This is a genomic window from Xanthobacter variabilis (genome assembly GCF_043831965.2).
Taxonomy (GTDB): Bacteria; Pseudomonadota; Alphaproteobacteria; order Rhizobiales; family Xanthobacteraceae; genus Xanthobacter.
Map to the genome: position 1 here is coordinate 1,927,242 of NZ_CM195533.1, position 56,983 is coordinate 1,984,224.

The following is a 56,983-nucleotide window of genomic DNA, read 5'->3' on the forward strand; positions in this document are numbered from 1 at the left end:
CCTGCCAGATGACCCCCTCGAGCGACTGCGTCATCAACGTCCCCGTGAGCTCGCTCGTCTGCAAGACCGGGCAGGAGACCTTCTCAACCACGGTCGCCCAGGTGACCCGTCATAACGACTCCGCGATCGTGCTCGATCTGGACCTTCCCCCCAGCGCGCCTGCGCTGGCCTTTCTGCCGGGCCAATATGTCAATATCGACGTTCCCGGTACGGGCCGCAGCCGTTCCTATTCCTTCTCCTCGGCCCCCGGCGACCAGCAGATCTCCTTTCTGATCAAGATGATCCCAGGCGGGGTGATGAGCGGCTGGCTGGCCGAAGCAAAGCCCGGCGACAAGCTGAACCTGACCGGACCGTTCGGGAGCTTTTATCTGCGAGAGGTGCAGCGGCCGCTTCTCATGCTCGCCGGCGGTACTGGCCTTGCGCCTTTTTTGTCGATGCTCGAGGTGCTCGCCCGCGGCGGCTCCCAGCAGAAGATCCACCTCATCTACGGCGTGACGCGTGATATTGATCTCGTCCTGGCGGACGCCGTGGAGGCTTATACCGCGCGGCTGGCGAACTTCAGCTTCACTACGGTGGTGGCGGACGAGTCCTCGCAACATCCGCGCAAGGGCTGGGTGACGCAATACATGCCGGAAGACATGCTCCGCACGGCCCACCCCGACGTCTATCTGTGCGGCCCCCCGCCCATGGTGGATGCGGTGCGGCAATATTTTGATGCCAACGGCGTCGAGCCGAACAGCTTTTACTATGAAAAATTCACGCCGAATGTGCCGCTGAAGGAAAGCGCATAGCGCGCAAGATCTACGGCGATAAGAACCTCAAAATACAAAAATGCAAAAACCCTCCGGGGAGGAAACCATGAAAAAAATCGATGTGACCGAGGTGGTCGATTCCGTCCCCTTTGGGGGATTCCAGTGGATGGTGGCCATCGTCTGCGGCGCGCTGCTGGTCGTCGATGGCTATGACGTCTTCGTCGCAGGCACGGTCTTGCCGGCGCTCATGAAGGAATGGGGGCTCAGCAAGCCAGAGGCTGGCGCCCTTCAGGCCTGGGCCCTGTTCGGGATGATGTTCGGTGCCCTCATCTTCGGTCCGCTAGCGGACAAGATCGGGCGCAAGAAGGGCATTGCCATCAGCTTCCTGCTGTTCACTTTGTCGACGCTCCTGGCCGGCTTCGCCAATTCTCCGACTGAATTCGCGATGTTCCGGTTCGTGGCCGGCCTCGGTTGCGGCGGCCTGATGCCGAATGCCGTGGCGCTGATGAACGAATACGCGCCCAAGCGTCTACGCAGCACCATGGTGGCCGTGATGTTCTCGGGCTATTCAGTGGGTGGCATGGTTGCAGCGGGCCTCGGCATCAGCCTGATCCCGCAATTCGGCTGGAAGTCGATGTTCTTCATTGCGGCATTTCCGCTTGCGATGATTCCCCTTATCTTGTGGAAGCTGCCTGAATCTCTGGGCTTCCTGATCCGCCAGGGCAAGCAGGACGAGGCTCGCCGGATCTATGCCCGCATCGCACCGTCCCAGGGCCTCGACGCCAATGACGAGCTGGTTTTCACTGAAACCAAGGGCGTCTCGGCCTCGGTGGTGGAACTCTTCCGCCATCATCGGGCGGTGAGCACCCTGATGTTGTGGGCGTCGTTCTTCTGCTGCCTGCTGCTGGTCTACCTGCTCTCGTCCTGGCTGCCCAAGGTATTGCAGGAAGTGGGATATGCCGAGAAGGCGAGCCTTTTGAGCCTGTTCTCGCTCAATTTCGGCGGCATGCTCGGTGCCATCCTCGGCGGTCGGCTGGGGGATCAGTTCGGCCTGCCGAAGGTGGTGGTGGGCTTCTTCGCCGCTGCCTCGGTCTCCATCGCACTCATCGGGTTCGGGCTGCCGCCGGCACTGCTGTTCTTCATGGTCTTCATCGCCGGCGCCACGACCATCGGCACGCAGATCCTGCTCTATGCCAGCGTAGCGCAGCTCTACAATCTATCAGTGCGGTCCACGGGCCTCGGCTGGGCGTCGGGCGTCGGGCGCATCGGTGCCATCGTGGGGCCGACGCTGGGCGGGGTGCTTCTGGCGCAGGAGCTGCCGCTGCAGCAGAATTTCTTGATCTTCGCCATTCCCGCGGTGCTCTCCACGCTCGCCATGCTGGTGTTCGCCGCCAGCAATGCCCGCCGTGCCGCCGCCTTGCAGGTGGTCCCGGCATAGCGCCGTAGCAGGGGCGCGGAGGTCCTCCGCGCCCGGAGCGCGGCGACGCCTGAGGGCGGCGAGCCGGATGGGGCGAGAGCGGGGCGAGCAGCCACGATCAAAGGATCGAATTCGCATAGATCAACAGGAGAAATGGCAGCAATGCTTTTCCATGTGAGAATGGACGTGAACATCCCGCTCGACATGCCGGAGGAGGTGGCAGCGCAGCTGAAGCAGCGTGAAAAGGCCTATTCGCAAGAGCTTCAGCGCAGCGGCGCATGGCGTCATATCTGGCGCATCGCGGGCGAATACGCGAACTACAGTATATTCGATGTAGAAAGCAATTCAGCGCTGCATGAGATCCTCACGGGTCTGCCGCTGTTTCCCTACATGAAGATTCTGGTGACGCCGCTCTGTCGCCACGCCTCGTCGGTCCGCGATGACGACACCTGAAAAACTGAAATAAACACCCGGGGCTTTGCGTGGCTTTTCTCAAGCCGTACCGTCAAAAAGGAAGTGGAGGAAACAACAGATGAGCGTTAATATTTTCAGTGGTAAAGAGGTTCAGGATTTCCTGCGCGTGGTGGCCAATCTCGACGGCGCCGGTGGCAACGCGCGGGCGAAGCTGGTGGTGCACCGCATCCTGTCCGACCTGTTCAAGATGATCGAAGATCTTGACCTGACGCCGGACGAGATCTGGACGGGCATTAATTACATCAACAAGCTCGGCGCCGACGGCGAAGCCGCGCTGCTGGCGGCCGGCGTCGGCCTGGAGCACTATATCGACATGCGCCTCGATGCCGAGGACAAGGCTCTCGGTATCTCCGGGGGCACGCCGCGCACCATCGAAGGCCCGCTCTATGTGGCCGGCGCGCCGGTGATGGAAGGCAAGGCCCGCCTCGACAAAAACCCTGATCCGGATACCGTGCCGCTGCACATCCATGGCAGGGTCACCGGGCCGGATGGTGCTCCGGTCGCTGGAGCGCTTGTCGAAATCTGGCACTCCGATTCCAAGGGCTTCTACTCGCACTTCGATCCCACCGGCCGGCAGAGCGAGTTCAACCTGCGCGGTGCGATCCGAACCGCGGCGGACGGCACGTACGAAGTTCTGACCAGGATGCCGGCGTCCTATGGTTGCCCGCCTTCGGGGGCGACCCAGACCCTGTTGAACCAGCTCAACCGCCACGGCAATCGCCCGGCGCATGTGCACTACTTCGTCACCACGGACAAGTTCCGCAAGCTGACGACGCAGTTCAATATCGAGGGCGATCCGTTGACCTGGGACGACTTTGCCTTCGCCACCCGCGAAGGGCTGGTGCCGCACGTGGTGGACAAGAATGACGGCCGTGCGGTCGGCTTCGACGAGGACGCCTATCGGGACATCGAGTTCAACATCGAATTGACGGCTCTGGTCGGCGGCAAGGACAACCAAGTCGTCGAGCGCGCCCGCGCGGCGGCCTGAGCGTGATCCGGCGGCAGCGCTCTTAGCTGCCGCCGATCTCGTCGGGGCCACCCAAACGCGGTCGCCGGCTGGCCTGGGTCATCAGGCGCGGCTGAGCGACCGGAACGATGTTGCCGCAATAATCGAAAGCCATGGCATGTCCGAAGACGCATTTCTCGCATTGCCGAGCCACAGGCTGCACTATCGCATCGATGGCGACGCGGCGAACCGGGCCTTGCCCTGGATCTTGTTCTGCAACTCGCTCGGCACCGACCTGCGGATGTGGGACCCGCAGGCGGCGGCGATGGCTGGGCGTTTTCGGGTGCTGCGCTATGACTGTCGCGGTCACGGCCAATCGGGCACCCCACCCGGCCCCTATTCCATTGGCGATCTGGGCGGAGATGCATTGGCGCTGCTGGACGCTCTGAAGATCGAGCGCGCCCATTTCTGCGGCTTGTCCATCGGTGGCCTCACCGGCCAATGGTTGGGCCTCCACGCGGGAGACCGGCTCGGCAAGATTGTGCTGTGCGCGACAGCAGCGAAGATCGGCGATGCCGAGGGCTGGGCGGCGCGCATCGCCGCCGTGAAGACGAGCGGCCTCGCGCCCCTGGTGCCGGCCACCGCCGAGCGATGGTTCACACCTCGATTCAATGCGGAGCACGCGGCGCTCACCGCAGGCATTCTGGAGACGTTCACGAAAGTCGATCCCAAGGGCTATAACGGCTGCTGCGCGGCCCTGGCGGAAGCGGACCTGCGGCCTGAGATCGGCGCGATTTGCAATCCTGTCCTCGCCATTTCCGGCGACGACGATCCCGTGTGCCCCCCATCAGATCTCCAAGACATCGCCGACCACGTCCAGAGCGGCTGTCACCTCTCGCTGCCGGGACGGCACATCGTCAATTTGGAATCGGCGCGGGCGTTCAACGAGGCGCTGCTCGAATTCCTGCAGGATTGAGGAGCCGGCCATGAGCGCACGAAGCGGGGACGAGGCCCGGCGGGATATCCTGGCCATATTGCCCGGCCGGGCGCATGACCTTGCCCGTTTGCAGGAGCTGGCACAGGACGGCGAGCCTATCGTTACGGTCATCGGCAAGTACAACCATGGCAAAAGCCGCCTGTTGAATGAGCTGGTGAGCCGCGACGTCTTTGTCGTGGCCGACAAACGCCAGACCACCACATTGTCCCAACACCTCAGCCATGGCGTGCGCTGGCTCGACGCCCCGGGGCTGGACGCGGACGTGGCCAATGAGGATGATCGGCAGGCCCTGCAAGCCGCATGGCTGAAATCGGATATTCGCCTGTTCGTGCACACCGCCAAGCAAGGTGAGCTGGACGAGACGGAACGGCGCTTGCTGGAGGAGCTGTGTGCGGATGAGCAGCGCACGCGGCGCCAGGTTCTGTTCGTGCTCTCTCAGATCGACCAGCTGGCTGATGACGGCGAGCTCGCGAGCGTGCTTCAGGCCCTCACGATTCAGGTGCCGCATATCGCCCCGCACGTCGTCTCGGCGACGCGCCATCGCCATGGCGTCGAGGCTGGCAAGACGCTGCTGGTTGAAAAGAGCGGGATGCCGTCCCTTCGCACGGCGCTGGATGAGGCCCTGGCCCGCGTGCCGGCGGCGAGATCCCACGAAACCGGCCTGCTTTTCACCGAGATTCGCGAAGAGCTACAGCAGCTTTCCGTGCGTCGGGAGCAGGAGTTGGCCGCACTGCGGCAGAAGCAGCAGCGCCTGCTGCAGAACTTCAAAGAAGGGCTCGATGCCGTGTTCGCGAAGGTCGGGCGAGAGATCGAGGAGGTCGTGAATGCACCCATTCCCGATTATGCCCTGATCCCCGATACCGCGCAGGACAAGTACAAGACGACTGAGGCTAAGCTGGAGCGGGCGCGCATCCAGATCGGCTATTCCCGCGCCTGCATCCAGATCGACAGTTTCCTTATCGGCCAGGGGGTGAGCGGTCTGCCGAAGGAACAGCAGACAGCCGCCGGCAGCCTCAACACCGTGATGGTTGCGGTGATGGGTGTATCAGTGAAATTCCGCAATGATCTGCGCCGCATGTTCTGCGAAGCCCCGGGCCGGGAGAGGCTGCAGGGAGAATTCACTCGATATTTCGAGCTGTCGGAAGCCAGCACCGTCCTGAGGGCGAAAATCGCCTTGAGCGAGATCGAGCTGAAGGCGATGGAGCGTGCAGTCATGGCCTTAGAGACTCTGGAAACCGGCGCATGAAAGCGGACACAAACCACGAATACCGCTTCATGTCTGAGGTCGACGCCCTCGACTTCTTCGAGCAGGATCTGGAAGCGATCCTGCGAAAACTGACCGATCGATTTGGCCACTTGACCCGTGACCTGGACACCGCCGGCTTGAACCGCGATGGCCTGCGGGACGGCAGCACGCTCGCCCGGCAGGCCGATGCCGTCAATCGTCTGTTGAAGGACAGCATAGCCGCCTGGGCAGGGCAATGGGTGGATCTGCAGCCGGCCCAGGCACTGGCCCACGCCTTTGAGGATCATGCCATCCTGCTGGTGTTCGGCACGTTCAACGCGGGCAAAAGCTCGTTCTGCAATTTCCTGGCGGAGCGTTTCGCGGCCGAGGGCAAGGCCGTGGGCTATTTCCACCTCGACGACGGGCGCATCGTGGACACGCAAGAGCCCTTCAGGGAGGGCGCGACCGAAACCACCGCGCGGCTCCAGGGGGTGCGCCTAGGGGCAAAGCTGCTGCTGCTGGACACGCCCGGGCTGCACTCGGTGACGCCGGACAATGCGGAGCTGACCCAGCGCTTCACGGATAGTGCCGACTGTGTGCTGTGGCTCACAAGCTCGGCCGCGCCGGGCCAGGTGCAGGAACTGGAGGACCTGGGCCGCGAGCTGGCACGCACTAAGCCACTGCTGCCGGTGGTGACGCGCAGTGACCTTTATGAGGAAGACGAGATCGACGGCGCATTGGTCAAAGGCCTGCGAAACAAGACGCCGCAGAACCGGGCGCAGCAGGAGGCCGACGTCACGGCGCGGGCGCAGGACAAGCTTGCCGCGATGCGGGTGGGCGCCGCCCAGCTGAAGCTGCCAGTGTCCATTTCGGTGCACATGGCGCGGTCGTACGGGCAGACCTCGATGGGAATGGAAGAGGCCGGGTTCGAGCGTCTCTACGCCGCGTTGCTCGCCATTGTCGAGCCGGCGCTCGCCTATAAGCGCCGCAAGCCCGCCGAAACCTTGTTGCACCACCAGGAAGAGCATGTGCTGGGCACGCTGCGCGCCCGCCTCCTGCCATTGCTGGAGACCCTGAATGCGGAGGCCCGATTGGCTCTCGAGCGGCTCGCCGAGCAGCAGGAGCGAATAATTGCATCGGTGTGGCGCGAGGTGGTTCCGGTCCTGGCGCAGCTGCTGGAACGGCACGCGGACACGCGCGCGGTCGACAGGGTGTGCGAGGACCTGTCTCAATCCCTGCGGCTCGCCTGTATCCAGGCCGAAAAGGAGCATATTGCGGATTACCTGCCGGCCTCGTTCCAAGGGCCCGCGCCCATCATTCTCGACGATGGGCTCGGCTTCGACGAACTGTTGGTCGAAGAGGGAGAGCTGCGCCAGGTGGTGGGCGTGGATTATGCGCGCCTTTATGCCGGGCTGGAGAAACAGCTCAGTCGCCTTGTCTTGGAACGGGTCGACGCGCGGATCGAGCAATGCCGGGCAACGATCTTGGCATTGATGAACGCCGTTGCACATCTGGCGGGCATCGTGCCCGCGTATGAGCGAGACTTGCGCACATTGAAAACCGTGCTGCGTGTGAATGCCGGTTGAGACGAAGACGCTGCGCTGCCGGTTAGCGCTCCTGCGGGCTCGCCTACGGCTATCACGTGGGCAGGAGCCGCCCGAAACAAAAATCGCTGAAAGCGCGCAGCTTCGGTGAGTAGTGGGGACTTTGGGGCGAGACCAGCCGGAACCTCTCCTCCGGCGCAAGATCATCGAGCAACGTGATGAGCTTGCCACTACCCAGGCGGTCGCCCGTCCAAATGCTCCTGAAATGCGGCGAAATCGCCACCGTTCCCAGTCGCTAGACCCACCGACGCCACTGTCGAAAATCCCGGAGCCACCTCTTGACGTCTTCTCGGGTATCGAATCGAATGAAGGCGATATCTATAAGGGAGCATGACGGATCGTAGTCATATGATAGCGAGCGTCTTTCTAGCCGCCGGACTGCTTGCGTCGTGCTTTTCCATCAATGCCCTTGCGGAGGACACGAAAGCGCGGGATGCCGTCAAGGAATTCGACAAGCATACGCCCTATGTGCGCGGCCAGTTCGCGGATTCCGATATGGATCGCACCTCGGGGTCGGTGGTGCTGGGTGCGATCAGCAACGGCGGTGCCGAGGCCGGAGAGGTCCATCACACCGCCGGCAATATCAAGACGGAGACGTCGCCAGCTGGCAGGAGGAATGGCTGAAAACCGCAGCGCGCGTGGAGGCGCGCGGCTTGAAGTCGCTCTCCGAGGGCCGCACGCGCAGCACCCGCCAGCAGCTCCTGCGCGCTTCCAATTATTATCGCTTCGCTATCCTTGGAATGATGTCGGACGATCCGCAGATGCGCGCAAATGGAGATAAACTATACGATCTCGCTGAGCGAGCCGGCGAAATCGTCGATACAGCGCATGAGTCTTTCGAAATTCCCTTCGAGGGCGCCAGGATGCCTGGATATTTCCCCAGGGCGGCGAATGATGTCCAGCCGCACAAGACGCTGCTCATGCTTGGTGGCGGCGAGACCTTCGGCGAAGACCTGATCTTCTACATCATCCCCCAGGCGATCGAGCGCGGTTACAATTTCATGCCCCTCGACCTGCCGGGACTGGGGATGCTGCCGCTGGTGGCCAGAACGTTTCGCCCGGCGATGAACCCGCCCATCGCCAAGGCGGTCGACATCCTCGTCGCCCGCAAGGATATCGACACCTCGAAACTGGCGGTCTTCGGCGGTTCGGGCGGTGGCGGCTTCGCCCACCGGGCCGCCGAGCAGGATCCGCGCATCAAGTCGGTGGCGATGAGCTCGTGCGTGGTCGACGTCGAGCGCTGTTGGCGGCCATGACCCCGATGGCCACCACCACTGCCGAGAGGCTCGAAACCTCTACCGGCTTCCACGGCAATAAGGTGAAGCTCGTCGCCTGGCGGTGGGGCGTGCCGATGGACGATGTGCCGGGGCTGGCCGCGGCCAACAAGGGCTTCACCTTCGAGCCGGCCAAGGTGAAGGTGCCGGCTCTGTCGGTGATCGGCGAAGACGAACACCAGAACCCGGAAACCTGGCGCCAGCAGGCGGTTCGCATGGAAGAGCTGGCCATCCCAACAAGGAGCTGGTTGGTGACGCCGCTCAATGAAGGCGCCGCCAACCATGTGATGATGGAGAACCGCAGGCTGATGGCACAAGTGGTGTTCGACTGGCTCGACGACGTCTTCAAGAAATGACGCCGATGGGAACGTCCGTCCCAGCGGCAGGACCTCGTTCGCTCCTTGCCTCTTGCCTCGCCGCATGGCTGGCGCTCGGCGGGCCGGCGCCGGCCGGTAACGACGGAGCGCCGACAGTCCGCCTTGACAGTGGCGTGGTGTCGGGGCGTGCAGAGGATGGGATCAACACCTTTCTCGGCATCCCCTATGCCGCTCCCCCGGTTGGCAATCGGCGCTGGAGTGCGCCGCAGCAGCCGGATGCGTGGACCGCCCCCCGCGCTGCCACCGCTTTCGGCCCGGCCTGCCCACAGACCGGACTTCTGGAAAAGCAGGCGAGTGAAGATTGCCTCACCCTCAATGTTTGGACTCCCGATGCCTCAGGCGCGGTGAAACTGCCCGTGATGGTGTGGATCCACGGCGGCGGCTTCAATTTCGGCGCGTCATTCCAGCCGGAATATCACGGGGCCAACCTTGCCCGCCGGGGCGTGGTGGTGGTGACAATCAACTATCGCCTGGGACCGCTCGGCTTCTTTCCCCATCCTGCGCTCGCCAATGGACCTGCCCCCGAGGCCTCCGGAAACTTCGGGCTGCTCGACCAGATCGCAGCGCTCCAATGGGTGAGCCGCAACATTACCGCGTTCGGCGGTGATCCCGGCAATGTCACCGTGTTCGGCCAGTCCGCTGGCTCGCGCTCCGTGTCACTCCTCACCCTGAGTGGACCGGCAGCGGGGCTGTTCCAGCGCGCCATAGCCGAGAGCGGCGGGCCGATCATCGGCTCGGAATTTCTCAATCCGACATTCAACGGCGACAAGGCTGCGGTCGCGGCCATGAGCAAGGCCCTGAGCGCCCGGCTGGGCTGCACTGACGCGAAAGACGAGCTGGCCTGCCTGCGCGCCAAACCGCCGATGGAGGTGGTGACGGCGGCGGACTGCAAAACCGGCCTTTTCGATACCGGCCTGTTTTTCGCCCCGGTATTCGACGGCACGGTGCTGCCCGACGACCCCGCGGCGGCGGCGCTGGATCCTGCGCGTCCACATGTGCCGATGATCGTCGGCTCGACCGGAGACGAGGGCACCACCTACCTGCGCGGCGAAAAGCACCTGACGCTTCAGCGCTATCGGGCCTTCATGACCGCCCGCTTCGCCGACCGTGCGGATGCAGCTCTCGAGGCGTTCCCGGCGGCGGGCGATGGCGAGGTTCATGCCGCCATCAACCATTTCATTTCAGTGGCGGTCAACGCCGTGCCGGCGCGTTTCATGGCGCGGGCGCTGGAGCGCACGGGAAGCCGCGCCTACCTCTACCGCTTCACCCGCAAGCCCGATACGGCGCGGGCGCGCGAGCTTGGCGCTTTTCATGGGGTCGATCTCGCTTATGTCTTCGGCAACATGGCGGACGGCGAAGGTTATACGAGCCTCGATCTGGCGCGTTCCGACCAGATGATGGCCTATTGGGTCAATTTCGCCCGAACCGGCGACCCCAACGGGCCGGGCCTGCCGAGCTGGCCGGCCTATGAGGCGGCAGGCGATCGCAGTCTCGACTTTGCCGATGAAATCCGTGTCGAGCAGGGGCTGTACAAGGCGCAGGGCGACTTCATCGACAGCGTGTCGCGCTTCGGCCTGACGCGATGATCACAGGAAGGTCTTACTTGAGGGAATCCGGATGAGGATGCGACACCTGCGGACCACCTTCATCGCTCTGGCGGCAATGGTTTTCGTTGCGACGCCCGTTCTGGCCGACGACCCTGCTGTTGATCCCCACGTCTCGTATATCAAGGTGCGCTTCAGCGACACGACGATGGATTTCGTTTTCGGCTCGCTTGTGCTGGGCGCCGCCGTCAACCGTGGAGTGGAGATCGGCGAGGCATTCGCCACCGCCGCGACAATCCGCGACGGCGACGCTCAAAGCTGGAGCGCCGCCTGGCTGAAAATGGCCAGTTTGATCGAGGCGCGGGGCGCCGCGGCATTGGCGAAGGGCCACTTGGTCAGTGCGCGAGACCAGGACCTGCGCGCCAGCTACGCCAATCGCCTCGCACTGGTGGCAATGCTGCCCGATGATGCCCGTTTCCGTCCGACCGCAGAACGAAGCCGTGCCTTGATGAAAAAGGCCGGAGCCCTGCTCGAGCCGAAGCTCGAAGCGATCGGGATTCCCTACGCTGGCGGCGTGCTGCCGGGATATTTCCGCAAGGCGGCGCCGGGCGAGGCTCCGGCGAAGACACTGATCATGATCGGCGGTGCGGAAACCTTCGCCGAGGACCAGTACTTCTATATCGGCCCGCAAGCTTTTGAACGCGGCTATAATTTCCTGACCGTCGACCTGCCGGGCCAGGGTCTGCTCCCGATGGACGGGCGCATATTCCGGCCCGATATCGCCACCCCGATGAAAGCGGTCGTCGATTATGCCCTCTCCCGACACGACGTCGATCCGAGGCGGCTGGCTCTCTATGGCATTTCGAGCGGCGGCGGGTTCGTCGGACAGAGCGCGGAGCGGGAACCCCGCATCTCGGCTCTGGTGATGAATAACTGCGTGGTCGATGCCGGCGCGGGAGTTGCCCAGATGGCGGTGGCCACGGCCACGCTCGAAGTGGTCGAGCGCTGGTCCTCGTTCGCCCGGATTACCAGCCAATTGATCGCATGGCGGTTCGGGGTCGATCTCAATAACCTTCCGGGGCTGGTCGCCGCCAACCGCGATTTCCGCTTCGATCCGGCGAAAGTCACAATGCCGGCCCTAATCGTGGTGGCGGGCGGCGAGCGGAAAAACCCCGAAATCGAACGCCAGACCCGGCTGTGTATCGACGGCCTGGCGAATGCCCGCAAGGCTGTCGTGGTTACGCCCGAGGCCGAGGGAGCGTCCAACCATGTGGTCATGGAAAACCGCAGCCTGATGGCACAAGTGGTCTTCGACTGGCTTGATGAAACCTTCCATTAAAGCCCGACCTCGCCTCGGGCAAAGGTTCAGGCTCTCCTATCAGCAGCAACGAGCGCTCCATCAGGATTGTCGCGGTCCGGGGCAAACGACCTGAACCGCCCAAGCCTCGCAAGCGGGAGCAAAGCCTGAGCCCCGCTATTTTCCCAATACCTAGTGCGTCCTGCGGGGCGCCTTTTTGTGACTGCCACGCATGGATGGTACTCAAATGTAGAATGCCTATTCGCTGGATATTTCCTTGAACGGAAAACCGGAAATGCAGCATAGAGAGACGATATATAATAATTTTTCGATTTCTGGATTGGTGGCATAGGGGAGATAAATAAGGGCATGTCGCAAGCATATAACGCCGTCGCGAAGGCACCCCTTCGCGGGGCTCCCGCCCGAAGGCGGCGGCCCCCTTGGTGAGGACCTGGCAACTCCACCGGGCGGGTTGAATCGCTTCGCGTCCAAATAACACAAGCAATTTGAATACATTAAAGAGAGAAATGGCGGAGAGAGAGGAGTTCGATCTGTTTATATTATATAATTGAAATATAATGATTTTTCAGCGTATGTGTGGGGTCTTGTACCCGGGATTATACCCGGAAATCCACCCCATTTTGTTCCCGGAATTCGAACCTGTCGGTGCGGGAAAATGCCAATGTAGCTCCCTCGTCTCCTGTGTTAGGTAGCTCAGCTCTCACAGGAGAAGTCACCTTCGCGACCATCCTCACCAACTTAACACGCCGCCCTTGCCTCATCTATGCCGCTCGTCTCCGCGGGAGACCCGGCTGGCATGTCGGAGCTCTGAAAGGGCAGATCGACGACGTAAAGCGTTGGCACGCCCAGGCTGGCGACGTCGTCCTAGAGGTGCGCCAGCTCGGTGAACCTCTTGCGCAAGCGAGCACCCTTGTTGCCGAGTGGCGGGCGCAGGACCTGGGCTGGCTTAAGGATCTCAATACCGGGGTCTGGCATGAGCGCCGGTTCGCCGATTTTGGGGAGCCCTCCAGCCCAGAAGTCTGCGAAGGCTTGGCGGTGTCCTTCGCGCCACCGGAATCAGGCTGGATCAAAGGTGCTGTTGCTATTGCCCGTCCGGGCGGGATGGCCTGCTTCTGGATCAGTAACCTCTATGGCCCCGAACCCCATATCGTGCCGTGGTTGGAGGAGATCTCGCGCGGAGAATATCCTCTCATCACCTTCGCCAAGGAGCGGCTATGGAAGAAATTTCTGGTGCTCCCCGGAGATCACCTGAAAGAGCGCGAACATTTGGAATATCCAGAGCCGGAGTTCGTTCGCTTCTGCATTGTCCGGCGGTGGCCGAGCGCATCGACACGGGAACTCGATGTCCTTCTTCCCCGGCTCACCCTGGTGCGCTCGATCTATCGGGCGTGGCTCGCCTGTCACGATGATGATCCGCAGCGCTTCCGGGACGAATGGACCACATTCGGCGAAAGCGAGTTGACGCCGGAGTATCCGTTTCAGCGCTCGGACTTTCTCGATGGCTGGATGCAGGGCGACGGCTAAGCTGGCCAATAAATCCGCTTCAAGGGCAACAGTTGTTGCGTCTCGATATCCAGGCGATCGTAATTTTGGATCACCGCTTCGACGAGGTCATCAATGGTCATCAGAGAGAGGGGGATGCTCGCCCGCTCGGCCTCGTAGAGAGCCTCCTTGGAGAAGCCCCCGGTCGAGACATAGAGCCCCTTGTCCTGCGGATGGCGGCCACCGAGGAAGCTGCGGATGGCCTGCGCTCCTATTGCGCCCTGACGGTGCTTTACCTCAACGACGATGCGCGGTGCCTCGAAGCCGAACCCGTCCGGCGAGGCGACGATATCCTTGCCCCGATCGGCTCCGGCCGGCGACACGCGCGTCTTGTAGCCCATGGCGCGCAGCAGACCGGCTACGAGCTCCTGCAGGTCGGCCCAGTCCAGAGCGGAGACGCGATCCTTCGTGAACTCGGTCGCTTTCTCCAGAATGTTCTTGAACACATCATCTTCGGCAATCTCTGCCGCTGCGTCCTTGATCGCGGGCTTTTGTGATTGCAGCGCCCGCAGAAGGTCCTCGATCACCTCGGCCGACAACTGGAACAGCGTCGAGATTGCGCCAAGGCTGTTGCGGCTGCGCAGGGAGAGGAGGTCTCGGGAAACCTCTCCCTGCCATTTCACCGATCGTACATTCGGGTCATCGGCATCGATGCTTAGATCCCAGCGATAGTCTCCTGCAACCTCCCCGAGGAGGTAGACCCGCCGGCCGGGATCATAGGTGACCACCCGATCCCCCACATTCATTTCGCTGCGAAAGCGATGGAGCTGTCCGGTCGCCATGGCGATGGCTTGCGGTTTCCACTCTGGCCAGACCGCAGCGACGCGGGCGGCGATCTTTTCGCGTGTCTTTAGGTCCGCGAGCGAACCGATCTCGCCCCAGCCAATGGCGATCGCGGACTTTTCCTTGAACGCGTCATAGAGTCGGCCCCCGCGCTCGGCGCGCACCACCCAAGCTTGTTTCATCAAGTCACCCGATACCGCCTCGTAGGGCTATGTTAGGCGGCGGCATGGCGACGCGACAAGATGTGCAGCGTTGCGCGGTCGGTTTTGCCGTTGCGCTTCCGCTCGCTAATGTCACCGACTGAAACGGTGAATCGGCAGGGGTGTGCCGCCTTCTGACAGGCGAATTGAGCACTAAGATCGACGCCATCTGGAACGCATTTTGGGCGGGCGCCATCGCCAACCCGGTCGAGGTGATCGAACAGATCACCTACCTCCTCTTCATCCGCGGCCTGGACGAACTCCAGACCCGTGAGGAAAACAAGGCTGCCATGGAGCGCGTCAATTTCCCGGCGGGCGTCTACCGCAAGGATCGCGACGGCGCCGACGTCACCTATGACGAATTGCGCTGGTCTCGGCTCAAGAATGCCGAGCCGGCGCGCATGTTCACGCCAGAGCGGCTTAACCCCGTCCACTTTTTCGAGAAAAGGTCACATGTCGACGTACGTGCGCTAACGCTCAATGAGCCCGCGCAAGGTCACTTTCAGCATACCGCCGCAGCACGAAGTCCCACACCTGCGCCACTTTCGCGTCCCATAATTCCTGCGGATAGGGCTCTTCGGGCAATTCGTTCAGGCGCACCCGGATTTCGCTGAACACGGCGCCCCGGGTTTCCTGGCCGCGCACCCAATCTATCGTATCCACCAGCCCACGCAGTTTCGCTAGCAGTTCCCGCGCAACCCGCTTCACTTCGGCCTCTTGGACCTGGGTCAGCTTCGGCTCAGGCGTGGTGAGCAGGTCGAAGATGGCGAGCTCTTCCTCATTCAGGCCTTCTCGGGCGGCTCGCTGCTCCTCCTCGTCGAGGTCGGCAACGAAACCTTTCAGTGCTTCGAAGAAGCGTTCGGTATCGATCGACCCGGCGTTGTATTCGGCAACGAGCCTTTCCAGCCTATCGACCAGATCGATGCGCGTGGGGTTCGCTTCGGCCATTTTCCGGGTCTTCCCCTCGGCCTCCTCTCGCAACCGTTCGGCGGCGACCTTGGGGCTGTTCTCGAAAAGCGTGGCCAGCTTACCGAAGTCTATGCCGGAAAGATCTACGCGCCCGTCCGCACCCTCGCCCTGGACAATGGGCGTCAAGATCGCCACGCCTTCCAGCTTGTCGTCGAGCAATTCGGCGATCTTGGTCCGAATGGCTGAGATGTCCGCCGGCCCCAGCTTGGCATTCACCGCATCTGCCAGCATGTGGAACGCGGCGACCCTCTTCAGGTAAGGTGCGGCCCGTTCATCGGGCAGCAGCGCCTTGTAGGCTTTTGTCACGGCGCCAGCGAGCTGGACAAACTCTCGCCGCCGCTCGTCGGGTGCAACCAGCACCTCCACCGCCTTGGCAATCCGCCCAAGCCGAGAGAGCGCGTCCGCCGTCATGATCGCCGGAATATCCACGCCAAGCGGCTGCACGAACGCGCCAGCCTGATCCAGCACCTCCTCCAACGCCTCGACCAGCGCAGCCTTGTCCTTGATCGGCGTTTCGTCCTGACCGTCGCCGGCGCTTCCGGCGTAGATCGCCAGGGCCTTTTGCAGATTGTTGAACACGCCCACGTAGTCGACGATCACGCCACTGGTCTTGCCCGGTGCGTTACGATTGGCCCGCGCGATGGTTTGCATCAGCGTGTGGTTCTTCATCGGCTTGTCGAGATAGACGGTGCCGATGCTGGGAACGTCGAAGCCGGTGATCCACATAGCGCAAACGAAGACGAGGCGGAGCGGATCGTTCTTGTCCTTGAACTTCGTCTCCAGGTCTTCCTTCTGTATTCGCTCCCGATGGGGCAAGATATTGAGGCCCTTCTTGCGAAGGTCGTCCACCTCGTTCTGGCCCTGACTGACGACCACCGCCATATCCAGTTCGCGTAGCCATTGCAGCCGCTCTGCAATGGCTGCGCCTTCCGCCTCATGCGCCGTCCTGAGTGCAGCCTCGTCTGCGGCGATCAAGCGCTGGACGGCAAGCTTCACCCGGTCATGCATCGAAACGGCGGTCGCCTTGTCGATGGCGACGAACATCGCCTTCCCGCGATAGCCGCGCATGGCAAAGTGGTGCGTAAGGTCTTCGGCCACCTTGTCGAGCCGGTCGGGGTTGGTGATGAGCGTATACTGCCGGGCGAATTCGCGCTGAAGCTTCTTTTCCTGCTCCTCGGTCAGCTCCACTTGGTCGAGCAGTTCGTCCAGCTCCGCCTTCAATTCAGCGGCGTTGAGCTGAAGCTCGGGCTTGCGAGATTCATAGTAGAGAGGCACGGTCGCCCCATCGCGGACCGATTGGGCGAAATCGTAGACAGAGACATAATCGCCGAACACTTCGCGGGTGCGGCTTTCTTCGCCCTGAATCAGCGGCGTTCCGGTAAAGCCGATGAAGGCGGCGTTGGGCAGAGCAGCCCGCATGTTGGCCGCCAACTGGTCATACTGGCTGCGGTGCGCCTCGTCGGTGATGACAATGATGTCGGAACGGTTCGATAGCACCGGCATGGCTTCCCGGTCGGCAGTCGAAAATTTCTGGATCAGCGTGAAGACGTAACGCTCGTTTCCCGCCAGCAATTCTTTGAGATGGGCGCGGCTCCCCGCCTGGGCCTGATCGATCTGCTTGGTGAGCGCGCCGGCGCTGGCAAATTGTCCGGCGATCTGGTCATCCAGCTCGGACCGGTCGGTGACGATCACGAAGGTGTAGTTGCCGCCGAGGCGACGGAGTACTTTCTCCGCGAACATCACCATGGAGAGGCTCTTGCCGGAACCTTGGGTGTGCCAGAACACGCCAAGACGGCCTTGGTTGCCCGCGACATGCTCCACCGCCGATATGGCCCGGTTCACGCCCAGAACCTGATGATATTTGCCTACGACCTTTCGCAAGCCGCCTTTGGCCTCGTCGAAAAGCGTGAAGTTTTCGATCAGGTCGAGGAAACGTGCGGGTTCGCAGGTGGCGCGCAGCATGGTGGCGAGGCTCGGGTCTTCCGGCCCGTCTTCCTCCAGCTTTTTCCAAGGGGCGAAGAAGTCGAAGTCCGTATGCGATCCACCCATGAGCGATTCATGGCCGTTGGAGAGGATCACGAAGCCGTTGAAGGGAAACAATTGCGGGATGGTGTCGCGATAATCGCGCAGATTGTCGTCATACGCGTTGAAAACGGGCTTGGAGAGCGCCTTCCACTCCGCCAGCAGCAGAGGCAGGCCATTGATGAAGCCCACGGTATCGGGGCGCCTTTTGTGCAGCAGGCCCTGAAACCACATCTGGCTGGCGACCAGGAAATCGTTCGCCCCCGCATCCTTCCAGTCAATCACGCGGACGGTGAGGGTTTCGGTCTTGCCGTTCTCAGAGTTCTTCACCTCCACGCGCACCCCATCACGCAGCAGATGGTGGAGCTCGCGATTGGCGGCGATGGGGGACAGGGCGGAGCGATCCTGCACCAGCGCCGCCTCGGCGAGAGTGAGGGCTTCCTGCGGCAGGCCGGGATTGAGCCTGGCGAGCGCGGACTTCAGCCGGGCAGGGAGCCAAGCCTGCTGAAAGCTGGTGCGGCCCGTGGGGTTGCCCGGCCCCGGTGTCTCTTCCCGTAGATTGAGATGCTGCCAGCCGAGCTGCCGCAATAGCTCGAGTGCGGGTTGCTCCACTGCGCTGTCTTCGGAAAATTGGCCAGAGAGCGAAGATGCGGCCATATCAGGCAGCCTTCAGTTCGCGCTCGGCCTGGGTGACCGAAAGCTGGCCGGAGATCAGGCGGGGAAGGAGTAGGTCGCGAGCGGCGGCTAGGCGTTTGTTCGACGATCCGATTTGGCCGACTAGTTCCAATATCGGCCACGCGGCCTTCTCGAACCGATCGAACAGGTTATTCGTAGGCGGAATGGCGATAGCGAAATCCGCGACGCTATCGGTGCGCGCGCGCTGCCGCCCGGTCGCGCCTGACATCGACATTCGCGCGTGATCGCGAAAGGCAGGCAGACGCGACAGACAATAGGTGAAGGCAGGGCCGGCCCGGCCACCACGCATGACGATAAATTCGGTTGAACCAAAACCGACGCCATCGGGGCCGGGAAGATTGCGCACAAGGCCGGTCTTCCCATTTTCCAGGCATGGTGTGATCCGCGCGAATAGGGTATCGCCGTTCTGGAACTTGGATCCGGAATTACCGTCCCGAGTTTCCGGTTCGGCGATTAGCGAGGTTGAGGTGTCGAGGTGCCCCATCGGGATAAAGGGTTTCTCGCCTTCCCGCGGAACGCGGGTTCGGGGATCGAACAGCAGTAAATCGCCAGCAGTTCCCCAACTCCAACCCGCCGGCAGCGGGCCATCGGGCGTATCTTCGATGGCCGCCACTTCATGACCGGGGAAACGGAAGCGGACGAACCATTCCTCGAACAGCCCGCGCGCCATCTCCTCCAGCACCGCGATCCGCCGCCGGTTGACCTCGATCAGGTCGTCATACGCCCCGAGGATTGAGGCGATGCGGCGCTGGGTTTCGATGGGGGGCAACGGCACTGTAAGTCGTGATAGGATGCCCTGGTTCAAGTTGTTGATGTTTGTACCACCACCTTGACTGGAGAGATGACTTCGGATCGCGCCGCCCCTCAGGAAATAAGCAAAGAATCTAGGATCAGCTCTCCTATCAGTAAAGCGAAGGCGGATAGTGAAGCCGGAATGAGAAGTTGGTTTGGGAGGATCAGCCAAAACCAAAAGCGAGCGCCCAATGAGTTCCCTGTTTCCGTTCGAACGAACAAATATGATATCATTTTTTCGGATTAGGGCGTCCGATGTCGAGAGGGCGGATGGGTTCAGTTCCGCAAGACAGGAGAAATCCACGAATAACTTGTCTTGGAAATCGGAGACTCCGACCACCGCAAGACCCAAACCGTTGTCTGCGGCGGAATAGTTCAGACCGTTTCTGAACTCTGCAAGCTGACCAAGCTCAATCGTTGTCCACTCAATCATGCCAACACCTCGGCCACATTCTCCGCGATCACATCCTGCAAACGAGCCGCCTTGGCGTTCAGCGCTTCCAATTCTTCCTGCAAGGCCGCCAGCCGCTCACGGAAATCCTCATCCTCGACCTGCTCCCCCGGCGCGACGCCCACGTAACGGCCGGGGTTCAGGCTCCACTCCTCCAGGGCGATGTCGGCCCGGGGGACCACTTTGCAGAGGCCGGGAATGTCCCGATATCCGCCATCCTCTCCGAACAGCCGGGTCATGTCCGGGCCGCTGCCCGCCTCCAGTTCCGCCGCTTCACCACGCCACAGGCGCACGATATTGCCGAGCAGTTCGATCTGCTCTCGCGTGAAATCACGATGGGCGCGCGTCACCTGCCGGAAGATGTGGCGGGCGTCTATGAGCAGCACCTGATCGGCGCGCGGGGTGTCCTTCTTCCCCTTGTCGAGGAACCACAAGGTCACCGGCAGGGTGACGGTGAAGAACATATTTGGCGACGTCGAAATGATGACATCGACCGCGCCGCTCTCGATCAGCTTGCGTCGCATCTCCCGCTCGGAACCGCCCGCGTCGCTGGCGGAATTGGCCATCACGAAGCCGGCGCGGCCCTTCTCATTCAGCGCGGCGGCGAACAGGCCGATCCAGAGGTAGTTGGCATTGTTGACCGTGGGGATGCCCAGGCTGAAGCGCGCATCCACCTCCCCTGCTTCATTGACCAGCCGGGCCTGATCGACCTCCTTCTGGTTGAAGGGCGGATTGGCCATCACGAAATCGAAGGCGCCGACCATGTGGTGCGGGTCTTCATAATAGGACGACGCCACCCGCACGTCGCCGCTGAGGCCGTGGACGGCGAGATTGAGACGGCAGAGCTTTTGCGTGTCGGCCATCTTTTCCACGCCGTAAATGCTGATGGCACGGGCGGGGTTTTCGTTATGCCGCCGGACAAATTCGGCGGAATGGACGAACATGCCGCCGGACCCGCAGGCCGGATCGAAAATCTTGCCGTGATATGGCTCGATCACTTCCACGATCAGCTTCACGATTGAGGAGGGCGTGAAATATTCCCCGCCCTTCTGCATGAAGGTGCTGGCGAACTCGCCCATGAAGTATTCGAAGATCAGGCCATAAGCGTCGCCGGTGATCTGGAGCGGTTGCAACAGCCGCAGCAGTTCGCGCAGCACCGAATTGGGCAGCGACCCATAGCCTTGCGGCAGCACGCCTGCGAGATCGGGATTGTGTTCGGCGATGGCCTTCATCGCCTCGTTCAGAGCATCGGCCAGATTTTCCGTCTCAGGCAGACCAAGCAGATGGGAAAAGCGCGCGTGTGCCGGCAGGAAGATCGCGCCCTTGGCGTGGTAATCGGCAGGCACAGGGGTGCGCAGGCGCCCCCCGCGCGGCAGCCCCGCATCCACCAGATCAAACCGCGCTTCCATCTGGCGCAACGCAATCAGCGCCAGCACCGGCTGCGCATATTGATCAGGTCGCAGCTCCGTATTGGTCCAAAGCTGGTTCGCCGTCTGGAACAGGCGCCGGGAAAGGTCTTGTAGGTCGAGGTCCGGGGAGTTGTTTTTGGTCGCGGTGGGCTGCGGCGCGACACGTGACGGCGCCGGCGCAGATGACGGAGGTGGCGCCTCGTGTTCGACCGCCTCCTCGTCCTCCATGGATTCGTCTGCCTCTGCGATGGACACCGAGCCGCCGCGACCACGTCCCACCTTCAGGAGGCCCTCTTCAACAAGCTCCTGCTTCACGCGGTCGTAGGTTGTTTCATTCCACCCCAAGGCCTCGCGAAGTCGCCCATTTCCCGCAGATCCACCCAAATTATCCAGAGCCGTCAGCAATTTATCCCTGAGCGCCAGTCGCGACATACTTGAAACCCCCATCTTCACTACCACCCCATCCAAGTGGCGGAGGCGAAGCTGAACCACACACCCTGCGTTGCAGTCTGGCTGCGCGTACTGCGCAATCTGTGCCGAACTGCGGTCCGATGCCAAGAGCGTTTTGCGCTTCGACAGGATCAATCAGCAATGAGACGCTGAAGCGCCCGATCTCGCCGCCCAAGCTGCGACACAGCAAGCCGCTGACTGAGACCGACATCGGAGTTGCGGCGGATGCTGCTCGACGCCGGCATCGGCGAAAGCCAGCATCTCTAAGCAGCCAGCGCCTTGGCGCACGGCTTTAGCCCCTTTTCGCGCTCGGTGGTGGATCTCGACCGAAATGCAGTGGCCGCAGGGTCCGGTGACTGTTTGGGGTAAGCCCAACTCTCAACGTCCCAAACGACAGCGGGAATGGCTCCATTGATGGAGGGCGCGCCTGATTTTGCAATGGTTACCGCTTTGAGGGCCCGATTGCCAATGAGCTTGGACTTCCCGTGCGCGGCCAATCAGGGCTCTTTGAAACTAGCCAGCAGCTCGGATAGCGGATCCGCGGAATTTCTCTCCTTTCCGACGTGAGCCACAAACAATCCGAGGTGTCGCGCAAGTTTCTCAAGGGCTGAGAGCTTGTCCCAGATCTGCAGCGCGACCTTTCGCTCCAGCGTTCCGTCACCCAGTTCGCGGGTCGTGATTTGCAGAAAGCGGATAGCCGCGCGGTCGTCGGGATTGAGCTGGTTCAACGGCTTGAGCTTGCCCGTCGCGTCAAAGAGCTGGCCGATATCCGCGAAGGCGATGCGGGCCAGTTCCTGTAGGACACGGGCCGCTTCCACCCCCGTCGCCTCCGCCCGGCGCTCCATCGACTCGGCGATCGCCTTTGCGATGTACGGTTTTGACAGGTTCTCGGCACCGATCTGGCGGGCGGTGTGTCGGCTGTATCCCGCACGAATGGCGGCGGCGGTCGCGTTCATATCGCGCAAATACTCCTCGACGAACATCTGCTGCTTGCGGGTGAGCTCGGTCACGACGGCCCTCCTTTTGCGTAACGTCCATCAGAAAGGATGCGGTCTGAGCCGGTGCGACGACGCCACGGGGCATGCTTCATCGTGGGCAGAAAGGCAGACGGTTCGGTGGTCGAGATAGGCTGGTGGTTCGCAATGCGGAACCAACTCAGCTGTCCCTCCCGTTCAATTGTGGCTTCCGATCGCGCGAGCGCGACAACTTCCCCGCCCCGCAGCTCCCAGGCCAAGCCCCCAACCCAGCTCTTCGGCGGCTCGAAGATGTCTGTCGCCGGCCAGCCGAGGTGGGCCGCAGCGGAGCCCCAGATGGCGAGAAAGTGGTCTACGTCCGTCAGCGCTTGGTCCCAATGAAGGGTAGAGACGCCCATCGGGATCTCGGTTTCCATTTGCCGCCGGGCATCTGCATAGGCCGCAAGAAGCGGCGAGGCTGCCTCTTCGGAGACGCGGGACACGCGACGAAAAACCGGCCGCGCGGGCAGATCGGCAACCTTCAAAACCTTCAAAACCTCGGTGTCGGTCGTTTCGAGGGTTTTGAGGGTGGGGCCCTCGCCGGCTTGGAGGCCCTGTTTGTGGGCGAGGAGCCGCTGAAGCCACTTGCTGCTCATCGTCCGCTCTCCGCGATCTTGGGATGCCAGAGATACTCAAAGGTGGGACGACCGCCCGCGGCACCGGTCGTGACCTCTCGAAGAGCCAGGTTGTGAGTTGAAACCAGGATTTGGAGTGCGGCCTCAACCGCATCACGGTCCGAGAGGCCAGCCCAACCCTTCTGATGAACATCACGTGCGCGGAAAGGAGAAGGCAGGGCCTCTCGGCGATTGAGGATCAGGCGGGCTCCCGCCTCCGCCGCGTAGGTGCCGGCTGCATATAGCCGGATGGCATGGCTGCGGAGGTAGTCCGCCCAAGTGAGGGCGTGGAGCAGGGCGCTATCGCCGATCGCTTCATTGTCCCCCGATAGGAACTGGAAAATCAGCGCGAGCGAGGCGACGGTCTTCGGCATCTTCAGCAGGTGCGCTTCCAGTGCCTCCGATTGGGCGCCTGCGCGGGCCTCGCGTTGGAGGTCGGTCATCCAGTCGATGAAGAGGCCTTGGGCGTCCTTCGTGAAACGACGTAGAGCCGGCGTCTCCGTTGTGCCGAGGTTCAGACATTCGAGGCGGAGGAAGGCGGCCTCATAGTCGCGCTCCGCGGCGGGGTCGGGACGGCGGTCGCGCCATTCCCAGTCCTTCGAGAGGTCGGGCCAAACCGCCAGTTGAAGACGCTGCACGAGCCCGTCAGCCGATGAGCCAGAGACGGCGCCGCGGACGATGGGCGCGATGCGCGCCGGCTGGACACCGCCCACAAGGGACAAGGTGGCCATCTCGATTTCGACAGTGCCGCGACCGATGCGGTCATACTTGAAGTTGGCATCGCCGTTGAAAGCCTCAAGATAAAAGGCCCGGTCGATCTGGAACGCCTCATCCTCAAGCTTCGCGAGAAGGCCCGGCAACTCATCGCGAACGACGAGCAAGCCGCGCGGGTTCTCGTTTAGGAGCTCGCCCAGCTTTTCAACGGTCGCGTCATTGACCGTCAGCCGTTTGCGCTTTGGGATAACGAGAGCCGCACCCTGCGCTTCAGCGATGATCTCTCTTGCGGCGTCACGGTCATGATCCTTCAGTTTCTTTTTCGCCTCCTTCCTGGCCTCCTCAAGGGCGATCTTCGTGACCTCGGCATCCGCCTCAGTCTGAGCGCTTTCGCTCTCCCATTCCTTTCGCCACTCCCGCTCGATCTTGTTGAGCGGCGAGAGCGCATATTTCAAGGCCGGGCTCTTCATCGCAGAGGGCGGCCCGACGACAGCGCCCCACAGGTTCGGGACCACCGTCCAGTTGTCGAATTGCTTCGGTAGGATGCGAACCCGGTTTCCAATCAAGGTTGCGCAGGCAACCAGAGCACCCACGGCTACAAAATCTGGAGGGCATTGGGTGCGGTCGGAAACATCGAAGACATAGTCCCCGACCACCGGAGGCAACATCTGGGGCACCAACTTCTCCACCGCCGGCAGGGCAGCAGCGATCGGTTGGGGATCAAGCAATGGGGCGGAGACTCCCACAAACGGCACCGCAGTGATGATGTCGGTGTTCATCGGCTGCCCTCCCGCTGGCCTTGCAGAACATCGTTCCAATCGAGACCATCTGGCGGTTCTGCCCAGAAGACGCGCCATCCCTGCGAGGTGGCGCGTTGTCCGAGTGCCCGGCCGGCGTTGCGCCCGGCCCGGTCGGCATCAATGGCGATCACCAGTTCGCCGGGCTGCGGCGGGAGTTCGAATGCGGCCATGCCGGACGCGCTGAGAGATGCCCAGACCGGGCCGTGATCGGGCAGCTTTGTGGCGGCGCTCAGCGTACTTTCGATGCCCTCGCCGACGACCAGAAGGCCGGGGCCAGAAGCGAGGCAAACACCGCCGCCATTGGCGGAGCCGATGAAGAGGCGTTGCGGCTGGACCGGAGCCTTCTCGCCGTTCGTGTCGATGAACGTGAGATGGAGGGCCGGGCTGGAGACGCCTTGCACGCAAGCGACCATGGCACCGAACCTACCCTGCGGATGCCATTCATGGGGAAGGTAGCGTAGGCTCTCTGGGATGCGGCCGCGCAGGCCACGCTTGGCGAGATACGTCTCAACAGGGCTGCCCTGGCAGCGATGAGCGGCATGCCACTTCGAGACAGCACGTTGGGCGTTCTTGATGCGCCGATGCTCCGCTTCGCGGACGGCCAGCGCGGCGGCCTCCGGATCGCCCCGGCGGGGTTCTGCCTCCTCACCATGCACGATGCCGTTGTCACGCAATGCCCTCATGATGTCCGCGTAGGAGCAGCCGGCATGACAATGGAACACCGCTGTGCCGAACTTGCCGACTGACACCGAAAGGGCAGGGGTACGGCTGTTGGGATGGGCCGGGCAGAAGCAGAGACCGCCACGGCCAGTCCAGCGCCCCCCGAGAGCTTCAACCATCTGGCGGGCATCGAGCCCGCCGCGGTGTATGAGGTGCTCAGTCATGGCGGCCGCCCGAGGCACGAGCGGCCTTCGCGTTCTCGATGACGGCAATGAGCTCTGAGCGAGGCCAGCGTGACAGACGGCCCAGCTTCAACGGCTCCGGGATGGTGCCATCCGCAACGCGACGCCAGAAACTGGCGACACTCATACCCAGGAGCGACGCTCCCACATCCACGGAAACGAGGTGATCGGTCTCGACCACCGCGACGGTCTCCCGACCGATTTGCGACGACTTGTCCATGACTGCTCAACTCACGTCTGGCATGCAACGTGCTGAGACATGGACCCCTAGGTCAGGACATTTGGCTGGGCATGTCCTGACTTTTATGGTTTCGTGATGCGATAGAATAACTTGCTGTTGGCCTCTGCAGACACACCCAATCCCTTCTTATGGGTGAGCTCCGCTGCCCGGGCCTTCGAATGGCCCGATTGCATCAATTCACGCATGTACGAGATGATCTGAGGGGTATCCGGCGCCTGCTTGCCCTTCCTCTGCCGGCCACCTTCGGCTGCCGACTGGATGGTCTTGATCCCGCGTACCGCATGGCCTTCAAACGGCTTGCCCCATGCTTCCTGCATGTGACGACCGGCGACGAATGCATATTCCGCAATCTCGGCGATGACCTCTCCAAGCCATTCCCGGTCCGCGTCGCTGTCCATCTCGGCACACATCAGCTTCGTCGCTCTATCGATGGCCGCCAGCAGCTCAAGCGAATCGCGGCTATGCTGCTCTTGGGACAGCTCGCCGGGGGCGTGATCTGCCTTTGGCTTCTTTTCGCAGTCGGCGACGGTCTCACGCAGATAGTTTTCCGCTTCCGTTCGCAGCGACGACCATGAGGCGCTTGCGATAGGAGGATCTTCTTCGATTGCCGCCTCCAGTTCGCCGAGCGCAAGGATTTTTGCGGCGCCCTTCCACTCGGATGGTGCCTCTTTCGGCCGGACGTGCCTTTCCATTCTTTCCAACCCGTCGATCACGGTTGTTTTCGGTACGCCTTCAAGCAGAGCCGCAAACAGGTCGCGTTGTTCGGCCTGAGAAAGGGCGGGCCAGAGATCCTCGATCTCATCCCACCGTCGTTGATCGAAGAGAGGCTTCCACTCGCTCATTTGATCCGCCCTGTCTCACCGGCGAGCCGCGTGAGGACCTTTCCCGAGATCGGCGTCGGTTCTCTCGTTGTCGGAGGCAGGCATGACGGGCACGGATCGTCTGCGGCGGCCCAGGAGGTCGGCAGCCGGCATCTGCCCTTCCATGATGAGGTCGGCCCAAAGCTGAGCGAGCTCGATCCGCCTCTCCAGATGTTCCGCGCGGTTGTAGGCGCTCTCCACCCGGTCCTTAGGGGTATGGGCGAGCATGAGATCGATGATCTGGCGATCGGCCGTGAAGCGCTCGTTCATCACCGAAGAGAAGGTCGCGCGCCATCCGTGTGGGACGTGCTGCCGGTGATAGCCGGCGCGGTTCAGCAGATACCCGAGAGCATTTTCGCTCGCAGGCTTGTGGGCGTTTCGCCCATTCGGGAGCACGTATGGCCCGCGGCCGGAAAGCGAACGCAGCAGCTCGATTGTCTCGATCGCCTGCTTGGCCAGCGGCACGAAGTGGTCCCGGGAGGTGTCGTCCTTGTAGGCGAGCTTGAGTTTCATACGCGCGGCGGGAATCCGCCAGATGGGCTTGTCAGCGTCCAGATCGGCGAACTCGGACCATGGCGTCGTGATGAGGGTGCCGGGCCGTACGGCGGTCAATGCGAGAAGGCGCAAGGCAAGCTTGGTGGCGGGGTTCGCGGGCGTCTCGTCCACGCGCCTGATGATCTCGCGGGCCTGATCCAGATCAGTGATCGCAGGCTGGCGTCCCTTCTTAAGGGGCTTCAGCGCCTTTTGGACAATGGCTGCCGGATCGTTGTCCGCAATGCCGCATGCAATGGCATGGACGAACACCGCCGACATGCGTTGGCGGACGCGCTTGGCCGTCTCGATCGCCGGACGGTCTTCGATCTCACGCAGGACTGCCAGCACTTCCGGAACTGTGATCGTTCGGATGTCCCTGCCGGCCAGCTTCGGAAACACGTCCCGCTCCAACGTGTGGATCACGTCGTAGGCATGGGTCGACGTCCAATGTGGCTGGTTCAGGCCGTACCATTCGCGGGCGAGGTGCTCGAAGGTCACGTTCGCCGGTACGGTCGCCACCCGCCTCCGATCGGCCTTCTCGGCAGAGGGGTCTCTGCCTTCGCGAAGCAGCTTCTTCTGAGCTGTGCGGGCCTCGCGCGCTTCCTGAAGGCTGATGTCCGGGTATGGCCCGATCGTGAGGAGCTTCTCCTTGCCGGCGATCTCATACCGGAGGCGCCAGACCTTGCCCCCTGCCGGAGAGACGGCGAGGTGGAGCCCTCCGCCGTCGGTCAGCTTGTAGGGCTTTTCGGCCGCCTTGGCTTTGCGGATCTGCATGTCTGTGAGCGACATTGGGCGACCTCCCCCTTTACCCGGTTTCTGGAGGCGGCCTTACCCGGTTTTTACCCGGGATCGACTGCGCTTTAGCGCGATATCGTGAGGCGCCCTGCAACCGATATGGCGTGCAAATCAAGCGCTGGCAAGGATTCTGATGGGGTCTGAGATGAGGTGAGATTGAGGGCTGGCGGAGAGAGAGGGATTCGAACCCTCGATACGGTTGCCCGTATACACGCGTTCCAGGCGTGCGCCTTCAACCACTCGGCCACCTCTCCAGCCGCATGCGCTTGGCGCGCATGGGAGCTTGCTGAAGTGCGCTTCAAACAGGTTCGCCGTCTGTAGCGCTCTCAGCACCGCATGCTTTTCAGCTGCGGCCCTGCTCGGTCATCCCCGTCGCAGACGGGGAAAATACAGCGCCGGTTGATGCGCTGCGTCCTAGCGAGGTCGCGGAATATACAGCCTCGGTTGCGTTGCGCAAGCGGGATTCTCCGCTCTTTGTCGCGCCATGCACAATGTTGCCGAACCCCGTGTGGCGGAAGGCCCACCGCCCGCTCTACTGCCCGCATAAAATAGCGCCGGCGGACCGCTGTGGTCCGCCGGCGCTGGATTTCGCCAACCGCCTTCGCGTTCAGTCGCGCAGCAGGTCGTTGATGGAGGTCTTGGAGCGGGTCTGGGCGTCCACGCGCTTCACGATCACGGCGCAATAGAGCGACGGGCCCGGCTGGCCGTTGGGCAGCGGCTTGCCCGGCATGGAGCCCGGCACCACCACCGAATAAGGCGGCACTTCGCCGATGAACACCTCGCCGGTCTCGCGGTCGACGATCTTGGTGGATGCGCTGATGAACACGCCCATGGAGAGCACGGAACCGGTGCGCACCACCACGCCTTCCACCACCTCGGAACGCGCGCCGATAAAGCAATCATCCTCGATGATCACCGGGCCGGCCTGCAGCGGCTCCAGAACGCCGCCAATGCCGACGCCGCCGGACAGATGCACGTTCTTGCCGATCTGCGCGCACGAGCCCACCGTGGCCCAGGTGTCCACCATGGTGCCTTCGCCCACATGGGCGCCGAGGTTCACGAAGGAGGGCATGAGCACCACATTCGGAGCGATGAAGGCCGAGCGGCGCACGATGGCGCCGGGCACCGCGCGGAAGGCGGCGGCGCGGAAGTCCTTTTCGGTCCACGAGAGGAACTTGGAGGGCACCTTGTCCCACCAATGGGCGCCGCCGGGGCCGCCGCCGATCTCCACCATGTCGTTGAGGCGGAAGGAGAGCAGCACCGCCTTCTTCAGCCACTGGTTCACCTGCCAGGAGCCGTCTTCCTTGCGTTCGGCGACGCGGGCCTTGCCGGAATCGAGCAGGTCGAGCGCGGTGTCGACGGCCTGGCGCACCTCGCCCATGGTGGAAAAGCCGATGTCGGCGCGCTTTTCGAAGGCGGCGTCGATGACGGATTCAAGCTGCTTGAGGTCGGACATGGGTGTTCCTCCATGCGGCCAGGGGGCGCCGCGCGATGAGTTTGAAGACAAAGCGGAAAAACGGCCTCAGCCGCGCTCTTTCACCGCCACGAATTTGAGCTTGGGCCATTCCTCGATGGCGCGGTCGAGCACCCACTGGCTGCGGGCGAGATAGACCGGCGCATCGTCGCGATCGCGCGCGGTGGAGGAGCGGTTCGATTCCAGGAAGCGATCCACTTCGGCGCGATCACCGGTGATCCAGCGGGCGGTGACGAAGGACACCGCCTCATAGCGGATCGGCACGCCATATTCCTTCTCCAGCCGCGCGGCCAGCACGTCGAGCTGCAGGGTGCCCACCACGCCGACGATGGGCGCGGGATCGGACATGGGGCGCAGCACCTGCACCACGCCTTCCTCGGCCATGTCCTGCAGGGCCTTCTGCAGCTGCTTGGCCTTCATGGGGTCGGCCAGCAGCACCCGGCGCAGGATTTCCGGCGCGAAGTCCGGCAGGCCCTCGAAGCGGATGGTCTCGCCCTCGGAGAGGGTGTCGCCCACGCGCAGCATGCCATGGTTGGGAATGCCGATGATGTCGCCGGCCACGGCCTCGTCCACCGTCTCGCGCTCCTGGGCGAAGAAGAAGATGGGGTTGGCGATGGCCATCTGCCGCTTCTCGCGGGCATTGTAGAGCTTCATGCCACGCTTGAACCGGCCGGAGCACAGGCGCACGAAGGCCACCCGGTCGCGGTGGTTCGGGTCCATGTTGGCCTGCACCTTGAAGACGAAGCCGGAGACCATGTCTTCCTGGGGCTCCACCATGCGCTCGCCGGCGGCGGAGCGGGGCAGCGGGCTGGGGCCGACGGCGCCCAGGCCGTCCAGCAGCTCGGCCACGCCCGCTTCCTTCAGCGCGCTGCCGAAATAGACCGGGGAGAGGTGGCCTTCGCGGAACGATGCGAGATCGAACGGCGGCAGCACGCCCAATGCCAGGGTCAGGCTCTCGATGGATTCGGTGAGGATGCGCTCTTCCACGCCTTCGAGGCCGATCAGGTCCTCCGGCTCGTTGAAGGGCACCTCGCGCACCAAAGGCCCGCCGCGCTCGGTGGCGAGCAGCGCCTTCTTGCCCGCAATATCGATGAGGCCGCGGAAATCAACGCCCAGGCCGATGGGCCAGGTGAGGGGCGTCAGGTCCAGCGCCAAAGTGGAGGAGACCTCGTCCATGAGGGCGATGGGGTCGAGGCCCTCGCGGTCCACCTTGTTCACGAAGGTGAAGATGGGAATGTCGCGCAGGCGGCAGACCTCGAACAGCTTGCGGGTCTGGCTTTCGATACCCTTGGCCACGTCGATCACCATCACCGCCGCGTCGACGGCGGACAGGGTGCGGTAGGTGTCTTCCGAGAAGTCCGAGTGGCCGGGCGTGTCGAGCAGGTTGAAGACGATGCCGTCCTTCTCGAACGTCATCACCGAGGACGTGACGGAAATGCCGCGCTGCTGCTCGATCTCCATCCAGTCGGATCGCGTGCGGCGGCGCTCGCCGCGCGCCTTCACGTGGCCGGCCATGCGGATGGCGCCGGAGGCGAGCAGCAGCTTTTCCGTGAGCGTCGTCTTACCGGCGTCCGGATGGGAGATGATGGCGAAGGTGCGCCGGCGGGCATAATCGGGCAAATCGCCCGGCTTGGCGGCCGCGCGCGCCGCGCCGTGTTCAGGTGTTTCGAGCATGGCGGCTATATAGTGCGAAACCGCGCGGCGATAAACGGTGAACGCGAGGGAGACGGGCCGATGGGCGAGGGATTTTCACAAGCGCGCATGGCTGGCGGTGGCGGGCTCTTTCCGGCCCTGCCGCGGGCGGGTGCGCGCGGGGGCCTTAAGGCCGCGCTGGCCTTCGCCGTGGTCGTCGCGGCCGGCCCGGCGGCGGCGTTGATGCCGCCCTATGTCTATGAGAATGCGCGGCGTGATGCGGTGAGCGTCATCGTGCTGCGGGTGCAGACCGTGACCACCCCGGCCGGCGGCTATGGCGCGTGCCGCGTGAAGGGCGTGGTGCGAAAGGTGGAGCGCGGTGCCGCCTTCCGACCGGGCATGGCGGTGGCACTGGACGTACCATGCTTGAGGCCGGGCGCGCAGCCCCCCTTGGGCGGCACCATCTATCAGCCGGTCGACACCTTGGTGAAAGCGAAGTACGGCCGCGCCTGGCTGGATGCCGAGGGGCATGTGGTGGTGTCTCAGTATGAGCAGCTCAAGCAGTTGCCCTGAGTGGCTGGCTTGCGTCTGTGCCCTCGAAGGACGCCTTCCGTGGGGCGCCGGCGCGAACCGCAAGCGCACGCGCTTTCCCCGGCCGGTTCGCGCCGGCGCTAAGTCCTTGATCTCGCAGCGTCTGGCGTTTCCTTGCCCTGCGGCCGTCGGACAGGAGCGCGGGCGACGCGTGCGGTTCGCGCATGGAGCGCGAGTTGCTCTTTGCGGAGAATGGGTTAAGCGAAGGCGGTCGCTCCCCGCGTGGGAGCGTGGATCGAAACTACAATCGATTCCAAATCCAATGGATTGGCTACTTGTCGCTCCCCGCGTGGGAGCGTGGATCGAAACCGTCAGTGCCGCCATCACAGGGCCTCCTTCTTCCGGTCGCTCCCCGCGTGGGAGCGTGGATCGAAACCTGCACCACGTCGATGCTGCCATCCTTGCGGCGGCGTCGCTCCCCGCGTGGGAGCGTGGATCGAAACCTCGAGATCACCGCGACGTCGACAGTCACCACAAGGTCGCTCCCCGCGTGGGAGCGTGGATCGAAACTTGTGCGCCAGCCAGCGCTTGGACCAGGTCATGGAGGTCGCTCCCCGCGTGGGAGCGTGGATCGAAACGGAGGGGAGGGCGGGGACAAGCCGCCGCTGCTCACGTCGCTCCCCGCGTGGGAGCGTGGATCGAAACACAAAAATATGCTTTGAGGTGAATGGATTATGGCCGTCGCTCCCCGCGTGGGAGCGTGGATCGAAACCGCCACATGATCGAGCTTTTGTAAGTGAAGCCCCGTCGCTCCCCGCGTGGGAGCGTGGATCGAAACAGGAAGGTCAGCGACGCTTGCCCGCCGATGTTTGGTCGCTCCCCGCGTGGGAGCGTGGATCGAAACTTATTCGAGGTGCGCGGCCGGCGTTGTTATGACTGTCGCTCCCCGCTGGGAGCGTGGATCGAAACACCGGTCTGCCAGTACCGGCTGCCGGTGGATACGAGTCGCTCCCTGCGTGGGAGCGTGGATCGAAACGCCGTGGGGAGATGCTCCAGGTCGGCCTCGATGCGGTCGCTCCCCGCGTGGGAGCGTGGATCGAAACTTTAGGCGGATCGCCCGCAAAGAGGCTCGCAAAAGTCGCTCCCCGCGTGGGAGCGTGGCTCGAAACACGCCGCAAATACTGTCACCGCAGCCGCCCAGGCGAACGGCGTCCGCCTTGATCCTTCGCTCAAGGTTGAGCGGAGCCAGCCGATGGGTGCGCCGTCCAAGCCGCCGGGGCGGGCCGCAGGGTCCGCCCTTCGATGCAAGAAGATCCGGAGGGAAGGCTCAGTCGCCGGTGCCGGGCTCGGCGGAGAACATGGGCTCCTTGCCGGGCTTGCCGTCCCATTCCTTCGCGTCCGGCAGGGCGTCGCGCTTGATGGTGATGTTGGGCCACACCTGGGCGTATTCGGCGTTCAGGGCCGCCCACTTCTCCAGCCCGGGCTCGGAATCGGGCTTGATGGCCTCGGCCGGGCATTCGGGCTCGCACACCCCGCAATCGATGCACTCATCCGGATGGATGACGAGCATGTTGGCGCCCTCGTAGAAGCAATCCACGGGGCACACGGCGACACAATCCGTATACTTGCAGCGGATGCAGTTCTCGGTGACGACGTAAGCCATGGTAATCCCTTTCGCGGCCTCGCGTAGCGCACCCGCCTGATGGGTGCAAGCGCGCGGTTGCCGCGCCATATTATTGCACTTTATTTTTCGGTGATTTCTTCGAAAAGCGCGGAAGCTGATGTAGCATCTCCGCGCCGTTCAGAAAAGCTCAACACGCGCAGCACCCTGACGCGGGCGTTCAGGGCAATGGTCAGGACGTTGCCCGCCCGCACCGGCTGGGCGGGAGAATTCACGCGCGTTCCATCCAGGCGGACATGGCCGGCGCGGATGAGATCGGCGGCATCGGTGCGGCTGCGCACCATTCGGGCGTGCCAGATCCAGCGATCCAGCCGCTGCCGGCCGGGCCCATCCTCGCCGTCGCGCGCGGCCGAGTCCTCCCCGCCGGCGCGATTGGGGCCCTCGCGCCCGCTGCGTGATGCGTCTCGTGACCGCGTTTTGCTCACGCGAACCGATATCCCATCATAGTCGGCGCCGGGAGCGGCCACCCTTTTTCGGGGTGCGCTCTCGGCTCCGATGTGCTGCCGGCGCGGCCGTCAGTTGCCCTTCTTGTCCGTCTCCATGCGCGCCTTGAGGGCGGCAAGGGCGGCAAACGGGCTGTCCGGATCCACCGGCTTGTCACGGCGGCGCTCCTGGTGCGCGGGCCGATGCTCATTGCGCGGGCCGCGATTTTCGTCGCGCGGACCACGCTGGGGACGCTCGCCCCGGGGCGGACGCGGCGGGCGCTCGCCCTCCGGTGCCGCGCCTTCGGCCGCGGGCGCCTGGTCGTTCCGCTCGGGGCGGCGATGGCCGGGGCCACCCTCGCGACGCTCGCCGCCGCGGCGATGGCCGCCTTCCTTGCGCTCGCCGTCCTTGCCGCCGAAGCGCTCGCCACCCCGCTGGGGACGGTCGCGGCGCGGTGCGCCCGGGGGACGGCCGGGCCGCCACACCTCGATCATCTCCGGCTCGGCCGGCGCGCCTTCCACGGCTTCCGCGCCGCCGGGTGCGGCTGCGGTTTCCACCTCGGCCGCCACTTCGGCCGCAGTGGGGTCGCCGGCCGCTTCCATGGCTTCGACAGCCACTTCCGTCTCAACCGCCTCATCGGTGGGGGCCGGCTCTACGGCTTCCGGGGCAGCTTCGGCCGGAGCCAGGTCGGCGGCGACTTCGGCTGCAATGGCCTCGGCCACCTCGGGCGCGCCGGCGTCGAGCGCGGCGGCTTCCGCGGCCACGATCTCCTCAGCCGGGGTCTCGGCGGGAGCGTCGAACAGCAGGTCGGCCTCGATGGCGCCTTCCGGCGCGGGCGGCAGCTCGGCGGGAGCCACGGCCTCGGCCGCGGGTTCCTCCGGCGGCGGGGCGGCGCGGCGCTCCATGCGATAGCCCAGCGACTTCAGGATGGAGGCGAAATCCTCCCCCGAGCAGCCGGCCAGCGAGGTCATGCCCACAGTGACGGTGAAGCCACGCCCATCCACGGCACCGGCGGGCTTGGGCCCGGGCGAGGCCGGGCGCCAGTCCAGCGCCGGTCGGATGAGGTCGGCGAGCCGCTCCAGAATGTCCACGCGCACCGCGCGCTCGCCGCACACGCGGAAGCCCACGGCGCGATAGAGCCCCTTCTGGATCTCGTGATCCACGGGGATGGAGGTGCGACCCGACGCCGCCAGGTGCGGCAATTCGTCGAGGCCCTTCTGGGCGAGGCCGCCATGCTTGAGCGCGAACAGCTCCAGCGCCAGGGCGCGGGGCGCGGGCTTCAGCAAGGCCGGCAGATAGATATGGTGGGCACCGAATCGCACGCCATAGCCACGCAGGGTGGCGCGGGCGGTCTGGTCGAGGCTCTTCATGTCCTCGGCGACGCGGGCCCGCTCCAGCACGCCGAGCGATTCGACGATCTGGAAGGCAATGCCGCGGGCGATGCCGGTGATGTCCTCCGCCGCCTGGAGCTTGGTGAGCGCGCCCAGCAGCTTGTCGACATGGGCGGAAACCCACAGGGCGAGGCGGGCCTCCACCTGGTCGCGGGCGGGGCCGGTGAGGTGCTCATCGGCGATGATCTTGAAGCGGGGCTTCAGGACCTCGTCGCCGGGGATGAGCTTGGCCACGGCCTCGCCGGTCCAGCGGATGGTGCCATCATTGGTGAGCACGAAGGCTTCATCCACGGCCTGGGCGAGGCGCGTGGCGCGTGCTTCGATCTCGCCGGCCAGCGCCTGCTGGGCGGCGGCGCGCAGCGCCTTGGCCTCTTCCCCGCCGGCGGTGGGTTCCGCCTGGAACTGGAAGCCGTGGAGATGGCCGATGACATGTCCTTCGACGGTGACGTCGCCGGTCTTGCTGATTTCAGTTTCGAGCATCTTTTTCTCTCGCAGGCGCCGCATGAGCACGCTGGTCCGCCGATCCACGAAACGCTGAGCCAGCCTTTCGTGCAGTGCATCGGACAGCTTGTCTTCGACCCCTCTCGTGACGCCTTGCCAGTGCTCCGGATCCTTGAGCCAGTCGGGCCGGTTGGCCACGAAGGTGAGAGTCCTCACCTGCGCGATCCGGCTCGACAGTGTGTCGATGTCGCCTTCTTGGCGATCGGTCAAGGCGATTTGACGTTTGAACCAATCATCGGGGATGAAACCACCCCCTTCCACATGCCCGAAAAGGGTCGCCACCAGCTCCGCATGGGCGCCCGGGGACACCTTGCGATAGTCGGGCACCTGGCACACCTCCCACAGCCGTTCCACCTGCTGCGGCGAGGTCACGCGGGCCGCCACCTCCGTGTCACGGCTGAGGATTTCCAGCACGGCGACGTCGTCGGCGGTGGGCGCGCGGGTCAGTCCTTCCTCGCGCGGGGGATGCGACAAAGAGGCCAGCAGGGCGCGTGTGGAAGAAAAGTCGGGGACGGAGTTGCGCCATTGCAACACCTTCGCGGTGTCGAACGCGTGCGACTCCAATTGCTCCACCAATTCCTCTTCGAATGGCGGGCAGCGGCCGGTGGTGCCAAAGGTGCCGTCGGAGAGGGCGCGGCCGGCGCGCCCGGCGATCTGCGCCATCTCGGAGGGGTTCAGGCGGCGGAATTGCCAGCCGTCAAACTTGCGATCAGAGGCGAAGGCCACATGGTCCACGTCGAGGTTGAGGCCCATGCCGATAGCGTCGGTGGCCACCAGATAGTCCACGTCGCCGGACTGGTAGAGTTCCACCTGCGCATTGCGGGTGCGCGGGGACAGCGCGCCCATCACCACCGCCGCCCCGCCGCGATGGCGGCGGATGAACTCGGCGATGGAATAGACTTCATCCGCCGAGAAGGCGACGATGGCCGAGCGGCGCGGCAGGCGAGAGATCTTGCGCTCGCCCGCGAAGGAAAGCGTGGACAAACGCGGGCGCATCATCACGTTCACGCCCGGCAGCAGCTTCTCGATGAGCGGGCGCATGGTGGCCGAGCCCAGAAGCAGCGTCTCGTGCCGCCCGCGCCGGTTCAGAAGGCGATCGGTGAAGACATGGCCACGGTCGAGGTCGGTGGCCACCTGGATCTCGTCGATGGCGACGAACGCCACGTCCAGGTCGCGCGGCATGGCCTCCACGGTGGAGACCCAGTAGCGCGGCGGCGAGCGGCGCGAGCCCTTGGGCTTGATCTTTTCCTCGCCGGTGATGAGGGCGACCTGGCTGGGGCCCACCTTCTCGACGATGCGCTGGTAGACCTCGCGCGCCAGCAGGCGCAGCGGCAGGCCGATGATGCCGCTCTCGTGGGCCAGCATGCGTTCGATGGCGAGGTGGGTCTTGCCGGTATTGGTGGGGCCGAGGATGGCGCTCACCCCCCGCGCCCTCACGGTGCGCGGCAATACGGCCCATTGGGTGATGTCGTCCATCGGTTTCGGCTTCGTCGGCTCGGCTCTGGGGGGTGTGTATCATATTGGGTCGGAAGGGCGAGGGCGAAAGGTGTGGATGACCCGATGGAGAACGAGCGGGCGACAAAGAGCGTGCGAATCAGGTCGCGGCGCCGCGTCGCGTTTCGTTCCGGCGGCCTTGTGGCGGGCGCGCTCCCTGCTTAAAGCTCACGGGCATGTGCCCGCCCCGATCGCGAGAAGGAGGCCGAAAATGCCGCTGACCCAGGCCACGGTCGATCCGGAAGAGGTCGCCCGCTTTGAAGCGCTCGGCGCGGAGTGGTGGAACGAGAAGGGCAAGATGGCCCCGCTCCACGCCATGAACCCGGCGCGCCTCGCTTTCCTGCGCGGCGCGCTGGTGCGCCATTTCGGCCGGGATGAGAAGGCGCTGCGACCGCTCCACGGCCTGCGCGTGCTCGATGTCGGCTGCGGCGGCGGGCTGCTCAGCGAGCCTTTGGCGCGCATGGGCGCCCAGGTGACCGGCGTCGACCCTGCCCCCGGCAACATCGAGGTGGCGCGCGCCCACGGCCGCGCCTCGGGGCTCGACATCGAATACCTGCCGTCCACCGCGGAGGAGCTGGCCGCCCGCGGCTCGCGCTTCAATGCGGTGGTGGCGCTGGAGGTGGTGGAGCACGTGGCCGATGTGGGCCTGTTCGTGCGCACCGTCGGGCAATTGGTGGAGGACGGGGGCGTGCTCGTCCTCTCCACCTTGAACCGCACGGCCAAGAGCTTCGCTCTCGCCATCGTGGGCGCGGAATATGTGCTGCGCTGGCTGCCGCCGGGCACCCACCATTGGGAGAAGTTCATCACCCCCGACGAGCTGGAGGCGACGCTTGCCGCCGCCGGCTATGCGCCCAGCGAAAAGGCGGGGCTCGTCTACAATCCGCTGACGCGGGAGTTCAAGCTCTCGGACGATCTTGACGTGAACTACTTCATGGTGGCGCAGCGGACCTGAGCGCCTCCGCTGGCGGCGAAGCTAGAGGAAGCTCGTCAGCCAGATCCCGAGCGGGATGGTGATGAACAGGGCCAGCGAGGTGATGAGGAGGATGGAGGCCACAGGGCCTTCTTCTTCCTCATAGGTCTCGGAGAAGAGCAGCGCCTTCGACGCGATCGGCAGCAGGCAGACCACGAAGGCGGCCTGGGGCACCGGCCCGGAGAGCCCGAACAGCTTCAGCAGCACGAAGAACAGCGCCGGCATCACGACAAGGCTGTTGAGCACGGCGAGCACCACCGCGCGCGAGCCGAGATGCAGCCGGAACGTGGCCATGGCCAAGCCCGCCGCGAAGATGGCGACCGGGCCGGCCGTTTCGGCCAGGGGCTCCATGATGTCGCTGATGACGGCCGGCAGCGTGAAGCCGCTGAGGGCGATGACGGCACCAAGAAACGGCGCGATCACCAGCGGATCCACCAGGGTCTTGCGCAAGGTCGCGAGGATGGAGGGAGCTTCGCCCGTGCCCGCGCTCTTGAACAGGTAGATGGCCAGGGACAGCTGGGTGAGGTTCATGATCAGCGCGCTGAGGCCGACCATGGCCCGCCCCAGATCCGCGCCGAAGAGCTGGGTGAGCACCAGGAGGCCGTAGACCGTAGCCGCCTTGGAGGTGCCGGCATAAGAGAGCAGCGCGGCGTCCATCGCCGGCTGCCTTGCCGCGCGCAGCAGGGTGTAGCCCAGAACGAAAAAGCCGCTGTAGAACAGCAGCATGATGAGCACCAGCGGGCCCTGGCGCAGCAGTAGCTCGCGATCGAAATGGGCCATGCCGAGGAACAGGGCGGCGGGCATGGCATAGCGCAGCACGAGGGTCGTGAGGCCGCGCATCTGCTCGCCGCTGAACTGTTTCTGTCGTCCCGCGAAATATCCAAGGCCAAGGAGCAGGAAGACGGGCCCGACAACGTGCAGGACGAAGTATATATCCATGGATCGAATAAATCCTATTCGCGATCGTGCGAAATCCGATTGGATGACATGGCGCTTTCGTCTTCATAGGCGAATGAAAGCCGCCCGTCACGGCATATGACCGCCGCCGGGGCCTTCCCATGTTCTTTCGATCTTGGTGATTGTGCGTGACGCGCGCGGCGCCGCGCTCGGGAGCGCGTGTTCCCGGAGGGCGGCGCCTTTCGGCTGCCGATCAGGCGGCGCGGTGGAACCCCATGCCGCGATCGGGGCGGGCGGCGTGGAGCATCATCAGCTCGCCCACGTTTTCCGGCGTCAGCAGGCCGACGAGGCGGCCGGTTCCGTCCACCACGCCCACGGCGGGCACCTGCTCGCTGGTGATGAGCTTGAGGGCGGCGTCCAGCCGGGCGCGCGCGTCCACGGTGGGCACATTGGGCTGCATCACCTGGATCACCGGCGTCTGCGGGCCCTCGTCCTTCATGGCGCGGATCATGGCGTCGCGGGTGAGCACGCCGCGCAGGTGGCCGGCGCCATCCACCACCGGGAATTCCCGCTGGGTGGTGCGGATGAGGGCATCGGCGGCGTCGTCCACGGTGGCGCTGGGGCCCAGCGTCTCGAAGTGGGTGATCATGGCATCGGCCACGCACAGCCCGCGCGAGGCTTCCTTGAGCTGCACCTGTCCCGCCTCGCCCGACGCGGCCAGGAACACGAACACGCCGATAATCATCAGCATGGGATTGAAGAAAATGCCCGCCAGCCCCAGGCCGATGGCGATGGCCTGGCCGATGGAGGCCGCCACCGCCGTGGCGCGGCCAAAGCCCATGTTCATGGCCAGCAGCGCGCGCAGCACCCGCCCGCCATCCATGGGAAAAGCGGGGATGAGGTTGAACACCACCAGGAAGATGTTCGCGCCCGCCAGCTTCACCAGCATGGAGGTGCCCGGGTCCTCGATCTTGGACAGGTCGTCCACATTCAGCCCGGCGCCCAGGATGAGCAGCAGGACGGCGGCGATGGCCACATTCACCAGCGGCCCGGCAATGGCCACCACCAGCTCCTCGGACGGCTTTTCAGGCATGCGTTCCAGGCTGGCGATGCCTCCGAACGGCCACAGGGTGATGTCAGGGGTCTTCACGCCATAGTGACGGGCCGCGAAGACGTGCCCCAGCTCGTGCAGCAGCACGCAGGCGAACAGCAGGGCGACGAACAGCACGCCCTGCCAGGCCGCATCGGCGCCGCCGGTCCGGTAATAGGCGGCCCAGATCCACACCAGGAACAGAAGAAAGGTCACATGGATGCGGATGGCGGTCTCGCCGAGGCGTCCGATGGTCACCGACCAGGGCATGGGCACTCTCCAAAAGGGGCCCCTCACACATAGGTCGCGTGGCGGTGGGCGCAACACGAATCGTGTCGCGCGCCGGTGAAGAGCATTGAAACTAAGGTTACCTTATTATATGGTTGGCGTGATATGGCAGAAACTCCTCTCGGCTTTCTTCTCGTGGATGCGGCGCGGCTCTACCGCGCCCGCATTGATCGTGCCTTCACCCAGGCCGGCCTTGGCCTCACGGCCGGCGAGGCACGCACGCTCGCTTATGTGAACCAGCATCCGGGCCTGCGGCAGAGTGCCCTGGCAGTGAAGATGAACGTGGAGCCCATGACGCTGGTGGGCTTCCTCGACGCGCTCGAAAGCCGGGGGCTGGTGGCGCGGGAGACCGATCCGCGGGATCGGCGGGCCAAGATCGTGCGGCTCACGGCGGAGGCGCAGCCTTTCCTGGCCGGCGTCCAGTCCGCGGCGGCGGTGGCACGGGGGGAGGCTCTCGCCGGCTTCTCCGCGGCCGATCAGACCCGCCTGAGGGATTTTCTGGTGCAGATCCGCGACAATCTCGCGCGCTGCCGTGAGGAGGATTGCCGCGACGACGGGGACAAAGACGAAAAATGAAGCCTGCCGAGTACAAGGCGCCCTCATCCCCTGGGCCGGCGCCCATGATGTCGGAAGTGCGCGTCGCCATGGTCGGCGCGCTCATGGTGATGCTCGGCCCCATCAGCCTCGCCATGTACACCCCGGCCATGCCCACTTTGGTCAGCGTCTTCGACACGACGCCGGCGGCCGTGAAGCTGACCCTGACGGTGTTCTTCCTGGGCTTCGCCTTCTCCCAGCTGGCCTGCGGGCCCCTGTCCGATGCCTTCGGTCGGCGGCCGGTGGCGCTGGGTTTCTTCAGCGTCTACATGCTGGGCGCGCTGGTGGCCACCTGGGCACCCAGCATGGGCTGGCTCATCCTCGGCCGCGGCCTGCAGGGCGTGGGGTGCGCGGCGGGCATCGCCATCTCGCGCGCCATCGTCCGTGATCAATATACGGGCCAGACCTCGGCGCGAATCATGAACCTTATCGGCACCATGCTGGCCATCGGGCCGGCGGTGTCGCCCACCCTCGGCGGCCTCATCCTGGGCACCGCCGGATGGCACATGATCTTTGTCGCCATGGCCATCTATGGCGTGGTGCTGCTGGCGCTGCTCTCCTTTTTCGTGCCCGAGACCAATCGCGGGCGGGACCCGTCCTTGGCGTCGCCCGTTGGTATCCTCAAGAGCTATGCTCGCCTGCTGTCCGACCGCGTCTTCATGCGGGCGAGCCTGGTACTGGGGGGTGGGCTAGGGGCCATCTACACCTTCGCCGCGCTGCTGCCCTTCGTGCTGATCCAGCAGGTGGGGCTCACGCCCACCCAGTTTGGCCTCGCCATGCTGGCGCAGACCGGCTCCTACATGTTCGGCACCCTGATCGCGGGGCGGCTGTTGAAGACCATGAGCGCGTCCGCCCTCATTCCCATTGGCCTGGTGCTGGTGACGGCGGGGGCGTGCGGCCTGGGCATCGGCCTCAGGGTCCTGGAGCCTTCGACCCTCACGGTGATGGGGCCCATCGGGCTGTGGGCGTGCGGGGTGGCCATGGTGCTGCCCGGCTGCACCACGGCGGCGCTCGCCGGCTTTCCCGCCATCGCCGGCGCCGCCTCTGCGCTGATGGGCTTCATGCAGATCGGCGGCGGCTTCCTGGGCACGGCGGTGGCGGTGCTGTTTCCCTCGCCGCTGGCGGCGCTCACCACCTTGATGCCGGCCATGGCGCTGGTGGCCATTTGCGGCCATGTGCTGCTGCGTCCATCCCGCTCCGCAGGAGCAGAGGCGCCGGTGGCCACGACCGCCGTGGACGCCACCGATCTCGAACTCGCGGCCGATCCCCTTGGCGTCGTCGGCGCGGCCGGGGAAGAGATCGAGACCGAAACCTGCGTCCGGCAGAATTAGTCCATTCTCGCTCCCGGTCGATCTTCAGCGTTGACCGTTCTCCCACCGTCATGGTCAATCTGCGTTGGGCCGCCCAACGGCCCGGGCTGAGGGGGAGATACGTATGAAGTTCGCAGGACTTGTCCTGGCGGCGCTGATGGCGCTGCCGGCGGCGTCGGCCCATGCGCAGACGGTGAGCTATGCCGAGGCCGCCGGCCTGCTGGCCAAGCATTGTGGCGAAGACATCATGCGCCACTGCCGTGGGCTCAATCTGGGCAACGGCGCCATTTATCAGTGCCTCGTGACGCATCAGGCGAATCTGTCGCCGGCCTGCGCCGCCAACCATGAATCCATCCGCCAGATGACTGAGGCTCGCGCCGAGGCCCAAAAGGCCGTCTACAAGGCGTGCGATCGCGACCGCGCGGAGTTCTGCTCCGGCGTGGTGCCCGGCGACGGCAATCTCGTGTCCTGCCTCCTGGAGGCCTCCAAGGTGGTGAGCCAGACCTGCACCACCGCCCTCACCAATGCGGGTTATCGCTGATGCGCGCCGCTAAGAAGCAGGAGACGGGCTCCATGATCGCCTCGCGTATCACCCTCGCGCTCAGCGCCCTGTGCGCCGGGGCGGTGTTCGCCCTCGGCGCCAGCGCGCCGGCCGCGGCCCAGGCCTTCACCCCCAATTCCGAGATCGTTCAGGGCCTCACCGCCTCGGTGGATGACGTGCCCGGCGTGTCGGTGGAAGCGCTGCGCGATCTCGCCAAGGCCCACATGCAGTATCAGGGCCCGCCCGAGAGCCGCCCGCCGCTGGCGCTGCAGCTCGACAAGCTGGCCCAGATCAATGTGGAGATCGAGTTCGATCTGAACTCGGCGATGGTGAAGCCGTCGTCCTACCAGACCCTCGGCTCCATCGCGGACGCGATGCACAACCCCGTGCTGCTCGGCTACAAGTTCCTGGTGGTCGGCAATACGGATGCCACCGGCACCCGCGAATACAATATGAAGCTGAGCCAGGAGCGGGCGGACGCCATCGCCCAGGCGCTCACCACCACCTTCCGTGTGGATCCGCGCCGCATTCAGGCCGTGGGGCTCGGTGAGGAGGCGCTGCAGGATGCCAAGCATCCCGATGCCGCCATCAACCGCCGGGTGCAGATCTTCAATATCGGTCGCGCCGGTCCGCTGCCGCAACAGTGACGACATCTTCCGGCCGGTGTCCATGCTCCGGCCGGAGCCTTCATGATCGAAGTTCCGCGGGTCGAAGTTGTCGCGGCGGCAAATGCGCGCCGGCGGGTGCAGGACCTGCCCCCGCCGCGCGAGCCATCCGGTTGCGGATGCCAACGGAAGGGGCTTCCGTCGGCCATGCCGGGGACGCACACCCCCCGGATGCGCGACCGCCGATACCTTTCGGCCCCCGCTTTCGCGCTGCCGACCTCAGTTCGCGCCCGAAACGGAATGTCGAATGCCCAGTTCCCTGAACTCGGCTTTACGTGTCAGTTTTTCTTGTCAGTTTTTCTTGGGGGCCTTCGCCGCCGGCTTGGAGGCCGGTTTAGCCGGGGCCTTGGGGCTTTTCGCAGCGGCCGCGGGCTTCGCGGCCACAGTCTTCGCGGTCACAGTCTTCGCGGCGGCCGCCTTCTCAGTGGTGGGCTTAGCGGCCACCGTCTCGGTCACCGCAGGCTTTGCGACCGCAGGCTTTGTGACCGCAGGCTTGGCGACCGCAGGGTTGGCGGGCGTCGTCTTCGCGGGCGCGGTCTTCCCAGTGGCGGGCTTCGGCGCCGCGGCGGTCTTGGGACCTGCCGACTTGGTGGCCGCGCTTTTTGTGGCGGCGCTCTTGGTCGCGGCGGTTTTGGGGGCTGGCTTCTTCGCGGTGGATGCCTTCTCCGCAGGCACCTTCTCCGCAGGGGCCGCCACGGCGGGCATTGCGGGGGCGGGTTCCGCGGGGGTCTTGGGTTCCGCCGCCTTCGCCGAGGTCGCCTTCGCGGCCGGCTTGCCTGCAGTGGCCTTGGTGACGGTAGCTTTGGTCGCGGTGGCTTTCGCGGCCTTGGGTGCCGGCTTCGCGGTGCTGGATGCGCTCTCGGAGGGCGAAACGTCGGCCGGCTTGGCCGCCGCGCTGGTCTTGCTGACCTTGGTCGCGGCCTTGGCCACCGGCTTCGCGGCCGGCTTTACCGCAGCCGGCTTGGCAGGGGCGGCTTTAGCGGGCGCGGTTTTGGCGGGAGCGGGCTCAGCAGCAGCAGGCGCGGCAGAAACAGCTACGGCAGTCTTGGCGGCTTCGGCCTTGGCGGGGGCGGCGGCCTTGGGGGCGGGCGCCTTCGCTGCGGTGGCCTTCACCGTGGACGGCTTCGCCGCCTTGGTGGCGGGGGCCTTGGCTGCCGCCGTGGGTACCGCCGTGGGTACCGTCTTGGGCTCGGCCTTCGGCTTATCGGCGGCCTGGGTCAGGCAGGACGCAGCCAATTTCTTGATCTCGTCGTGAGTAATGCTGCCGGGATCCTTGAGCGCCTTTGCGGCGATCTTGCTCACCGCGGCGCTGGTGACTTCTGTCTTCGCCATTGTCGCCTCCACATCTGGCAGCCGGCGAAGAGTTCGCGAATCAGGGTGTCCGCCAGCATCCCATTGATCTCGTGGAACAACTTCCGAATGGTTAACGCAAGATCAATGTGAAATCCGCGGCGCTCGCGGGGCGACGTACTGTTCTTCGAATTCTTCGGATAGTTTTTGCCGATCAAGACTTTGGCTGTGAACGCCAGGGGCTCGCGGCAGCAAAAATCTCTTCGCGCTGATGGCCAGGGGACGGCCGTTGTCATGTCCGCGTCGAGGGACGCGCCTAGTTTCCCGCCCGAGCCGAATCGCCGCCGGAGCAAGTGGGGCGGAAAGTGTGGCGGCAAATACGGGGGCAGGTGCGGGGCGACCCCGTGACAGGAGTGGGCCTCATGATCACGCGTCCGTCCATCCTCTTCGTGTGCCGGGACAATGCCGGCCTCAGCCTCATGGCAGAGGCGCTGACGATGCACCTTTATGCGCGGGTGCGGGCCTTCAGCGCGGCGACCGCCATGGCCGGCCCGGTGGATCCGGTTGCGCTCGAATGCCTGGAACGGGAGGGCATCGCCACTGATGGCCTGTCCGCCAAGCCGGCGGAGCTGTTCGCTCTTTCGGGCGCGCCGCGGGTGGATTTGGCCGTAGCGCTGGTGGAGGACGCCCATCGCGCCGCCCGCCGCCTGCCTTGGATGCACCTGCTGCGCCTGCGCGGATGGGGGTTCGAGGACATCACCCGCGTGCCGGATCTCAAGGAGCGGGCGCGCGGATATCGCCGGCTGCTGCCGGAGCTGAGGGCCGCCATCACCGCGCTGGTGGAGCAGGATTTCGCCCCCGCCGCGGCCTGACGCGGCTCAGCTCCTCTCCACCAGAGTGGCGCGGAGCTCGGCGAGGGTGCGGCGCTGCCGGCCGTCGGCATCGTGATTGGCGGGGTCGAGCCAGGCCTCGAATGCGGCCTTCGCGCGCGGCCATTCCCCATCCAGCAGCGCGAACCAGGCGGTATCCCGGTTGCGCCCCTTGATGATCATGTGCTGACGGAACACGCCTTCGAAGGAAAAGCCCAGCCGCTCGGCCGCCCGCCGCGAGCCGGCGTTGAGCGCGTTGCACTTCCACTCATAGCGGCGGAAACCCAGGGTTTCGAAGGCGTGGCGCGCCATCAGGTACATCGCCTCGGTGCCGCCCGGGCGGCGTTGCAGGGCGGGCGTGAACAGGATGTTGCCCACCTCCACCACCCGGTGCTTCGGCTCCACCCGCATGTAGCAGGCATGGCCCACGGCCCGGCCGCTCCCGGTCTCCTCGATGGCGAGCAACAGGGGATCGGCCTTGGTGGCGGCCTCCGCATAGTGAAGGGTGAAGGCGTAGAGGTCGGCGAACGGGCCGGCGCTCATATAGGCCCAGAGCGACTCTTTCTGCGCGCCGTGGGAGAGGGCGAAGAGATCCGGCCCATGGCGCGCCACGTCGAACGGAACGATACGCACGAAGCGCCCCTCCAGGGTCACCGGCACGGGCGGGCGGGCCGGCGGGCCTTCCACCGGCGCGCCAAGGACAATGCCGGCTTCGGGCGCCGGGGCGGTCTCGTTGTCGGGGCTCGGGGTGTTCACGCTGGGCTCACCTTCGGATAAGCGGACCATGCCGCCGGCAGCCCCATGGGAGCCGCGCGAGGGCTGGATAGGGGCGGGTGGCCCTCGCCACGATGGAACAATGGGCCCGGCTTCGGACGAGGCCCCCGCGCGCTGACCTTTCAGATACGCCGTGGCACGGGGGCGTGTCACCTGGCGCGAGACCCGACGCGACATTTGGGGCGCGGCGTGGCGCGGGACTTGGCGCGGGACTTGGCGCGCGATTTGGGGTGGGGCCTGCGCCGACACTTCGGGTGACAGGCCTGGGTGCCACGTCGGGCCCCGCGCGAGGCGCGAGTTGGGATCAGCCAACCTTCAGCGCATCCCTTGAGGCTTCCGCCCTTGATATTCCTCACCTTGGGGCTCCCTCTGCCGCTCGCGGGGGAGGGGCAGAGCGTTGGGGATGTCGGCCGGGCCGCCCCGCAAAGGGCAACGCCACGGACAGCACGCCATTATGCCTTGGACGCCAATCCTTGGCGCCCGCGAGGCGCTCCGATCCTCTCCGTCAGCCGCAACAGGGTGGGCGGGCGCGCGCCTCTGGCCAACGTCTGTTTCCGGAATGCGATGGATCCTGGGGCGAGGCTTGCGCTGGCAGTTGCCCCGGCCACTGGGCGGACACTTGCGCTGATTTTTGGGCTGACCGTTTGCCTGACATTTGGCCAGCAAGCGCTGCTCGCCTTCACACGCCGCAGGTGGTCTGGCCCCTCCGCAGGTCGTTCGCCCCGCCGGGCGTGCGGCCCCGTCGCCCGCCAGCGTTCCGCGTCACCGGTGCGGCCGGCCTCAAGGCCGCGCGTGAGAGCCAAGCGGGGTTTGCGCATGGTCGAGTTCGGTATATCGAGGGGAAGCGCAGGTGCCCCATGCCGTTTCCTTTCTCCGCCCGTCGTCCCGTTCCGTCCGCCGCCTCCGAAGGGGGCGCGCGCCTGCATGGGGTGGAGGTGACGCGCGGCACCCGGGTGGTGTTCTCCGGCCTCACGCTCTCGCTGATGGAGCGGCGTATCGGCCTCATCGGCGACAATGGCTCGGGCAAGAGCACCCTGCTGCGGCTGCTGAACGGGCTCATGCTGCCCGATGCCGGCACCGTGGAGGTGGCGGGGCTGGAGACGCGGCGCCATCGCCGGCGGCTGCCCGCCCATGTGGGCTTCGTGTTCCAGAACGTCGATCATCAGATCATCTTCCCCACGGTGCGGGAGGAGATCGCCTTCGGCCCGCTGGAGCAGGGGGCCTCGAAGGCGGGCGCCGAGGCCATCGCCGAGCGGCTGCTGGCCGAACATGGCTGCGCCGGCTGGGGCGACCGGGCGGTGGACGAGCTTTCCGAGGGCCAGAAGCAGCTGGTGTGCATTCTCTCCGCGCTGGCGGCGGGGCCGCGCGTGCTGTTGCTCGACGAGCCCTTTTCCGCGCTCGACCTGCCGACCCGCCTGGCTTTGTCCGAGCGCATCGCCGGCCTCAACCAGCAGGTGATCATGGCGAGCCATGATTTCAGCCTGTTCGCCGGCTTCGACCGGGTGCTGTGGCTGCACGCCGGCGAGGTGGCGGCCGATGGCGACCCGGGCGAGGTGATCGCCCTTTACGAGGCCCATGCCCACGCCCGTGCCCGCGGACGCGGCCACCCGGCCGGGGGTGTCGCATGATCGGCGGCTATCTCGCCGGCCACAGCCTTTTGCATCGCCTGCCGGCGGGGGGGAAGCTGATCGGCCTTGCGGCGCTCTCGGTGCTGCTGGTGCCGGTGGGCGACCCGTTCGTGCTGGTGCTGGCCCTGGCGGTGGTGGTGATCGTTTATGCCAGCTTCGGGCGGCCGGGCGTGGCGCGGCTCTTCCAGTGGCGCCCGCTGCTGCCGGTGCTGCTGATGATCGGCGCGCTGCAGCTCTGGGCGGCCTCGTTCGAGGTGGCGGCGGCCAGCATCCTGCGCATCCTGCTGATGGTGCTGCTGGCGGATCTCGTCACCCTCTCCACCCGCCTTCAGGACATGATGGACGCGCTGATGGTGGTGCTGCGCCCGTTCGAGCGGCTGGGCCTGGACGCCCGGCGGCTGTCGCTGGCGGTGGCGCTGGTGCTGCGCTTCGTTCCGGTGCTGGTGGCGGGCTGGCATGGCCGCGCCGAGGCCTGGCGTGCCCGCAGCGGCCGGCGGCCGGGCCTGGCCCTGGTGGGGGCCTTCTTCGCGGGCGTGCTGAAAAACGCGGATCAGGTGGCCGAAGCGCTGGAGGCGCGTGGCTTCGCGGCCGACCAGACGCCGCCGGCCGGTGAGGGGAGAGGGTGAGTGGACACACGGATGTTGGTTCGCACGGCGCTCATGGCTGCGCTCATCGGCGCGCTCGGGCTGGTGCCGCCCATCTTTCTTCCGGTCCTGCCCGGAGTGCCGATCAGCACGCAGAACCTGGCCGTGATGCTGGCGGGCCTGATGCTGGGCGCGCGCGGCGGGGCGGCGGCGAGCGCCCTTTTCGTGCTGGTGGTTCTGCTGGGGGCGCCCCTGCTCACCGGTGGGCGCGGCGGTCTCGGCGTGCTGGCGGGGCCTACCGTGGGGTTCTTCCTGGGCTTCGTGCCGGGCGCCTATGTCACCGGCCTTTTGGCGGAACGCCTGCGGTTTTCGGCCTTTCTCTCGGCACTGGTTGCCGCGTTCGTGGGCGGCGTTCTGGTGGTCTATCTGTGCGGAATTCCGGCGCTGGCCCTGGTGGCTGGCATCGGCCTGGAGCGGGCTGCCCTCGGCACGGCGGTGTTCCTGCCCGGGGATGTGTTGAAATCGATCGCTGCCGCCGTGCTCGCCTCCACCGTGATGGCGCGATGGCGGGCCGGGTCCCGCTAGGGTGTTTTCGGGGTCGCCTGGACACTGGCCCGCGAGAAGACGCAGCGTTAGATCAGCCCCTCGGGCCCTTGCTGGGGCCGTGACACGGGCAAGGTCCTGAAGCGGCGTCACCGCCCCGCCATGGGGGCGGTGTATGCAATCGACGGCACCGCGATACGGGCAGGAGGCGTCCCGTCTCACGGTTCCCATCGCGCCCGGGCGCGTCGTTCCGGTGCCGCCGCGAGCCGGCGAGTCGCGCCCGCGGGGGGATGGGAGTAGCCTTCGCGGTGGATCGGCAATCCCGCGCTCGCCGCGCTGTGGCCGATTCGCCATGTGACCTTCCCGCGGATCCCGTGCTCGGAGTGTTCCTGCTCGGAGATTTCCGGGGCCACCTGGATCGAGCCAGATGACGCAGACTCTCGACGCTCCCCCTCCCGTTTTCGCCCCCGACGGGGACAGCATGGCGGCCGCCCCGGTGCCTCTGGCCCGCGCGCTGCACGCCATGATCGACAAGATCGGGCAGGCGGGGGCGGAGACGGACCCGGTGGAGATGGTTCATGACGTGCGCAAGGGGCTGAAGGAATATCGCGCGCTGCTGCGCCTTCTGGCCACCGATGGCGCGCGGGAGGCGCGCCGCCACGCGGCCGAGGTGGCGCGCGGATTCGCCCAGGCCCGCGACCACGCCACCGCCCAGGAGGCGCTCGACCTGCTGGACAAGGCCGGGCTGGTTCTTGCCTGCGACCTGAAGGAGGCGCGCGCCGTCATCGGTTTCGATGCGACGGCGGAGACCGCCATTGCGCCCCTGCGCGCGAGCCTGAGCACCTTTCTCGTCGATGCCCGCGCCCGCCTTGCGGGAGGGCTGGAGGCCGATGCGGCGGCGGCGGATCTGGTGGCGGGGCTGCGTCGCGGCTATCGCGGCGCCCGGCGTGGGCGGTTCGGCAACGCCTTGGCCATGCACGAGACCCGCAAGAGGGTGGTGGCCCACCGCTATCAGATGGGGTTCGCGGCCGCCTCCTTCGGCGGCCAGGGCGCGACCCGGGCCGGCAGGGCGCAGCGGCTGCGCGATGTGCTGGGCGCCCATCACGACATCGAGATCCTGAGGGCCATGCTCCACCAGGCTTCCGGCCAGCTGGGGGAAGGGGCGACGCAGCGGCTGAGCCTCGCCATGTCGCGACTGCAGAAGCGCTTGAAGCGGCACGCGGTACGCCTGCACGGCGCGTTGTTCCGCGAACCCTCCCGCCATTTCGCGCGCAAATGGCGCCGCCGGCTCGTGCCCCCGGCGGCGGCGTGATGACGCGCGGCGTTCACATACCCTTGCGGCGGCGCGCGCGCGGCCACATGGTGACACACAATCATGGGATGCCGTTCGCCGCTACCGGCGGCGGCCGGTCGCCGTGGCGTGTTTTCGCGTGAAGCCGATGCCGCTTTGGATGAGAAAACGCTCCGGCCGGATGAGCGAGAGCATTGCCCTGCTTCCGTGAAAGGGGAAATGCTCCTGGCGCAGTCGCGCTTCGTGCGCGCCTTTGGAATGGACGCGGGCGGTCCCGTGTCGAGACGTGAGGATGAGCGGTCGATGTCTTCGGAAACCCCTGTCGCGTCCGTCGATCGAAGCAAGGACAGCCTGCCGGGCGGCGCCTCCGCCGTGGCGCAGCCGGCTCCCGTGGCGCACCTTCCCGCTGTCATCGAGCCGGCCAAGGACAATGCGGGCCTGAAGCTGGGCATGATGGAGCTGGCGCGGCCGGACAGGCTGGTGGCGCAGGCGCTGGCCAGCCTGAGCCGGCTCGACGACAGCGATTTCGATCGCGGCAGCGGCCTTGAGGCCCTGCGGGCGGTGGATCGGGCGGTGGCGGCCTGTGTGGGGCACATCACCTCCGGCTTCTCGCCGACCGCACTCACCGTGGCCTTCCTGGACTGGTGGATGCATCTGTCGGCGGCTCCGGGCAAGCGCTCGGAACTCGCGGTGAAGGCCGGGCGCAAGATGGCCCGCTTCGCCACCAGCATGCTGGCTGCCGGCCTCGACCGCGGCACCGAGCCCGCCATCGCGCCCCTGCCCGGCGACGAGCGGTTCCGCGCCCCGGAGTGGCAGTCCTTCCCCTACCGCATGTGGGAGCAGGCGTTCCTGCTGCAGCAGCAATGGTGGCACAACGCCACCCACGACGTGCCCGGCGTGGATCCGCACAACGAGGCGGTGGTGGCCTTCGTGGCGCGCCAGATGCTCGACATGTTCTCGCCCTCCAACAACCCCTTCACCAATCCGGAGGTGGTGCGCCGCACCATGCAGACCGGGGGCATGAACCTCGTCCAGGGCTGGCGCAACGCCGTCGACGACATGATGCGGAAGGTGACCAACAAGCCGCCGGAAGGGGCCGAGAATTTCGTGCCCGGCCAGAATGTGGCCGCGACCCCCGGCGAGGTGATCTTCCGTAACCGCCTCATCGAGGTGATCCAGTATCGCGCCACCACCCCGGGTGTGCAGGCCGAGCCGGTGCTGATCGTGCCGGCCTGGATCATGAAGTATTACATCCTCGACCTTTCGCCCCAGAACTCCCTGGTGCGCTACCTGGTGGAGAAGGGGCACACGGTGTTCTGCATCTCCTGGCGCAATGTCTGGGAGGAGGATCGCGATCTCGGCTTCGAGGACTATCGCCGCCTGGGCGTGATGGCGGCCCTGGAGGCGGTGAACGCGGTGGTGCCGGACCGCAAGGTGCACGCGGTGGGCTACTGCCTGGGCGGCACCATTTTGTCCGTCGCCGCTGCCGCCATGGCCCGGGCCAATGACGACCGCCTGGCCTCGGTCACCCTGTTCGCCGCGCAGACGGATTTTTCCGAGGCCGGTGAGCTGCAATTGTTCGTCGACCCGAGCGAGCTCTATCTGCTCGAAGCCATGATGTGGAACCAGGGCTACCTTTCGGCCGGGCAAATGGCCGGCGCCTTCCAGATGCTGCGCTCAAACGATCTCGTCTGGTCGCGCATGGTGCATGAATACCTCATGGGTGAGCGCGCGCCCATGAACGACCTCATGGCCTGGAACGCCGACGCCACCCGCATGCCCTATCGCATGCACTCGGAATATCTGCGCAAGTTCTTCCTGAACAACGACCTTGCCGCCGGCCGCTATGAGGTGGACGGGCGGCCGGTGTCGCTGTTGAACCTGCGCGTGCCCCTGTTTGTGGTGGGTACGGAGCGCGACCACGTGGCGCCGTGGAAGTCGGTCTACAAGATTCACCAGCTCACCGACACGGACGTGACCTTCGTGCTCACCTCCGGCGGCCACAATGCGGGCATCGTCAGCGAGCCGGGCCACAAGCATCGCCACTATCGCATCCACACCACCAAGCTGGGTGAGATGCACCTGGGGCCCGACGAATGGGTGGAGGTGCTGGCGCCCGAGGAAGGCTCGTGGTGGCCGGCCTGGGAGGAATGGCTCACCGCCCATTCCAGCGCGGGCACCTTCGGCCTGCCGCCGCTGGGAGCCCCCGGCTACATGCCGCTGTGCCCGGCCCCCGGCACCTATGTGATGGAGCGCTGAGGGGCCAGCCCCTCGGCAGGGCCCGGCGGAGCGCGGCGCTTGGAGCTGGAGCATGTCCTTGCCTCAGGCCGGCCAGGGCATCCGGCCAAGCCATGCCCGAAAGATTTGAGTTCATGCGTTCTTGCGGGCGCGCCGGCGTCCCTTTCGCGCCAAGGCGTTCCAGAAAGGCGTTCCAGAGCCCACCCGGCGGGACCCTCGCCGGGTGGGCTCTGTCATTTCAGCTGTCCGATTGCTCCGGAATCAGCACCGCGGCGCCGGTGAGGCGGCCGGTGCGCAGGTCGTCCAGTGCCTCGTTGGCCTGGGTCAGGGGGTAGCGGGTGACGTGGGTGGTCACGCCCGCCTTCGGCGCCAGGGCCAGGAATTCATGGGCGTCGGCGCGGGTGAGGTTGGCCACCGAGACGATTTTCCGCTCTTCCCACAGCCAGCGATAGGGGAAGGTGGGAATGTCGCTCATGTGGATGCCGCCGCACACCACCGTGCCGCCCTTGCGCACCGCCCGGAGCGCCCGCGGAATCAGCTCGCCGGCGGGGGCGAAGATGATGGCGGCGTCCAGCAGCTCCGGCACCGCTTCGTTCGAGGGCCCGGCATAGACCGCGCCCAGGCTGAGGGCGAAGTCCTGCGCCTTGGTGTCGCCCGGGCGGGTGAAGGCGAAGATCTGCCGGCCCTGGCCGATGGCCACCTGGGCGATGATGTGGGCGGCCGCGCCGAACCCGTAAATGCCGATGCGGCGGCCCTCGCCGGCCGCCTTCAGGGCCCGCCAGCCGATGAGTCCGGCGCACAGGAGTGGCGCCATGGCCGCGTCGTCGCCAATCTCCCCCAGCGGGTAGGTGAAGGAGGCATCGGCGATGGCGTGGGTGGCGAAGCCGCCGTCGCGGGTGCAGCCGGTGAAATCAGGGGTGTCGCAGAGGTTTTCCTGATGGCCGACGCAATAGGGACACACGCCGCAGGCGTGGCCGAGCCAGCCCACTCCAACCCGCTCCCCGAGCTTCAGGTGGGATACGCCGGCACCCAGCGCCGCCACGCGGCCGACGATCTCGTGACCGGGAACGATGGGCAGATGGGTTTCAGGCAATTCGCCATCCACCACATGAAGGTCCGTTCGGCAGACCCCGCATGCGGTCACCTTGATGAGCACCTGGCCGGGACCTGGCGTGGGGTCCGGCCTGGTCTCCCCGACGAGCTTTTCGCCGGCATGCTTGAGAACCATGGCGAACATGGCCGCCTCCTGGATGCGAGTCAGCCTCCATGCTAACGCCCCGCGCCGCCGGCGAAACCATGATCTTGCGCAAATGACCGACGCCGCGGTGGGCCGCGGCGTCGAAATCCGGGCTGTTGGCCCGTGGTGCTCGCGTATGGCGGAGGCGGCTTCAGCTACCGCCGATGAAAATACCCGCCGCCAGCACCAGCGCACCGCCGAGAACCACCTGCATCACCGAGCGCCAGAAGGGCGTTTCCATGTAGCGGTTCTGGATGAAGGCGATGGCCCACAATTCCACGAACACCACGGCGATGGCGATGGCCGTCGCGGTCCAGAAGTCCGGGATGAGATAGGGCAGGGCGTGGCCAAGGCCACCCAGGGCTGTCATGGAGCCGGAGGCGATGCCGCGCTTGATGGGCGAGCCGCGCCCGGAAATGACGCCGTCATCGTGCACCGCCTCTGTGAAGCCCATGGAGATGCCGGCGCCCACGGCGGCGGCCAGGCCCACCAGCAGGGTGGTGTGGGAATTCTGGGTGGCGAAGGCGGTGGCGAAGATGGGCGCCAGGGTGGACACCGAGCCGTCCATCAGGCCGGCGAGGCCCGGCTGCACCCAGGTGAGAACGAACTGGCGGCGGGCCTTTTCGTTCTCCTCCTCCTTCTTGTCCACGGGCAGGTAGCGCGCGGCGAGCTCGCCGGCGATCTCCTCGTGCTGCATCTCCTCGCCCAGCAGGCGCTCCAGCAGCTCGCGGGTGCCGGGGTCGGTCGCCCGCTCCTTGGCGTGGCGATAGAAGTTGGCCGATTCGTCCTCCATCAGGCCCACTTCCTGACGGATGCGCTCAATGCCCAGGTTGCACACGTACCAGACCGGCCGGCGGGTGTAGTAGCCGGCGATGTTCTCGCGGCGGATCAAAGGGATGTGGGGGCCGTAGCGGCGCTCGAACTCGCGGGTGAGGTTGCGCTGGTGACCGCTCTCCTGCTTCGACATGGCCTCGAACACCTTGGCGGTGTCCGGATAATCCTTGCGCAGGGCATCGGCGTAATCGGCATAGACGCGGGAATCGTCCTCCTCGGAGGAGATGGCGAGCGCGAGCACTTCCTTTTCCGACAGATCGGAAAAGCGGCGACGGCCGGGGAAAAAGGACATCATCGGCGGGAACTCCAATTTAGAATAATTCTAAATATAGGATGCCGCATGGGCGCCAAACTGCAAATAGGTTGCAATGTCGCAGTCTAGACCAAGCTGCGGCGGGCGCCATTGTCCGAACTGCCGCAGCGCGATGGGGCGCGGGGATGCCGGCGCAATAGCCGCAGCGGCGGGCGCAAAAAAAAGCCGGCGCGCGGGTGCGCACCGGCCTTCCTGCGGGGCGTGGGGCCCCTTATTCGGAGATCTTGCGGGCCCGGTTGCCGAGGGTGCGCAGGCGCAGGGCATTGAGCTTGATGAAGCCCGCCGCGTCGCGATGGTCGTAGGCGACCGCGCCTTCCTCGAAGGTGACCAGCTCCTGATTGTAGAGCGAATAGGGGCTCTTGCGGCCGATGACGGTGGCGTTGCCCTTGTAGAGCTTCACCGTCACTTCGCCGGTGACGAAGGCCTGGGAATGGTCGATGGCGGCCTGCAGCATCTCGCGCTCGGGCGCGAACCAGAAGCCGTTATAGATGAGCTCCGCATAGCGCGGCATCAGCTCGTCCTTGAGGTGGGCGGCACCCCGGTCGAGGGTGATGCTCTCCATGCCGCGATGGGCGGCGAGCAGGATGGTGCCGCCGGGGGTCTCGTAGACGCCGCGGCTCTTCATGCCCACGAAGCGGTTTTCCACCAGGTCGAGGCGGCCGATGCCGTTGGCCTTGCCCAGCGCGTTCAGCTTGGTGAGCAGGCTGGCGGGCGAGAGCGCCTCGCCATCGATGGCCACCGCGTCGCCCTTCTCAAAGGAAATGGTGATGATGGTGGGCTCGTCGGGCGCCGCCTCCGGGGAGATGGTGCGCTGGTAGACGTATTCGGGGGCTTCCTCGGCCGGGTCCTCCAGGACCTTGCCCTCGGAGGAGGAGTGCAAGAGGTTCGCGTCCACGGAGAACGGGGCCTCGCCGCGCTTGTCCTTGGAGATCGGGATCTGGTGCTGCTCGGCGAATTCCAGCAGGCGGGTGCGGGAGGTCAGGTCCCACTCGCGCCAGGGGGCGATGACGGTGATTTCCGGCTCCAGCGCGTAATAGCCGAGCTCGAAGCGCACCTGGTCGTTGCCCTTGCCGGTGGCGCCGTGGGAGACGGCGTCGGCGCCCATCTTGCGGGCAATCTCGATCTGCTTCTTGGCGATCAGCGGCCGGGCGATGGAGGTGCCCAGCAGGTAGAGCCCCTCATAGACCGCATTGGCGCGGAACATGGGGAACACGTAGTCGCGCACGAATTCCTCGCGCACGTCCTCGATGAAGATGTTCTGCGGCTTGATGCCGAGCAGCTCCGCCTTCTTGCGGGCCGGCTCCAGCTCCTCGCCCTGGCCGAGATCGGCGGTGAAGGTGATCACCTCGCAATTGTAGGTGGTCTGGAGCCATTTCAGGATCACGGAGGTGTCGAGCCCGCCGGAATAGGCCAGCACCACCTTCTTCACGTCACGCGCCATCAGGTCTCTCGAAGCAAGTGAGGATTTCAGGGAAACTGGCGCGGACTATAGGCCCGCGCGCCGCGCTGGCAAGGGGCCCCGGCGGCGCGAGCAGGTCGGCGCCCGCGGGGGAGGTCTGCGGGAAGAGGGGAACGGCGGGGCGCGCTATCCCCTGCGGCCGCCGAAGGCCCGCCGCCACAGCGCCCGCGCGCCCTTTTGGAGCTTCAGCCCGACCCGGCCGATGGCGAGCTCCACCACGGCGTCGGAGGGCGCCCCGCGCCGGTCATAGAGCCACAGGCGCGTCAGCACGATGATGAGCACCACCAGCACGCCGGAAAACACCACATCGGTGAAGAAATGCCCGCCAAAGGTCAGGCGCAGGCCGCCCGCCGCCGCGCCGAACACCACCGCGCCCACCAGCGCCACCGCCCGCAGCGGGCCGGGCGGCACGAGGCTCGCCGGGGCCACCAGCCAGAAGCCGAGGGCCCCCTCACCGGACACGAAGGAGCAGTTGCCGGGGCAGGTGCCGTCGGTGGCGTACCAGGGGCGGAACTCGTCCTTTCCGCCGAAATCGTTCACATGCACGGGGCGCGGCCGCCCCCATTCCTGCTTCAGGATGCCGTTGACCAGCAGGCCCGGTCCCAGCGCCATGGTGAGCGCCAGCAGCACCGCCGCCCGTGCCGACATGAACATGCGCCGCCGGGGAAACACCAGCTTCAGCACCAGCGCCACGAAGGCGGGCGCGGCCATGAGCCAGGGAATGTA

The 56,983-nt window shown here is 65.4% G+C and carries 49 protein-coding genes, 1 tRNA gene, 1 pseudogene and 1 CRISPR repeat array (2 of these 52 only partly in view); of the genes and pseudogenes, 26 read left to right on the forward strand and 25 right to left on the reverse strand.

Annotated elements, in window-relative coordinates:
* The 13 genes from benC to V5F26_RS08445 all read left to right on the forward strand — a co-directional run.
* Positions 1-791 carry the 3' portion of a benzoate 1,2-dioxygenase electron transfer component BenC gene (gene benC / locus V5F26_RS08385; protein ID WP_394947515.1) on the forward strand. Its footprint begins 241 nt before the window's first position, so 791 of the gene's 1,032 nt are visible here — the last part of the coding sequence; the start codon falls outside the window, past its left edge; the stop codon is at positions 789-791.
* A 67-nt stretch (positions 792-858) separates the two neighbouring features.
* Complete coding sequence (locus V5F26_RS08390) at positions 859-2,190, forward strand: MFS transporter (protein ID WP_394947514.1); 1,332 nt, start codon at positions 859-861, stop codon at positions 2,188-2,190.
* 141 nt (positions 2,191-2,331) lie between these two features.
* Entirely contained in the window at positions 2,332-2,622 is a 291-nt protein-coding gene (catC, locus tag V5F26_RS08395; protein WP_394947513.1) for a muconolactone Delta-isomerase, read from the forward strand.
* Between the two features lie 79 nt (positions 2,623-2,701).
* The gene (gene catA / locus V5F26_RS08400) at positions 2,702-3,631 is read left to right on the forward strand and encodes a catechol 1,2-dioxygenase (RefSeq protein WP_394054823.1); all 930 of its coding nucleotides are present in this window, start codon (positions 2,702-2,704) and stop codon (positions 3,629-3,631) included.
* A 136-nt stretch (positions 3,632-3,767) separates the two neighbouring features.
* On the forward strand, positions 3,768-4,565 hold the full coding sequence (pcaD, locus tag V5F26_RS08405) for a 3-oxoadipate enol-lactonase (protein ID WP_394947512.1): 798 nt from the start codon (positions 3,768-3,770) through the stop codon (positions 4,563-4,565).
* Positions 4,566-4,575: 10 nt separating this feature from the next.
* Entirely contained in the window at positions 4,576-5,832 is a 1,257-nt protein-coding gene (locus tag V5F26_RS08410; protein ID WP_394947511.1) for a GTPase, read from the forward strand.
* A complete protein-coding gene (locus tag V5F26_RS08415; RefSeq protein ID WP_394947510.1) occupies positions 5,829-7,397 on the forward strand; it encodes a GTPase in 1,569 nt (522 codons plus the stop codon). Before V5F26_RS08410 ends, V5F26_RS08415 begins: the two co-directional genes overlap by 4 nt.
* Positions 7,398-7,745: 348 nt before the next feature.
* On the forward strand, positions 7,746-8,039 hold the full coding sequence (locus V5F26_RS08420) for a hypothetical protein (RefSeq protein ID WP_509210549.1): 294 nt from the start codon (positions 7,746-7,748) through the stop codon (positions 8,037-8,039).
* A 29-nt stretch (positions 8,040-8,068) separates the two neighbouring features.
* Positions 8,069-8,671 carry an alpha/beta hydrolase gene (locus V5F26_RS08425; protein WP_394947508.1) on the forward strand — a complete coding sequence of 201 codons (603 nt, stop codon included), beginning with the start codon at positions 8,069-8,071 and terminating at the stop codon, positions 8,669-8,671.
* Complete coding sequence (locus V5F26_RS08430; protein ID WP_394947507.1) at positions 8,659-9,045, forward strand: hypothetical protein; 387 nt, start codon at positions 8,659-8,661, stop codon at positions 9,043-9,045. Before V5F26_RS08425 ends, V5F26_RS08430 begins: the two co-directional genes overlap by 13 nt.
* 5 nt (positions 9,046-9,050) lie before the next feature.
* Positions 9,051-10,652, forward strand: a complete 1,602-nt coding sequence (locus tag V5F26_RS08435; protein WP_509210550.1) for a carboxylesterase family protein — start codon at positions 9,051-9,053, stop codon at positions 10,650-10,652.
* A 31-nt stretch (positions 10,653-10,683) separates the two neighbouring features.
* Positions 10,684-11,949 (forward strand): alpha/beta hydrolase family protein, encoded by a 1,266-nt coding sequence (locus tag V5F26_RS08440; protein ID WP_394947505.1) that lies wholly within the window; start codon positions 10,684-10,686, stop codon positions 11,947-11,949.
* A gap of 849 nt (positions 11,950-12,798) precedes the next feature.
* Positions 12,799-13,452 carry a hypothetical protein gene (locus V5F26_RS08445; RefSeq protein WP_394947504.1) on the forward strand — a complete coding sequence of 218 codons (654 nt, stop codon included), beginning with the start codon at positions 12,799-12,801 and terminating at the stop codon, positions 13,450-13,452.
* Here the strand turns inward: V5F26_RS08445 and V5F26_RS08450 are convergent.
* A complete protein-coding gene (locus tag V5F26_RS08450; RefSeq protein WP_394947503.1) occupies positions 13,449-14,435 on the reverse strand; it encodes a restriction endonuclease in 987 nt (328 codons plus the stop codon). The genes V5F26_RS08445 and V5F26_RS08450 overlap by 4 nt on opposite strands.
* A 140-nt stretch (positions 14,436-14,575) precedes the next feature.
* On the opposite strand from V5F26_RS08450, the pseudogene V5F26_RS08455 reads away from it, so the two are divergent.
* Positions 14,576-14,785 (forward strand): annotated as a pseudogene (locus V5F26_RS08455) (type I restriction-modification system subunit M N-terminal domain-containing protein); the annotation flags it as partial.
* 145 nt (positions 14,786-14,930) lie between these two features.
* On the opposite strand, the gene V5F26_RS08460 reads toward V5F26_RS08455, so the two are convergent.
* From V5F26_RS08460 to V5F26_RS08520, 13 genes are all read right to left on the reverse strand, one after another.
* On the reverse strand, positions 14,931-18,101 hold the full coding sequence (locus tag V5F26_RS08460; RefSeq protein WP_394947502.1) for a type I restriction endonuclease subunit R: 3,171 nt from the start codon (positions 18,099-18,101) through the stop codon (positions 14,931-14,933).
* A 1-nt stretch (position 18,102) separates the two neighbouring features.
* Positions 18,103-19,365: a restriction endonuclease subunit S gene (locus V5F26_RS08465; RefSeq protein ID WP_394947501.1), complete on the reverse strand. Its 1,263-nt coding sequence runs from the start codon at positions 19,363-19,365 to the stop codon at positions 18,103-18,105.
* Complete coding sequence (locus V5F26_RS08470; protein ID WP_394947500.1) at positions 19,362-21,224, reverse strand: type I restriction-modification system subunit M; 1,863 nt, start codon at positions 21,222-21,224, stop codon at positions 19,362-19,364. Before V5F26_RS08470 ends, V5F26_RS08465 begins: the two co-directional genes overlap by 4 nt.
* A gap of 515 nt (positions 21,225-21,739) precedes the next feature.
* On the reverse strand, positions 21,740-22,252 hold the full coding sequence (locus tag V5F26_RS08475) for a terminase small subunit (RefSeq protein WP_394947499.1): 513 nt from the start codon (positions 22,250-22,252) through the stop codon (positions 21,740-21,742).
* Positions 22,249-22,851 carry a hypothetical protein gene (locus V5F26_RS08480; RefSeq protein ID WP_394947498.1) on the reverse strand — a complete coding sequence of 201 codons (603 nt, stop codon included), beginning with the start codon at positions 22,849-22,851 and terminating at the stop codon, positions 22,249-22,251. The genes V5F26_RS08475 and V5F26_RS08480 overlap by 4 nt, the downstream gene beginning before the upstream one ends.
* On the reverse strand, positions 22,848-24,362 hold the full coding sequence (locus V5F26_RS08485) for a YfjI family protein (RefSeq protein WP_394947497.1): 1,515 nt from the start codon (positions 24,360-24,362) through the stop codon (positions 22,848-22,850). Before V5F26_RS08485 ends, V5F26_RS08480 begins: the two co-directional genes overlap by 4 nt.
* Positions 24,359-25,267 (reverse strand): DUF7146 domain-containing protein, encoded by a 909-nt coding sequence (locus V5F26_RS08490; protein WP_394947496.1) that lies wholly within the window; start codon positions 25,265-25,267, stop codon positions 24,359-24,361. The genes V5F26_RS08485 and V5F26_RS08490 overlap by 4 nt, the downstream gene beginning before the upstream one ends.
* A complete protein-coding gene (locus tag V5F26_RS08495; RefSeq protein WP_394947495.1) occupies positions 25,260-25,505 on the reverse strand; it encodes a helix-turn-helix transcriptional regulator in 246 nt (81 codons plus the stop codon). Before V5F26_RS08495 ends, V5F26_RS08490 begins: the two co-directional genes overlap by 8 nt.
* An 83-nt stretch (positions 25,506-25,588) precedes the next feature.
* Positions 25,589-26,368, reverse strand: a complete 780-nt coding sequence (locus V5F26_RS08500; RefSeq protein WP_394947494.1) for a hypothetical protein — start codon at positions 26,366-26,368, stop codon at positions 25,589-25,591.
* A 15-nt stretch (positions 26,369-26,383) separates the two neighbouring features.
* Complete coding sequence (locus V5F26_RS08505; RefSeq protein WP_394947493.1) at positions 26,384-27,709, reverse strand: tyrosine-type recombinase/integrase; 1,326 nt, start codon at positions 27,707-27,709, stop codon at positions 26,384-26,386.
* 170 nt (positions 27,710-27,879) lie between these two features.
* A tRNA-Ser gene (locus V5F26_RS08510) sits at positions 27,880-27,969 on the reverse strand.
* Between the two features lie 353 nt (positions 27,970-28,322).
* A complete protein-coding gene (dapD, locus tag V5F26_RS08515) occupies positions 28,323-29,171 on the reverse strand; it encodes a 2,3,4,5-tetrahydropyridine-2,6-dicarboxylate N-succinyltransferase (protein WP_234051387.1) in 849 nt (282 codons plus the stop codon).
* Between the two features lie 66 nt (positions 29,172-29,237).
* The gene (locus V5F26_RS08520; RefSeq protein ID WP_394054797.1) at positions 29,238-30,863 is read right to left on the reverse strand and encodes a peptide chain release factor 3; all 1,626 of its coding nucleotides are present in this window, start codon (positions 30,861-30,863) and stop codon (positions 29,238-29,240) included.
* Between the two features lie 60 nt (positions 30,864-30,923).
* Between V5F26_RS08520 and V5F26_RS08525 the strand changes: the two genes are divergently transcribed.
* The gene (locus V5F26_RS08525) at positions 30,924-31,394 is read left to right on the forward strand and encodes a hypothetical protein (RefSeq protein WP_394947492.1); all 471 of its coding nucleotides are present in this window, start codon (positions 30,924-30,926) and stop codon (positions 31,392-31,394) included.
* Positions 31,395-31,622: 228 nt separating this feature from the next.
* A CRISPR array of direct repeats spans positions 31,623-32,257; the repeat unit is 32 nt; unit sequence GTCGCTCCCCGCGTGGGAGCGTGGATCGAAAC.
* 422 nt (positions 32,258-32,679) lie between these two features.
* Here the strand turns inward: V5F26_RS08525 and fdxA are convergent.
* From fdxA to V5F26_RS08540, 3 genes are all read right to left on the reverse strand, one after another.
* Positions 32,680-33,015 carry a ferredoxin FdxA gene (fdxA, locus tag V5F26_RS08530; protein ID WP_234051383.1) on the reverse strand — a complete coding sequence of 112 codons (336 nt, stop codon included), beginning with the start codon at positions 33,013-33,015 and terminating at the stop codon, positions 32,680-32,682.
* 80 nt (positions 33,016-33,095) lie between these two features.
* Positions 33,096-33,458, reverse strand: coding sequence for a S4 domain-containing protein (locus V5F26_RS08535; protein WP_509210551.1), 363 nt, complete (start codon positions 33,456-33,458; stop codon positions 33,096-33,098).
* Positions 33,459-33,548: 90 nt separating this feature from the next.
* The gene (locus V5F26_RS08540) at positions 33,549-36,824 is read right to left on the reverse strand and encodes a helicase-related protein (protein WP_394054795.1); all 3,276 of its coding nucleotides are present in this window, start codon (positions 36,822-36,824) and stop codon (positions 33,549-33,551) included.
* 229 nt (positions 36,825-37,053) lie between these two features.
* Between V5F26_RS08540 and ubiG the strand changes: the two genes are divergently transcribed.
* Positions 37,054-37,794, forward strand: coding sequence for a bifunctional 2-polyprenyl-6-hydroxyphenol methylase/3-demethylubiquinol 3-O-methyltransferase UbiG (ubiG, locus tag V5F26_RS08545; RefSeq protein WP_394947491.1), 741 nt, complete (start codon positions 37,054-37,056; stop codon positions 37,792-37,794).
* Positions 37,795-37,815: 21 nt separating this feature from the next.
* Here the strand turns inward: ubiG and V5F26_RS08550 are convergent, their stop codons facing one another.
* Positions 37,816-38,751, reverse strand: a complete 936-nt coding sequence (locus V5F26_RS08550) for an AEC family transporter (protein WP_394054793.1) — start codon at positions 38,749-38,751, stop codon at positions 37,816-37,818.
* Positions 38,752-38,962: 211 nt separating this feature from the next.
* The gene (locus V5F26_RS08555; RefSeq protein WP_234051377.1) at positions 38,963-40,069 is read right to left on the reverse strand and encodes a site-2 protease family protein; all 1,107 of its coding nucleotides are present in this window, start codon (positions 40,067-40,069) and stop codon (positions 38,963-38,965) included.
* A 123-nt stretch (positions 40,070-40,192) separates the two neighbouring features.
* On the opposite strand from V5F26_RS08555, the gene V5F26_RS08560 reads away from it, so the two are divergent.
* From V5F26_RS08560 to V5F26_RS08575, 4 genes are all read left to right on the forward strand, one after another.
* Complete coding sequence (locus V5F26_RS08560; RefSeq protein ID WP_234051376.1) at positions 40,193-40,663, forward strand: MarR family winged helix-turn-helix transcriptional regulator; 471 nt, start codon at positions 40,193-40,195, stop codon at positions 40,661-40,663.
* Complete coding sequence (locus V5F26_RS08565) at positions 40,660-42,012, forward strand: multidrug effflux MFS transporter (protein ID WP_234051375.1); 1,353 nt, start codon at positions 40,660-40,662, stop codon at positions 42,010-42,012. The genes V5F26_RS08560 and V5F26_RS08565 overlap by 4 nt, the downstream gene beginning before the upstream one ends.
* Positions 42,013-42,115: 103 nt before the next feature.
* Entirely contained in the window at positions 42,116-42,532 is a 417-nt protein-coding gene (locus V5F26_RS08570) for a cysteine rich repeat-containing protein (RefSeq protein ID WP_234051373.1), read from the forward strand.
* A gap of 32 nt (positions 42,533-42,564) precedes the next feature.
* Positions 42,565-43,179, forward strand: a complete 615-nt coding sequence (locus V5F26_RS08575; protein ID WP_234051372.1) for an OmpA family protein — start codon at positions 42,565-42,567, stop codon at positions 43,177-43,179.
* Positions 43,180-43,488: 309 nt separating this feature from the next.
* Here V5F26_RS08575 and V5F26_RS08580 read toward each other — a convergent pair whose 3' ends face one another.
* Positions 43,489-44,529, reverse strand: a complete 1,041-nt coding sequence (locus V5F26_RS08580) for a hypothetical protein (RefSeq protein WP_394947490.1) — start codon at positions 44,527-44,529, stop codon at positions 43,489-43,491.
* Positions 44,530-44,909: 380 nt separating this feature from the next.
* On the opposite strand from V5F26_RS08580, the gene V5F26_RS08585 reads away from it, so the two are divergent.
* On the forward strand, positions 44,910-45,359 hold the full coding sequence (locus V5F26_RS08585) for an arsenate-mycothiol transferase ArsC (RefSeq protein ID WP_394947489.1): 450 nt from the start codon (positions 44,910-44,912) through the stop codon (positions 45,357-45,359).
* A gap of 6 nt (positions 45,360-45,365) precedes the next feature.
* Here the strand turns inward: V5F26_RS08585 and V5F26_RS08590 are convergent, their stop codons facing one another.
* A complete protein-coding gene (locus tag V5F26_RS08590; RefSeq protein WP_394947488.1) occupies positions 45,366-46,112 on the reverse strand; it encodes a GNAT family N-acetyltransferase in 747 nt (248 codons plus the stop codon).
* Between the two features lie 875 nt (positions 46,113-46,987).
* Between V5F26_RS08590 and V5F26_RS08595 the strand changes: the two genes are divergently transcribed.
* The 5 genes from V5F26_RS08595 (at position 46,988) to V5F26_RS08615 (ending at position 52,435) form a co-directional block, all read left to right on the forward strand.
* Positions 46,988-47,758, forward strand: coding sequence for an energy-coupling factor ABC transporter ATP-binding protein (locus tag V5F26_RS08595; protein ID WP_394947487.1), 771 nt, complete (start codon positions 46,988-46,990; stop codon positions 47,756-47,758).
* Positions 47,755-48,384: an energy-coupling factor transporter transmembrane component T family protein gene (locus tag V5F26_RS08600; protein WP_394054785.1), complete on the forward strand. Its 630-nt coding sequence runs from the start codon at positions 47,755-47,757 to the stop codon at positions 48,382-48,384. Before V5F26_RS08595 ends, V5F26_RS08600 begins: the two co-directional genes overlap by 4 nt.
* Before the next feature lie 12 nt (positions 48,385-48,396).
* Positions 48,397-48,927: a biotin transporter BioY gene (locus V5F26_RS08605; RefSeq protein ID WP_234051365.1), complete on the forward strand. Its 531-nt coding sequence runs from the start codon at positions 48,397-48,399 to the stop codon at positions 48,925-48,927.
* 385 nt (positions 48,928-49,312) lie between these two features.
* On the forward strand, positions 49,313-50,197 hold the full coding sequence (locus V5F26_RS08610; RefSeq protein WP_394947486.1) for a CHAD domain-containing protein: 885 nt from the start codon (positions 49,313-49,315) through the stop codon (positions 50,195-50,197).
* Positions 50,198-50,626: 429 nt separating this feature from the next.
* Entirely contained in the window at positions 50,627-52,435 is a 1,809-nt protein-coding gene (locus V5F26_RS08615; RefSeq protein ID WP_394947595.1) for a PHA/PHB synthase family protein, read from the forward strand.
* Between the two features lie 217 nt (positions 52,436-52,652).
* Here V5F26_RS08615 and V5F26_RS08620 read toward each other — a convergent pair whose 3' ends face one another.
* From V5F26_RS08620 to V5F26_RS08635, 4 genes are all read right to left on the reverse strand, one after another.
* Entirely contained in the window at positions 52,653-53,651 is a 999-nt protein-coding gene (locus tag V5F26_RS08620; RefSeq protein WP_394947485.1) for a zinc-dependent alcohol dehydrogenase family protein, read from the reverse strand.
* A gap of 151 nt (positions 53,652-53,802) precedes the next feature.
* The gene (gene mbfA, locus V5F26_RS08625; protein ID WP_394054779.1) at positions 53,803-54,780 is read right to left on the reverse strand and encodes an iron exporter MbfA; all 978 of its coding nucleotides are present in this window, start codon (positions 54,778-54,780) and stop codon (positions 53,803-53,805) included.
* Positions 54,781-55,009: 229 nt separating this feature from the next.
* Positions 55,010-56,239: an argininosuccinate synthase gene (locus V5F26_RS08630; RefSeq protein WP_394947484.1), complete on the reverse strand. Its 1,230-nt coding sequence runs from the start codon at positions 56,237-56,239 to the stop codon at positions 55,010-55,012.
* A gap of 144 nt (positions 56,240-56,383) precedes the next feature.
* Positions 56,384-56,983 carry the 3' portion of a phosphatase PAP2 family protein gene (locus tag V5F26_RS08635; protein ID WP_394054777.1) on the reverse strand. 171 nt of this gene lie beyond the right edge of the window, so the window shows 600 of its 771 coding nt (coding positions 172-771); its start codon lies beyond the right edge, outside the window; the stop codon is at positions 56,384-56,386.

Bases quoted from the DNA above. Each gene is read 5' to 3' on its own strand.
- V5F26_RS08390 (WP_394947514.1), top strand. From the start codon at position 859: ATGAAAAAAATCGATGTGACCGAGGTGGTCGATTCCGTCCCCTTTGGG.
- catC (WP_394947513.1), top strand. From the start codon at position 2,332: ATGCTTTTCCATGTGAGAATGGACGTGAACATCCCGCTCGACATGCCG.
- catA (WP_394054823.1), top strand. From the start codon at position 2,702: ATGAGCGTTAATATTTTCAGTGGTAAAGAGGTTCAGGATTTCCTGCGC.
- pcaD (WP_394947512.1), top strand. From the start codon at position 3,768: ATGTCCGAAGACGCATTTCTCGCATTGCCGAGCCACAGGCTGCACTAT.
- V5F26_RS08410 (WP_394947511.1), top strand. From the start codon at position 4,576: ATGAGCGCACGAAGCGGGGACGAGGCCCGGCGGGATATCCTGGCCATA.
- V5F26_RS08415 (WP_394947510.1), top strand. From the start codon at position 5,829: ATGAAAGCGGACACAAACCACGAATACCGCTTCATGTCTGAGGTCGAC.
- V5F26_RS08420 (WP_509210549.1), top strand. From the start codon at position 7,746: ATGACGGATCGTAGTCATATGATAGCGAGCGTCTTTCTAGCCGCCGGA.
- V5F26_RS08435 (WP_509210550.1), top strand. From the start codon at position 9,051: ATGGGAACGTCCGTCCCAGCGGCAGGACCTCGTTCGCTCCTTGCCTCT.
- V5F26_RS08440 (WP_394947505.1), top strand. From the start codon at position 10,684: ATGAGGATGCGACACCTGCGGACCACCTTCATCGCTCTGGCGGCAATG.
- V5F26_RS08450 (WP_394947503.1), bottom strand. From the start codon at position 14,435: ATGAAACAAGCTTGGGTGGTGCGCGCCGAGCGCGGGGGCCGACTCTAT.
- V5F26_RS08460 (WP_394947502.1), bottom strand. From the start codon at position 18,101: ATGGCCGCATCTTCGCTCTCTGGCCAATTTTCCGAAGACAGCGCAGTG.
- V5F26_RS08465 (WP_394947501.1), bottom strand. From the start codon at position 19,365: ATGATTGAGTGGACAACGATTGAGCTTGGTCAGCTTGCAGAGTTCAGA.
- V5F26_RS08470 (WP_394947500.1), bottom strand. From the start codon at position 21,224: ATGTCGCGACTGGCGCTCAGGGATAAATTGCTGACGGCTCTGGATAAT.
- V5F26_RS08480 (WP_394947498.1), bottom strand. From the start codon at position 22,851: ATGAGCAGCAAGTGGCTTCAGCGGCTCCTCGCCCACAAACAGGGCCTC.
- V5F26_RS08485 (WP_394947497.1), bottom strand. From the start codon at position 24,362: ATGAACACCGACATCATCACTGCGGTGCCGTTTGTGGGAGTCTCCGCC.
- V5F26_RS08490 (WP_394947496.1), bottom strand. From the start codon at position 25,267: ATGACTGAGCACCTCATACACCGCGGCGGGCTCGATGCCCGCCAGATG.
- V5F26_RS08495 (WP_394947495.1), bottom strand. From the start codon at position 25,505: ATGGACAAGTCGTCGCAAATCGGTCGGGAGACCGTCGCGGTGGTCGAG.
- V5F26_RS08500 (WP_394947494.1), bottom strand. From the start codon at position 26,368: ATGAGCGAGTGGAAGCCTCTCTTCGATCAACGACGGTGGGATGAGATC.
- V5F26_RS08505 (WP_394947493.1), bottom strand. From the start codon at position 27,709: ATGTCGCTCACAGACATGCAGATCCGCAAAGCCAAGGCGGCCGAAAAG.
- dapD (WP_234051387.1), bottom strand. From the start codon at position 29,171: ATGTCCGACCTCAAGCAGCTTGAATCCGTCATCGACGCCGCCTTCGAA.
- V5F26_RS08520 (WP_394054797.1), bottom strand. From the start codon at position 30,863: ATGCTCGAAACACCTGAACACGGCGCGGCGCGCGCGGCCGCCAAGCCG.
- V5F26_RS08525 (WP_394947492.1), top strand. From the start codon at position 30,924: ATGGGCGAGGGATTTTCACAAGCGCGCATGGCTGGCGGTGGCGGGCTC.
- fdxA (WP_234051383.1), bottom strand. From the start codon at position 33,015: ATGGCTTACGTCGTCACCGAGAACTGCATCCGCTGCAAGTATACGGAT.
- V5F26_RS08540 (WP_394054795.1), bottom strand. From the start codon at position 36,824: ATGGACGACATCACCCAATGGGCCGTATTGCCGCGCACCGTGAGGGCG.
- ubiG (WP_394947491.1), top strand. From the start codon at position 37,054: ATGCCGCTGACCCAGGCCACGGTCGATCCGGAAGAGGTCGCCCGCTTT.
- V5F26_RS08550 (WP_394054793.1), bottom strand. From the start codon at position 38,751: ATGGATATATACTTCGTCCTGCACGTTGTCGGGCCCGTCTTCCTGCTC.
- V5F26_RS08555 (WP_234051377.1), bottom strand. From the start codon at position 40,069: ATGCCCTGGTCGGTGACCATCGGACGCCTCGGCGAGACCGCCATCCGC.
- V5F26_RS08560 (WP_234051376.1), top strand. From the start codon at position 40,193: ATGGCAGAAACTCCTCTCGGCTTTCTTCTCGTGGATGCGGCGCGGCTC.
- V5F26_RS08565 (WP_234051375.1), top strand. From the start codon at position 40,660: ATGAAGCCTGCCGAGTACAAGGCGCCCTCATCCCCTGGGCCGGCGCCC.
- V5F26_RS08570 (WP_234051373.1), top strand. From the start codon at position 42,116: ATGAAGTTCGCAGGACTTGTCCTGGCGGCGCTGATGGCGCTGCCGGCG.
- V5F26_RS08575 (WP_234051372.1), top strand. From the start codon at position 42,565: ATGATCGCCTCGCGTATCACCCTCGCGCTCAGCGCCCTGTGCGCCGGG.
- V5F26_RS08580 (WP_394947490.1), bottom strand. From the start codon at position 44,529: ATGGCGAAGACAGAAGTCACCAGCGCCGCGGTGAGCAAGATCGCCGCA.
- V5F26_RS08585 (WP_394947489.1), top strand. From the start codon at position 44,910: ATGATCACGCGTCCGTCCATCCTCTTCGTGTGCCGGGACAATGCCGGC.
- V5F26_RS08595 (WP_394947487.1), top strand. From the start codon at position 46,988: ATGCCGTTTCCTTTCTCCGCCCGTCGTCCCGTTCCGTCCGCCGCCTCC.
- V5F26_RS08600 (WP_394054785.1), top strand. From the start codon at position 47,755: ATGATCGGCGGCTATCTCGCCGGCCACAGCCTTTTGCATCGCCTGCCG.
- V5F26_RS08605 (WP_234051365.1), top strand. From the start codon at position 48,397: ATGTTGGTTCGCACGGCGCTCATGGCTGCGCTCATCGGCGCGCTCGGG.
- V5F26_RS08610 (WP_394947486.1), top strand. From the start codon at position 49,313: ATGACGCAGACTCTCGACGCTCCCCCTCCCGTTTTCGCCCCCGACGGG.
- V5F26_RS08615 (WP_394947595.1), top strand. From the start codon at position 50,627: ATGATGGAGCTGGCGCGGCCGGACAGGCTGGTGGCGCAGGCGCTGGCC.
- V5F26_RS08620 (WP_394947485.1), bottom strand. From the start codon at position 53,651: ATGTTCGCCATGGTTCTCAAGCATGCCGGCGAAAAGCTCGTCGGGGAG.
- mbfA (WP_394054779.1), bottom strand. From the start codon at position 54,780: ATGATGTCCTTTTTCCCCGGCCGTCGCCGCTTTTCCGATCTGTCGGAA.
- V5F26_RS08630 (WP_394947484.1), bottom strand. From the start codon at position 56,239: ATGGCGCGTGACGTGAAGAAGGTGGTGCTGGCCTATTCCGGCGGGCTC.